The sequence below is a fragment of the Nocardioides zeae genome, assembly GCF_030818655.1.
GTDB lineage: Bacteria > Actinomycetota > Actinomycetes > Propionibacteriales > Nocardioidaceae > Nocardioides > Nocardioides zeae_A.
In genome coordinates this window covers 2,741,089-2,798,759 of record NZ_JAUTAN010000001.1, presented here as the reverse complement: position 1 = coordinate 2,798,759, position 57,671 = coordinate 2,741,089, and the positions used below count along the sequence as shown (strand labels likewise).

55 protein-coding genes and 1 pseudogene (2 of these 56 only partly in view) are annotated in these 57,671 nt (G+C 73.8%); 44 read left to right on the top strand and 12 right to left on the bottom strand.

Features of this window, described 5'->3' with window-relative positions:
- Positions 1–515, top strand: the end of a protein-coding gene (locus tag QE405_RS13295; protein WP_307201475.1) for an acyl-CoA dehydrogenase family protein. The gene continues 1,567 nt to the left of window position 1, outside the view; the window shows 515 of its 2,082 coding nt (coding positions 1,568–2,082); its start codon lies off the left edge, out of view; the stop codon is at positions 513–515.
- Positions 512–1,210: a class I SAM-dependent methyltransferase gene (locus QE405_RS13290; protein WP_307201472.1), complete on the top strand. Its 699-nt coding sequence runs from the start codon at positions 512–514 to the stop codon at positions 1,208–1,210. Before QE405_RS13295 ends, QE405_RS13290 begins: the two co-directional genes overlap by 4 nt.
- A gap of 371 nt (positions 1,211–1,581) precedes the next feature.
- Here the strand turns inward: QE405_RS13290 and QE405_RS13285 are convergent, their stop codons facing one another.
- On the bottom strand, positions 1,582–2,079 hold the full coding sequence (locus QE405_RS13285) for an inorganic diphosphatase (RefSeq protein WP_307201470.1): 498 nt from the start codon (positions 2,077–2,079) through the stop codon (positions 1,582–1,584).
- Positions 2,080–2,212: 133 nt separating this feature from the next.
- On the opposite strand from QE405_RS13285, the gene dacB reads away from it, so the two are divergent.
- The 22 genes and pseudogenes from dacB to QE405_RS13175 all read left to right on the top strand — a co-directional run bounded on the left by dacB (position 2,213) and on the right by QE405_RS13175 (position 24,219).
- Complete coding sequence (gene dacB, locus QE405_RS13280) at positions 2,213–3,892, top strand: D-alanyl-D-alanine carboxypeptidase/D-alanyl-D-alanine endopeptidase (protein ID WP_307201468.1); 1,680 nt, start codon at positions 2,213–2,215, stop codon at positions 3,890–3,892.
- Positions 3,889–4,965, top strand: a complete 1,077-nt coding sequence (locus QE405_RS13275) for a zinc-dependent metalloprotease (RefSeq protein ID WP_307201466.1) — start codon at positions 3,889–3,891, stop codon at positions 4,963–4,965. Before dacB ends, QE405_RS13275 begins: the two co-directional genes overlap by 4 nt.
- Positions 4,962–5,954 (top strand): tRNA lysidine(34) synthetase TilS, encoded by a 993-nt coding sequence (gene tilS / locus QE405_RS13270; RefSeq protein WP_307201464.1) that lies wholly within the window; start codon positions 4,962–4,964, stop codon positions 5,952–5,954. Before QE405_RS13275 ends, tilS begins: the two co-directional genes overlap by 4 nt.
- Positions 5,955–6,009: 55 nt before the next feature.
- Positions 6,010–6,561: a hypoxanthine phosphoribosyltransferase gene (gene hpt / locus QE405_RS13265; protein WP_307201462.1), complete on the top strand. Its 552-nt coding sequence runs from the start codon at positions 6,010–6,012 to the stop codon at positions 6,559–6,561.
- A gap of 119 nt (positions 6,562–6,680) precedes the next feature.
- Positions 6,681–8,842 (top strand): annotated as a pseudogene (ftsH, locus tag QE405_RS13260) (ATP-dependent zinc metalloprotease FtsH); the annotation flags it as partial.
- Positions 8,778–9,377 (top strand): GTP cyclohydrolase I FolE, encoded by a 600-nt coding sequence (gene folE, locus QE405_RS13255; protein WP_307205853.1) that lies wholly within the window; start codon positions 8,778–8,780, stop codon positions 9,375–9,377. The pseudogene ftsH and the gene folE, both read left to right, overlap by 65 nt.
- Before the next feature lie 26 nt (positions 9,378–9,403).
- The gene (folP, locus tag QE405_RS13250) at positions 9,404–10,249 is read left to right on the top strand and encodes a dihydropteroate synthase (RefSeq protein WP_307205848.1); all 846 of its coding nucleotides are present in this window, start codon (positions 9,404–9,406) and stop codon (positions 10,247–10,249) included.
- Positions 10,246–10,614 carry a dihydroneopterin aldolase gene (gene folB, locus QE405_RS13245; RefSeq protein WP_307201460.1) on the top strand — a complete coding sequence of 123 codons (369 nt, stop codon included), beginning with the start codon at positions 10,246–10,248 and terminating at the stop codon, positions 10,612–10,614. Before folP ends, folB begins: the two co-directional genes overlap by 4 nt.
- Positions 10,611–11,183, top strand: coding sequence for a 2-amino-4-hydroxy-6-hydroxymethyldihydropteridine diphosphokinase (folK, locus tag QE405_RS13240; RefSeq protein WP_307201457.1), 573 nt, complete (start codon positions 10,611–10,613; stop codon positions 11,181–11,183). The genes folB and folK overlap by 4 nt, the downstream gene beginning before the upstream one ends.
- Positions 11,131–11,712: a DUF3180 domain-containing protein gene (locus tag QE405_RS13235; protein ID WP_307201455.1), complete on the top strand. Its 582-nt coding sequence runs from the start codon at positions 11,131–11,133 to the stop codon at positions 11,710–11,712. Before folK ends, QE405_RS13235 begins: the two co-directional genes overlap by 53 nt.
- A gap of 10 nt (positions 11,713–11,722) precedes the next feature.
- Positions 11,723–12,328: a hypothetical protein gene (locus tag QE405_RS13230; protein WP_307201454.1), complete on the top strand. Its 606-nt coding sequence runs from the start codon at positions 11,723–11,725 to the stop codon at positions 12,326–12,328.
- A gap of 423 nt (positions 12,329–12,751) precedes the next feature.
- Entirely contained in the window at positions 12,752–13,486 is a 735-nt protein-coding gene (locus QE405_RS13225; protein ID WP_307201452.1) for a GNAT family N-acetyltransferase, read from the top strand.
- Positions 13,487–13,509: 23 nt separating this feature from the next.
- A complete protein-coding gene (locus tag QE405_RS13220; RefSeq protein ID WP_307201450.1) occupies positions 13,510–14,277 on the top strand; it encodes a hypothetical protein in 768 nt (255 codons plus the stop codon).
- A gap of 903 nt (positions 14,278–15,180) precedes the next feature.
- On the top strand, positions 15,181–16,095 hold the full coding sequence (locus tag QE405_RS13215) for a Rossmann-like and DUF2520 domain-containing protein (protein ID WP_307201448.1): 915 nt from the start codon (positions 15,181–15,183) through the stop codon (positions 16,093–16,095).
- Positions 16,092–17,003, top strand: a complete 912-nt coding sequence (gene panC / locus QE405_RS13210) for a pantoate--beta-alanine ligase (RefSeq protein WP_307201445.1) — start codon at positions 16,092–16,094, stop codon at positions 17,001–17,003. Before QE405_RS13215 ends, panC begins: the two co-directional genes overlap by 4 nt.
- Entirely contained in the window at positions 17,003–17,422 is a 420-nt protein-coding gene (gene panD, locus QE405_RS13205; protein WP_307201442.1) for an aspartate 1-decarboxylase, read from the top strand. The genes panC and panD overlap by 1 nt, the downstream gene beginning before the upstream one ends.
- 22 nt (positions 17,423–17,444) lie before the next feature.
- The gene (locus QE405_RS13200) at positions 17,445–19,220 is read left to right on the top strand and encodes an L-aspartate oxidase (protein ID WP_307201440.1); all 1,776 of its coding nucleotides are present in this window, start codon (positions 17,445–17,447) and stop codon (positions 19,218–19,220) included.
- Entirely contained in the window at positions 19,217–19,786 is a 570-nt protein-coding gene (locus tag QE405_RS13195) for a nicotinate-nucleotide diphosphorylase (RefSeq protein WP_307201438.1), read from the top strand. The genes QE405_RS13200 and QE405_RS13195 overlap by 4 nt, the downstream gene beginning before the upstream one ends.
- On the top strand, positions 19,780–20,139 hold the full coding sequence (locus QE405_RS13190) for a nicotinate-nucleotide diphosphorylase (RefSeq protein WP_307205847.1): 360 nt from the start codon (positions 19,780–19,782) through the stop codon (positions 20,137–20,139). The genes QE405_RS13195 and QE405_RS13190 overlap by 7 nt, the downstream gene beginning before the upstream one ends.
- Before the next feature lie 3 nt (positions 20,140–20,142).
- A complete protein-coding gene (locus tag QE405_RS13185) occupies positions 20,143–20,967 on the top strand; it encodes a type III pantothenate kinase (RefSeq protein WP_307201437.1) in 825 nt (274 codons plus the stop codon).
- A gap of 151 nt (positions 20,968–21,118) precedes the next feature.
- The gene (locus QE405_RS13180; protein WP_307201435.1) at positions 21,119–21,463 is read left to right on the top strand and encodes a histone-like nucleoid-structuring protein Lsr2; all 345 of its coding nucleotides are present in this window, start codon (positions 21,119–21,121) and stop codon (positions 21,461–21,463) included.
- A 185-nt stretch (positions 21,464–21,648) separates the two neighbouring features.
- Entirely contained in the window at positions 21,649–24,219 is a 2,571-nt protein-coding gene (locus QE405_RS13175; RefSeq protein ID WP_307201433.1) for an ATP-dependent Clp protease ATP-binding subunit, read from the top strand.
- A 276-nt stretch (positions 24,220–24,495) separates the two neighbouring features.
- Here the strand turns inward: QE405_RS13175 and QE405_RS13170 are convergent, their stop codons facing one another.
- Positions 24,496–25,398, bottom strand: coding sequence for an A/G-specific adenine glycosylase (locus QE405_RS13170; protein ID WP_307201431.1), 903 nt, complete (start codon positions 25,396–25,398; stop codon positions 24,496–24,498).
- Positions 25,399–25,460: 62 nt separating this feature from the next.
- Here QE405_RS13170 and QE405_RS13165 point away from each other — a divergent pair, with 62 nt between their 5' ends.
- Positions 25,461–26,222 carry a hypothetical protein gene (locus tag QE405_RS13165; protein WP_307201430.1) on the top strand — a complete coding sequence of 254 codons (762 nt, stop codon included), beginning with the start codon at positions 25,461–25,463 and terminating at the stop codon, positions 26,220–26,222.
- A gap of 21 nt (positions 26,223–26,243) precedes the next feature.
- Here the strand turns inward: QE405_RS13165 and disA are convergent, their stop codons facing one another.
- Positions 26,244–27,302, bottom strand: coding sequence for a DNA integrity scanning diadenylate cyclase DisA (gene disA / locus QE405_RS13160; RefSeq protein ID WP_307205844.1), 1,059 nt, complete (start codon positions 27,300–27,302; stop codon positions 26,244–26,246).
- 223 nt (positions 27,303–27,525) lie between these two features.
- Here disA and QE405_RS13155 point away from each other — a divergent pair, with 223 nt between their 5' ends.
- On the top strand, positions 27,526–28,239 hold the full coding sequence (locus QE405_RS13155) for an FHA domain-containing protein (protein WP_307201428.1): 714 nt from the start codon (positions 27,526–27,528) through the stop codon (positions 28,237–28,239).
- Positions 28,240–28,301: 62 nt separating this feature from the next.
- On the opposite strand, the gene QE405_RS13150 is transcribed toward QE405_RS13155, so the two are convergent.
- The 3 genes from QE405_RS13150 to dapD all read right to left on the bottom strand — a co-directional run bounded on the left by QE405_RS13150 (position 28,302) and on the right by dapD (position 31,871).
- Positions 28,302–29,750, bottom strand: a complete 1,449-nt coding sequence (locus QE405_RS13150) for a PAS domain-containing sensor histidine kinase (RefSeq protein WP_307201426.1) — start codon at positions 29,748–29,750, stop codon at positions 28,302–28,304.
- A 122-nt stretch (positions 29,751–29,872) separates the two neighbouring features.
- Complete coding sequence (locus QE405_RS13145; RefSeq protein ID WP_307201424.1) at positions 29,873–30,847, bottom strand: hypothetical protein; 975 nt, start codon at positions 30,845–30,847, stop codon at positions 29,873–29,875.
- Positions 30,848–30,878: 31 nt separating this feature from the next.
- Entirely contained in the window at positions 30,879–31,871 is a 993-nt protein-coding gene (gene dapD, locus QE405_RS13140; protein ID WP_307205830.1) for a 2,3,4,5-tetrahydropyridine-2,6-dicarboxylate N-succinyltransferase, read from the bottom strand.
- Positions 31,872–32,352: 481 nt separating this feature from the next.
- Between dapD and QE405_RS13135 the strand changes: the two genes are divergently transcribed.
- A complete protein-coding gene (locus tag QE405_RS13135; RefSeq protein ID WP_307201422.1) occupies positions 32,353–32,592 on the top strand; it encodes a hypothetical protein in 240 nt (79 codons plus the stop codon).
- Positions 32,593–32,707: 115 nt separating this feature from the next.
- Here QE405_RS13135 and QE405_RS13130 read toward each other — a convergent pair whose 3' ends face one another.
- The gene (locus QE405_RS13130; protein ID WP_307201421.1) at positions 32,708–33,976 is read right to left on the bottom strand and encodes an MFS transporter; all 1,269 of its coding nucleotides are present in this window, start codon (positions 33,974–33,976) and stop codon (positions 32,708–32,710) included.
- A 48-nt stretch (positions 33,977–34,024) separates the two neighbouring features.
- Between QE405_RS13130 and QE405_RS13125 the strand changes: the two genes are divergently transcribed.
- Positions 34,025–35,059, top strand: a complete 1,035-nt coding sequence (locus tag QE405_RS13125) for a patatin-like phospholipase family protein (RefSeq protein WP_307201419.1) — start codon at positions 34,025–34,027, stop codon at positions 35,057–35,059.
- A 10-nt stretch (positions 35,060–35,069) separates the two neighbouring features.
- On the opposite strand, the gene QE405_RS13120 is transcribed toward QE405_RS13125, so the two are convergent.
- Both QE405_RS13120 and QE405_RS13115 read right to left on the bottom strand, forming a co-directional pair.
- A complete protein-coding gene (locus tag QE405_RS13120) occupies positions 35,070–35,615 on the bottom strand; it encodes a hypothetical protein (protein WP_307201417.1) in 546 nt (181 codons plus the stop codon).
- Positions 35,612–36,772, bottom strand: a complete 1,161-nt coding sequence (locus tag QE405_RS13115; RefSeq protein ID WP_307201415.1) for a serine/threonine-protein kinase — start codon at positions 36,770–36,772, stop codon at positions 35,612–35,614. The genes QE405_RS13120 and QE405_RS13115 overlap by 4 nt, the downstream gene beginning before the upstream one ends.
- A gap of 361 nt (positions 36,773–37,133) precedes the next feature.
- Here QE405_RS13115 and ileS point away from each other — a divergent pair, with 361 nt between their 5' ends.
- The 9 genes from ileS to QE405_RS13070 all read left to right on the top strand — a co-directional run bounded on the left by ileS (position 37,134) and on the right by QE405_RS13070 (position 47,144).
- Positions 37,134–40,484: an isoleucine--tRNA ligase gene (ileS, locus tag QE405_RS13110; protein ID WP_307201413.1), complete on the top strand. Its 3,351-nt coding sequence runs from the start codon at positions 37,134–37,136 to the stop codon at positions 40,482–40,484.
- A 126-nt stretch (positions 40,485–40,610) separates the two neighbouring features.
- Positions 40,611–41,438: a siderophore-interacting protein gene (locus tag QE405_RS13105; RefSeq protein ID WP_307201412.1), complete on the top strand. Its 828-nt coding sequence runs from the start codon at positions 40,611–40,613 to the stop codon at positions 41,436–41,438.
- A gap of 91 nt (positions 41,439–41,529) precedes the next feature.
- Positions 41,530–42,639, top strand: a complete 1,110-nt coding sequence (dapE, locus tag QE405_RS13100; RefSeq protein WP_307201410.1) for a succinyl-diaminopimelate desuccinylase — start codon at positions 41,530–41,532, stop codon at positions 42,637–42,639.
- 140 nt (positions 42,640–42,779) lie between these two features.
- On the top strand, positions 42,780–43,514 hold the full coding sequence (locus QE405_RS13095) for an LOG family protein (protein ID WP_307205823.1): 735 nt from the start codon (positions 42,780–42,782) through the stop codon (positions 43,512–43,514).
- A gap of 13 nt (positions 43,515–43,527) precedes the next feature.
- Positions 43,528–43,863 (top strand): DivIVA domain-containing protein, encoded by a 336-nt coding sequence (locus QE405_RS13090; protein ID WP_307201408.1) that lies wholly within the window; start codon positions 43,528–43,530, stop codon positions 43,861–43,863.
- 6 nt (positions 43,864–43,869) lie between these two features.
- Positions 43,870–44,295, top strand: coding sequence for a hypothetical protein (locus QE405_RS13085; protein ID WP_307201406.1), 426 nt, complete (start codon positions 43,870–43,872; stop codon positions 44,293–44,295).
- 62 nt (positions 44,296–44,357) lie between these two features.
- Positions 44,358–45,182, top strand: a complete 825-nt coding sequence (locus QE405_RS13080) for a DUF2817 domain-containing protein (protein ID WP_307201404.1) — start codon at positions 44,358–44,360, stop codon at positions 45,180–45,182.
- Positions 45,183–45,290: 108 nt separating this feature from the next.
- Positions 45,291–45,458 (top strand): DUF3117 domain-containing protein, encoded by a 168-nt coding sequence (locus QE405_RS13075; protein WP_163770861.1) that lies wholly within the window; start codon positions 45,291–45,293, stop codon positions 45,456–45,458.
- A gap of 3 nt (positions 45,459–45,461) precedes the next feature.
- Entirely contained in the window at positions 45,462–47,144 is a 1,683-nt protein-coding gene (locus QE405_RS13070) for a leucyl aminopeptidase family protein (RefSeq protein WP_307201401.1), read from the top strand.
- Between the two features lie 33 nt (positions 47,145–47,177).
- Here QE405_RS13070 and QE405_RS13065 read toward each other — a convergent pair whose 3' ends face one another.
- Positions 47,178–47,816: an O-methyltransferase gene (locus QE405_RS13065; RefSeq protein ID WP_307205817.1), complete on the bottom strand. Its 639-nt coding sequence runs from the start codon at positions 47,814–47,816 to the stop codon at positions 47,178–47,180.
- A gap of 336 nt (positions 47,817–48,152) precedes the next feature.
- On the opposite strand from QE405_RS13065, the gene sigE reads away from it, so the two are divergent.
- From sigE to pntB, 7 genes are all read left to right on the top strand, one after another.
- The gene (gene sigE, locus QE405_RS13060; protein ID WP_307201398.1) at positions 48,153–48,860 is read left to right on the top strand and encodes an RNA polymerase sigma factor SigE; all 708 of its coding nucleotides are present in this window, start codon (positions 48,153–48,155) and stop codon (positions 48,858–48,860) included.
- 4 nt (positions 48,861–48,864) lie between these two features.
- On the top strand, positions 48,865–49,368 hold the full coding sequence (locus QE405_RS13055) for a hypothetical protein (RefSeq protein ID WP_307201396.1): 504 nt from the start codon (positions 48,865–48,867) through the stop codon (positions 49,366–49,368).
- Positions 49,365–50,726, top strand: a complete 1,362-nt coding sequence (locus QE405_RS13050; protein ID WP_307201394.1) for a S1C family serine protease — start codon at positions 49,365–49,367, stop codon at positions 50,724–50,726. Before QE405_RS13055 ends, QE405_RS13050 begins: the two co-directional genes overlap by 4 nt.
- A 64-nt stretch (positions 50,727–50,790) precedes the next feature.
- A complete protein-coding gene (locus QE405_RS13045; protein ID WP_307201392.1) occupies positions 50,791–51,036 on the top strand; it encodes a helix-turn-helix transcriptional regulator in 246 nt (81 codons plus the stop codon).
- Between the two features lie 65 nt (positions 51,037–51,101).
- On the top strand, positions 51,102–52,547 hold the full coding sequence (locus QE405_RS13040) for a glycoside hydrolase family 30 protein (protein ID WP_307201390.1): 1,446 nt from the start codon (positions 51,102–51,104) through the stop codon (positions 52,545–52,547).
- Between the two features lie 220 nt (positions 52,548–52,767).
- Positions 52,768–54,330 (top strand): Re/Si-specific NAD(P)(+) transhydrogenase subunit alpha, encoded by a 1,563-nt coding sequence (locus QE405_RS13035; RefSeq protein WP_307201388.1) that lies wholly within the window; start codon positions 52,768–52,770, stop codon positions 54,328–54,330.
- A 6-nt stretch (positions 54,331–54,336) separates the two neighbouring features.
- Positions 54,337–55,728 carry a Re/Si-specific NAD(P)(+) transhydrogenase subunit beta gene (pntB, locus tag QE405_RS13030; protein ID WP_307201386.1) on the top strand — a complete coding sequence of 464 codons (1,392 nt, stop codon included), beginning with the start codon at positions 54,337–54,339 and terminating at the stop codon, positions 55,726–55,728.
- Positions 55,729–56,431: 703 nt separating this feature from the next.
- Here the strand turns inward: pntB and QE405_RS13025 are convergent.
- Together QE405_RS13025 and QE405_RS13020 are read right to left on the bottom strand one after the other, a co-directional pair.
- Positions 56,432–57,565, bottom strand: coding sequence for a ring-opening amidohydrolase (locus QE405_RS13025; RefSeq protein ID WP_307201384.1), 1,134 nt, complete (start codon positions 57,563–57,565; stop codon positions 56,432–56,434).
- A gap of 58 nt (positions 57,566–57,623) precedes the next feature.
- Positions 57,624–57,671: the final stretch of a carbamate kinase gene (locus tag QE405_RS13020; RefSeq protein ID WP_307201382.1), read on the bottom strand. Its footprint extends 951 nt past the window's final position; only the last 48 of its 999 coding nucleotides appear in the window; its start codon lies beyond the right edge, outside the window; it ends in the stop codon at positions 57,624–57,626.

Genomic DNA, 57,671 nt, shown 5'->3' with positions numbered 1-57,671 from the left:
ACCGCGAGGAGCAGGTCATCTCCTCGGCGGCCCGCCGCCTCAAGCGCGGCGTCGACAGCGGCATGAACCCGGGTGCGGTCTTCTCGCAGGTGCAGCCCCACGTCATCGCCGCGGCCCGCGCCCACATGGACCGCGTCGTGCAGGAGGCTTTCGTCGCCCGCGTCGCCGGGCTCGACGACGGTCCCGAGAAGCGGGCGCTCGGCCTGCTCGTCGACCTCAACGCGCTGCGCATGATCGAGGCCGACCGGGCGTGGTTCATGGAGTCCGGGCGGATGTCCGCGGCCCGCTCGAAGGCGGTCCGCCGCGAGGTCGACGCCCTGTGCCGGCGCATCCGCCCGATCGCCCGCCCGCTGGTCGACGCCTTCGGCGTGCCCGAGGAGGTGCTCGGGGCGCCGGACCTGCTCGGCCCCGTCGTGGTCGCCGGCGAGCCGGCCGCCGCCGGTGACGAGCCCGGCCACCACACGCAGGGCGAGACCGCGGAGCACGTCGCGGAGCAGGTCGCGGAGCCGGCGTGAGCCTGCGCGACGCGGTGAGCCGCCTGCGGGGGCTCGCCGGGGGCTGGGCGGACGACCCCGCGTGGGCGCACGTCTACAGCTACTCCGTCGACCACCCGCGCGTCGGCGTCCCCGGGTGGCGCCTGGCCGTCGGGTCCGACCTCCGGCTGCTGCTCGCGGCGGCCGACGAGACCGGCACCCTGCCCGCCGGCTCGCGCGTGCTCGACGTGCCGTGCGGCTCGGGCGTCGCGCTGCGGGGCGTGCGGCCCGGCCAGGGGATCGAGTACGTCGCGGCCGACCTGGCGCCGGCCATGCTCGCGCGCACGCAGCGCACCGCCGAGCGGCTCGGCGTCGCCGACCAGGTGAGGCTGCTCGAGGCGGACGTGACGGCGCTGCCGTTGCCCGACGACCACGTCGACCGGGTGCTCAGCCTGACGGGGCTGCACTGCTTCCCCGACCCGCACGCGGCGTTCGTCGAGATGACGCGGGTGCTCCGCCCCGGTGGCACCCTCCTCGGCTCGGCGGTGCTCACCGACACCGGACGCCGCTGGGAGGGCGTACGCCGCGTGGGCCGCGCCAGCGGGCTCATCGGGCCGATGTGCTCGTCGGGCGACCTGCGCCGGTGGGCCGAGGACGCGGGGCTCGAGGGGTTCTCGGTGCGGCCGTCCGGAGCGCTGGCGTACTTCCGCGGCGTGCTGGCGGGCGCCGCTGCCTGACGGCCCTGGCTCGCGCGAGGCTGGGTCGGGGGACGCCTCCACCACCGGTTGTAACGCGGTGTCCGAGTGTCCATGGAAGTGTTGTGCAGCGCGCTCGGACGCACCTACACCGCGTTACATCGAGCGATGTCGTACGCCGCCGGCCCGGTCACCATCGCGGCCGACGGTCGATTCGTGGAGCCCGGAGCGGCCGGCTGGATCAACTGGTGCGGTGTTGGTGCTACCTGTGCGGTGGTCGACCGCTTCCATGGACGCTCGGACACCGCGTTACACCCCCCGAGGGGCCGGCCGGAACAGCACGAGGGCGGGACCCCCGCGTGGGGGTCCCGCCCTCGGCGTACCGGAGCCGGCGCTGCTCGGCCGGCGGCGGCTCAGTACTTGCTGCCGTTGTCCTTGAACCGCTGGAACGACGCCGCCACCTCGGCCTGCGCGGCCTCGGCGCCGACCCAGTCAGCGCCCTCGACGGACTTGTTGGGCTCGAGCGCCTTGTAGACCTCGAAGAAGTGCTTGATCTCGAGGAGGTCGAAGTTCGACACGTCGCCGAGGTCCTTGTAGTGGCTGTAGCGCGGGTCGTCCGCGGGCACGCACAGGACCTTGTCGTCGCCGCCGGCCTCGTCGGTCATGCGGAACATGCCGATCGCGCGGGCCTTGATGAGGCAGCCGGGGAAGGTCGGCTGGAGGAGGATGACCATCGCGTCGAGCGGGTCGCCGTCCTGGCCGAGGGTGTCCTCGATGTAGCCGTAGTCGGTCGGGTACTGCGTCGCGGTGAACAGCGTGCGGTCGAGACGGAGGCGGCCACTGTGGTGGTCCACCTCGTACTTGTTCCGCTCGCCCTTGGGGATCTCCACGAGTACGTCGAACTCGAGCACGCTGCTGCCTTCCGCATCGCGACCGCGCCGGCGCGGTCGATCGTGTTGGTGCCGTGACCGGAGGCCACGGTGAGGTCCGTCGGTGCCCTCGCGCAGAATGACGCCGAACCGATCGAAACTGAGGTGATCCTAGGTGGCGAAGGGCACGCGGCGCAGGCGGGGCGTCAAGGTCCCCCTCCTCGTCGTGCTCGTGCTGGTCCTCCTGGGAGGCGCCGGCGCCGGGGCGTGGAGGCTCGGACTGGCCGACCGGTGGCTGGGCGACCCCGACGACCGGACGGGTGACCCGGCGGCGGTGGCCGCGCCCGAGGGCCTCGACCTGCCCCCGGTCGAGGAGCCCGACCCGCTCCTGGCGGAGGTCGACGCCACCGCCGGCGCCCTCGATCCCGAAGCCCTCCGGGCCGCCCTGTCCCCGCAGCTCGCCGACGACGACCTGGGTCCGCGGGTGGGGGTGGCGGTGGCGCCGCTGAGCGGCGCCGACCCCTGGACGGCGGGCGTGCCGCAGGTCGTCCCGGCCTCGACCACCAAGGTCCTCACCTCGGTCGCGGCCCTCAAGACCCTCGGCCCCGACCACACCTTCACCACCGAGGTCGTCGACGCCGGCCCCGCCGCGCCGACCGACGGCGCCGCCGACGGCGCCACCGACGGCGCCACCGACGGCGCCACCGACGGCGCCACCGACGGCGCCACCGACGCGGTGCACCGCATCGTGCTCGTCGGCGGCGGCGACCCGCTCCTCACCCGCGAGCCGGTGCCGACGGAGCGGCCCTCGCGCTACGGGTTCGGACCGTCGCTGCGCGCGCTCGCCACCGCCACGGCCGCGGCGCTCACGGAGGCGGGGCAGACGCAGGTGCAGCTGTCCTACGACGCGAGCCTGTTCACCGGTCCCGGCATCAACCCCGTCTGGCCCGCGTCCTACGTCCCCGACGACGTCGTCGCGCCGATCGTGGCGCTGACGTCCGACCGGGGGTACGACGACGAGGGCGACCCGCTCGCCGACCCCGCAGCCGCGACGGCCGCCTGGTTCGCGGGTGCGCTGGCGGGGGCGGGCATCACGGTCGTCGGCGAGCCGTCGACCGGCCTGGCGGGCAACAGCCCGCGCCTGGCCGCCGTGGAGAGCGCGCCGCTCGGCGAGATCGTCGAGCACCTGCTCGCCGTGAGCGACAACGAGACCACCGAGGTGCTCGCCCACCACGTCGGGCTCGAGGTCGAGGGGTCCGGGTCGTTCGAGGGCGGTGCGGCGGGGGTACGCCGCGTGCTCGCCGACCTCGGCGTGGACCTGGGGCCCGACGTCCTCACCGACGGCAGCGGCCTGTCGCGGGAGAACCTGCTCGCGCCGAGCACGCTCATCGCGGTGCTGGCCGTCGCGTCCTCGCCCGACCACCCCGAGCTGCGCCACGTGCTCAGCGGCCTGCCGGTCGCGGGCTTCTCCGGCTCGCTCACCAACCGGTTCACGACGGCCGACCCGGCCGGGCTCGGCTCCGTCCGCGCCAAGACGGGCACCCTGACGGGCGTCCAGGGCCTCGCGGGGGTCGTCCAGGACGCCACGGGCGAGCCCCTCCTGTTCGTCGTCGTCGCCGACGGGGTGGACCCGGCAGCCGCGCTCGACGCCCGCGAGGCGATCGACCGCACGGCCGCCGCGCTGGCGGCCTGCGTGTGCACGACGACGGCGTCCACCGGGACGCCCACCGAGCCGCCGACCGACGACCCGACCGACGACCCGACCGACGACCCGACCGACGACCCGACCGGCACACCGGGGGCCGGCGACGGCGCCGCGACCGCCACCGGCCGCGACGTACTGTCACCGGCATGACCTCCTCCCCGGGCGCGGCCATCGACTGGGACCTCGCCGCCCGTCTCGGCTCGCGGCTCGCACCCCCGGCCCCCGACGTCCCCGCGGCCCAGGTCGCGGAGACCGTGACGGCGCTGCGGTCCGACGCGGCGCGCTCCACGGAGCTGGTGGCCGACTTCACGGGGCTCGTCGCGCCGCCCCACGCGGCGCCGGTGCTGGTGGTGGACCGACCCCGCTGGATCGAGGCCAACACCCAGAGCTTCGCCGTCATGATGGAGCCGTTCCTGGCGCGGCTGGCCGAGCGGAGCGCGGAGGGCGCCCTCCAGCCGCCCGCCGTGGTGCGCCGAGCCACGACCGCCGTGGGCTCCCGGGTGACGGGCGCGGAGCTGGGGGTGCTGCTGGGCTTCCTCTCCGGCAAGGTCCTCGGGCAGTTCGATCCCTTCGCGCCCGCCGACGTCGCGCCCGACGGTCGCCTGCTGCTCGTCGCGCCCAACGTCTGGCAGGTGGCCGAGGACATCGGCGCCCGCCACGCCGACTTCCGCCTCTGGGTCTGCCTGCACGAGGAGACCCACCGGGTGCAGTTCACCGCGGTGCCCTGGCTGCGCGAGCACCTGCGCGCCCAGGTGGACGCGCTCGCGGGCACCCTCGACCCGACGTCGGTGCTCGAGGACGGGCTGTCCCGTGTCGTCGACGCCGTCCGCAACGGCGCCCGCGGGTCGCTCGTCGACCTGCTGGGCTCGCCGGAGCAGCGCGCGATCATCGACCGGGTCACCGGCGTCATGTCGCTGCTGGAGGGCCACGCGGACGTCGTCATGGACGGCGTCGGCCCGTCCGTGATCCCCTCGGTGCGGCGCATCCGCAAGGCCTTCGAGCAGCGGCGCGACGGGCTCGGGTTCCTCGACCGGCTCGTGCGGCGGATGATCGGCCTCGACGCGAAGATGGCGCAGTACCGCGACGGCGCCGCCTTCGTCCGCCACGTCGTCGACCGCGTCGGCATGGAGGACTTCAACGCCGTCTGGGCGACGCCCGACCACCTGCCGTCCAAGGCCGAGATCGCCGACCCCGCCGCCTGGGTCGCGCGCGTGCGCGGGTGACGCTCCCGCCGGCGGTGGCGGCGGTGCGCTCCGCCGTACGCCGCGTGCTCGAGGCCGAGCGGCCGCCGACGGTGGTCGTCGCGTGCAGCGGGGGCGCCGACTCCCTGGCGCTGCTGGCGGCCACCGTGTTCGTCGCCCGCACCGCGCGCGACGCGACCGGCACCCACGTCGTCGGCACCGTCGTCGACCACGGCCTGCAGGAGGGCTCGGCCGAGCACACCGCGCGCGTCGTGGAGCAGATGGCGGCGCTGGGTGCCGACGAGACGTTCTCGGCGACGGTCAGCGTCGGGTCCGCCGGGCTCGGGGTGGAGGCGGCGGCGCGGGAGGCGCGGTACGCCGTGCTCGGCCAGGTCGCCGCGACCGTCGAGGCTCCGGTGGTCCTGCTCGGGCACACGCTGGACGACCAGGCGGAGACGGTGCTGCTGGGTCTGGCCCGCGGCTCGGGCGGGCGCTCCATCGCGGGGATGCGCCGCGGCTTCGACGTGTTCCGGCGCCCGCTGCTCGACGTGACCCGCGCCGAGGCGGAGGCGGCCTGCGTCGCCGAGGGCATCGCCTGGTGGACCGACCCCCACAACAGCGACCCGCGCTTCCTGCGGGCCCGGGTGCGCACCGAGGTGCTGCCGGTGCTCGCCGAGGTGCTGAACCCGCGGGTGCGCCACAACCTCGCGCGCACCGCGGACCTCCTCCAGGACGACCTGGTGGCGCTCGAGGAGGTCGCCGACGCGGCGTACGACGACGTCGTGAGCGGACGCGACCTCGCCACGGAGGTCGACCTCACGGGCCTGGCGACCCTCCCGCGGGCCATCGCCGGCCGGGTGCTGCGGCGCGCGGCGCTGGCGGCGGGGGCGCGGGACGCGGAGCTGTTCGCCGTGCACGTCGACGCGCTCGCCCGGCTCGCCGACGCCCCCGGGGGAGCGGCGGTGCAGCTCCCGGGCCACGTCACGGCGGAGCGCCGGGGGAGCGTCGTGCGGTTCCGTCCGACGGCCTGAGGCGGGCGCGGGCCGCCGCGCGGCGCACCGGCGACCTGTGGCAGGCTGACCTCTCGTGGACGCCTCCTCCGTCGAGAACGACCTGGTCAACATCCTCTTCACCGAGGAGGAGATCCTCGCGAAGCTCGAGGAGATGGCCCGCCGCATCGAGGCCGACTACGAGGGCAAGGAGCTCCTCGTCGTCGGCGTGCTCCGCGGCGCGATCATGGTGATGGCCGACCTCTCCCGCGCCCTCGAGCGCCACGTGGAGACCGACTGGATGGCCGTGTCGTCCTACGGGTCGGGCACCAAGTCGAGCGGTGTCGTGCGGATCCTCAAGGACCTCGACACCGACATCTCCGGCAAGCACGTGCTCGTCGTCGACGAGATCATCGACACGGGCCTCACGCTGAGCTGGCTGATCTCCAACCTGTCGAGCCGCGCCCCGGCGAGCGTCGAGATCGCGACCCTGCTCCGCAAGCCGGAGGCGCTGGCGATGCCCGTGACGCCGAAGTACGTCGGGTGGGACATCCCCAACGAGTTCGTCGTGGGCTACGGGCTCGACTACCAGGAGCGGTACCGCAACCTCCGCTGCATCGGGACCCTCGCGCCCCACGTCTACTCCTGATCCCACGCTCAGCCGGTCCTTGGGAACTGCTGCCAGAATCGGGCGGCAGGGCGGACAGACCGCGCGGGCGCGGTAGTTTCGTCCCCTGAGTCCTGGGCCGGTCGCGACGGCCGCCCGTCATCACGTCGTGGAAGAAGCCTGTGAAGCGTTTGTTCAAGGGGCCTTGGCTCTGGATCGTCCTCGCCGTGGTGGCGGTGCTGCTCTCGCTGCAGTTCCTGGTGTCCGGTGACGGTGCCGACGAGATCGACACCTCCCGCCTGGAGAAGTACATCGCGGACGGCCAGGTCAAGGACATCACGTTCATCGACGGCGACCAACGCATCGAGGCCACCCTCGACGACGACGTGAAGCGCGAGGGCGGCAGGGACGTCGTCGCCTACTACGTGCAGGGCCAGCAGGACACGATCCTCGCCGCCGTGGACCAGCAGGTGCAGGACGGCACGATCGAGAAGTCGAACTCGGAGAACCCGCAGCCCGGCCTGCTGAGCTCCCTGCTCGTCAGCCTCCTGCCGTTCATCATCATCCTCGCCCTCTTCATCTTCCTGATGAACCAGGTGCAGGGCGGCGGCGGCCGCGGCGTCATGCAGTTCGGCAAGTCCAAGGCGAAGCTCATCACCAAGGACATGCCCAAGACGACGTTCGCCGACGTCGCCGGGTGCGACGAGGCGATCGAGGAGCTCGGCGAGATCAAGGAGTTCCTCGCCGAGCCCGCGAAGTTCCAGGCCGTCGGCGCGAAGATCCCCAAGGGCGTCCTGCTCTACGGCCCGCCCGGCACCGGCAAGACGCTGCTCGCCCGCGCGGTGGCCGGCGAGGCCGGCGTGCCGTTCTACTCGATCTCCGGCTCCGACTTCGTCGAGATGTTCGTCGGCGTCGGCGCGAGCCGCGTCCGCGACCTGTTCGAGCAGGCCAAGGAGAACGCCCCGGCCATCGTCTTCATCGACGAGATCGACGCCGTGGGCCGGCACCGTGGCGCCGGCATGGGCGGCGGCCACGACGAGCGCGAGCAGACCCTCAACCAGCTGCTCGTCGAGATGGACGGCTTCGACGTGCGCGGCGGCGTCATCCTCATCGCCGCGACGAACCGGCCCGACGTGCTCGACCCGGCGCTGCTGCGCCCGGGCCGCTTCGACCGCCAGATCCAGGTGGACGCCCCCGACCTGACCGGCCGTCACAAGATCCTGCAGGTCCACTCGCGCGGCAAGCCGCTGGCCGAGGGCATCGACCTCATGTCGGTGGCCCGCCGCACGCCCGGCTTCAGCGGTGCCGACCTCGCCAACGTCCTCAACGAGGCCGCGCTCCTCACGGCGCGCTCCAACGACAAGCTCATCACCAACCACGCGCTCGACGAGGCCATCGACCGCGTGATCGCCGGCCCCCAGCGCCGTACCCGCCTGATGAACGAGCACGAGAAGCTGGTGACGGCCTACCACGAGGGCGGCCACGCGCTCGTGGCGGCGGCGCTCCCCGGCACCGACCCGGTGCACAAGGTGACGATCCTGCCGCGCGGTCGCGCGCTGGGTTACACGATGGTGCTGCCCGACGAGGACAAGTACTCCCAGACCCGCTCCGAGATGCTCGACAAGCTGGCCTACATGCTGGGCGGCCGGGCGGCGGAGGAGCTGATCTTCCACGACCCGACGACGGGTGCCGGCAACGACATCGAGAAGGCCACGAGCCTGGCCCGCGCGATGGTGACGCAGTACGGCATGACGGAGCGCCTCGGCGCCATCAAGCTCGGAGACTCCGGCGGCGAGCCGTTCCTGGGCCGCGACATGGGCCACCAGCGCAACTACTCGGAGGATGTCGCCGCGATCGTCGACGAGGAGACGAAGAAGTTCCTCGCCGCGGCCCACCAGGAGGCGTTCGACATCCTCGAGGAGAACCGCGACGTCCTCGACGCGCTGGTGCTCGCCCTGCTCGAGCGGGAGACCCTCGACAAGGCCGAGATCGCCGCCGTGTTCGAGCCGCTGCGCCGCCGCCCCGTGCGCCCGGCGTGGACCGGTTCCCCGACGCGCAACCCCTCCGCGATCCCGCCGGTCGAGATCCCCGCCGCGGTGCGCCAGCGCGCGGCCGAGGGTGCGGTGCCGCTCGACAAGGGCGAGGGGGGCGCCATCATCACGCCCCCGGGTCCGGGCGGCGACGTGCACGGCGGTGCCCCGGGTGCGCCCGGCACCCCGCCCCGGGCCGCCCGCCCCGGGTGCGCCGTGATCAGCCCGGTGTCCCACCCCGACCCGGCCGAGCGTCCCGACTACGACCACGACCGCGCCGAGGCCGCCATCCGCGAGCTGTTGTTCGCTATCGGCGAGGACCCCGACCGCGAGGGCCTGCAGCAGACGCCGGCCCGCGTGGCGCGGGCCTACGCGGAGCTCACCGCCGGGCTGCGTCAGCAGCCGGAGGACGTGCTGACCACGACGTTCGACATCGGGCACGACGAGATGGTCCTCGTGCGCGACATCGAGCTCTGGAGCATGTGCGAGCACCACCTCGTCCCCTTCACGGGCGTGGCGCACGTGGGCTACATCCCGTCGGCGAGCGGCAAGATCACGGGTCTCTCGAAGCTGGCCCGCCTGGTCGACGTCTACGCGAAGCGCCCGCAGGTGCAGGAGCGGCTCACGACGCAGGTGGCCGACGCCCTCATGCGGATCCTCGAGCCGCGCGGCTGCATCGTCGTCATCGAGGCCGAGCACCTCTGCATGACGATGCGCGGGGTGCGCAAGGCGGGCGCGCGCACGCTGACCTCGGCGGTCCGGGGCCAGATGCACGACCCGACCACGCGGTCGGAGGCCATGGCGCTGATCCACAGCCCGCGCCGCTGAGGAGCCGGTCCGTGCGTCCGCTCCTCATGGGCGTCGTCAACGTCACGCCCGACTCCTTCTCCGACGGTGGCCGCTGGGCCGATCCCGAGCGCGCGGTCGCGCACGGTCTCGCGCTGGTGGCCGACGGCGCCGACCTCCTCGACATCGGGGGCGAGTCGACCCGCCCGGGCGCGACCCGACCGCTGCTGGCCGAGGAGCTCGACCGCGTCGTCCCCGTCATCCGCGAGCTCGCCGTCGCCGGCGTCACCGTCTCGGTGGACACCATGCGCGCGGAGGTCGCCGAGGCGGCCCTCGCCGCCGGCGCCACCGTCGTCAACGACGTCTCGGGCGGCCTGGCCGACCCCCGCGTGCTCGCCGTGACCGCGGAGGCGGGTGCGACGTACGTGGCCATGCACTGGCGCGCGCACGCCGACCGCATGACCGACTTCGCGGACTACCCGCGGGGCGTGGTGACGGAGGTGGCCGAGGAGCTGGCGGTACGCCGCGACGCCGCCCTCGCCGCCGGCATCGCGCCCGAGCGGCTGGTGCTCGACCCCGGCCTGGGCTTCGCGAAGGGCGCGCACCACAACTGGGAGCTGCTCGCGGGGCTCGGGCGGCTCGACGGGCTGGGCCACCGCCTGCTCGTCGGCGCGAGCCGGAAGACCTTCCTCGGCCGGCTGCTGGCGGGACCCGAGGGGCCGCGTCCGGTGGACGGACGCGAGCACGCGACCGCCGCGCTGACCCTCATGCTGGCGGAGGCCGGGGTGTGGTGCGTGCGCGTGCACGACGTGCGCGCGAGCCGCGACGTGCTCGCGGTGCGCGAGGCGTGGCGCGGGGCAGCGGACGGGGCAGCGGGTCCCGACGCGAGCACGACGGGGGAGGAGCAGGCGTGACCGACGAGCTGGCCGTGCGGGGCATCGAGTGCTGGGCGCACCACGGCGTCTTCCCCGACGAGCGGCGCGAGGGCCAGCGGTTCGTGGTGGACCTCGTGCTGGGGCTCGACACGGCTCCCGCGGCGGCGTCCGACGACTTGCACGACACGGTCGACTACGGAAGTCTCACCATGGCGGTGAAGGCCGCCGTGGAGTCCGATCCCGTCGATCTGGTCGAGACGGTGGTCCAGCGCATCGCTGACGTGGTGCTGTTGGAACGTCGTGTTGAATGGGTCCGGGTGACCCTCCACAAGCCTGACGCACCCATCCCCACGACGTTCACCGACGTGGCGCTGACGATCGAACGGAAACGAGGCCCAAGGTGACCGAGACTCCGAACCCTCACATCATCGACGCGGACACCCTGACCGGGGAGATGCGACCCATCCGCCGCACGGTGGTCTCGTTGGGGTCCAACCTCGGCGACCGGTTCGCGAACCTGCAGGGTGCGGTGGACGCGCTGGCGGACACCCCCGAGGTGTGGATCACCAACGTCTCCGCGGTCTACGAGTCCGAGCCGCTGGGTGCGCCCGCGGGCTCCGACACCTTCTTGAACGCGGTCGTCCTCTTCGACACGACCCTCTCCGCCGCGCGTCTCATCGACCGCATGCAGGCCATCGAGGACGCCTTCGGCCGCGAGCGCGACGGCGTCGTCAACGCGCCCCGCACGCTCGACGTCGACCTCATCGTCGTCGGCGACCGGCGCAGCAACGAGCCGTGGCTGCAGCTGCCCCACCCGCGTGCTGCGGAGCGGGCGTTCGTCCTGCAGCCGTGGTACGACCTCGAGCCCGACGCCGAGATCCCCGACCACGGTCGCGTCGCCGACCTGCTCGGCGCGACCGGTGACCAGGGGCTCCAGCGGCGTGACGACCTCGTCCTCGCCAACCCCGCCTGACGGAGGCGACGCCCCCGGGGGCACCGGAGGCCCCGGGGGCACCGGGGGCACCGGGGGCACCGGGGAGCCCGACGGCTCGCGGCTCGGACCCGTCTCGCCGGCGGCGCTGACGGCCTTCCTCGTCGTCGGTCTCGTCGGCGGATGGTTGCTCCGTCGGCTGGGTCGATCGCTGGGCGTGGAGGTCCCGCCGGTGAGCTGGACGCAGGTGCTGCTCCTCGTGCTGGTGGCCGCGATCCTGGCGGGCACCGCCTGGTTCACGCGTCGCACCGTGGAGCGCGCCCGCGCCGACCTGCTCGCCCACCAGGCCGTCAACCGGCTGGTGCTGGCGCGCGCGTGCGCGCTGGTGGGGGCCCTGCTGGTGGGCGGCTACGTGGGGCACGCGGTCAGCTGGCTCGGCTCCCCGTCGTACGTCGCGGGGGAGCGCCTCACCCGCAGCCTCGTGGCCGCGGTGGCCGCCGGGGCCGTGCTGGCCGCGTCGTTGCTGCTCGAACGGGCGTGTCGCGTCCCCGCGGAGCCGCCTGCTCCCTAGGGTGGCGACCATGGCTTCCCCCAACGCTCGTCGCCGGCAGCGCAGCACGCGCCTCGTCGTGGCCGTCGCCCTCATCGTTGCCGCTGGCGTGCTGCTGGCCGCCGTCGTGCCCACGGGCTCCTTCCTCGCCGTCGCCGTCGCGGGTGCCGTCGCCGTGCTCCTGGGCGCGGCCGCGCTGCGCATCGCCCACTCCGAGCTGATGGCGTCGCGCCGCGACGCCGCGGCGGACCGGGCGTCGCAGGCGAAGGAGTACGCCGACCTCGCGGCCCGGCGCTCCACGGAGAACGCCGAGTTCATCGCCTCCGTCGAGGGCCGCATCGCCGACCGCGACGACGCCATCTCGGCGCGCGAGAAGGCGATCAGCGACCTCGAGCAGGCGGTCGAGCTCGCGCAGGCGAAGGTCGTCGAGCTGACCCGTCGGGCCGACGCCGAGGCGAAGCGTGCGGACGCCGCCGTGGCGGAGCGCGACGAGCTGCGGCGCAAGCTGCAGGCCGCCGAGGACCGTGCCGCCGAGGCCATCGTGCGCCTCGCGGAGCTCGAGCAGGAGCTCGACGTCGTGCGCGCCGACCTCCTGGCGTGGGAGGGCTCCCACGTCGACCTGCGCAAGCACGCCTGAGACCCTCCTGAGGGCGGCCGCCGGGCACGCGGTGCCCGTGCGGCACAATCGCACGGGTGATCCCGGACGACAGTCGATTCGAGTCGGACCCCGACGAGCTCCTGCCCGGTGACCCACCCCTGCCCGACGGCTGGCTGGTCGACACGGTCGACCCCGCCGTGGACGCCGACGTCGACCGGCTCGTCGAGCTCCTCCGTGGCCACGAGACCGCGGGCCGCGGCTGGGCCGGCGCCGACCGCGACGGCGTGCTCGTCGAGATCTCCGACCTGGGCACGCGCACCCGCGAGAACGTGGTGGTCCGCGACGCCGACGGCGTGATCCAGGCGTGGGGGAGCGTCCACGACCGCGCGGCGGGCCGCATGCTCTACGTCCACGTCGTCGCCCGCGACATCGACCACCGGGTCGCCGGGGCCCTGCTCCCGCGTGCTCTTCGCGTGGGCCGAGGGCCAGGCCCGCGAGGTGGGAGCCGCTCGCGGGCTCGCGGTCCAGCAGATCGACACCGGCGCGTTCGCCGACGACCCGCGCCAGCACGCCTGGCTGGCCGGGGCGGGCTTCGACCGGGTGCGGTCGTGGTGGCAGATGAGCCGCCCCGTGACGCCGGCGGAGGCCGGGCTGGTGCCCGACCCCGAGCGCTGGGAGAAGAACGGCGTGCTGTTCCGGGCCGTCGGCAGCGCCGACGACGGGATGCCCGACGAGGCCGACCTCCGCGCCGTGCACGAGGTGCTCGAAGGTGCCTTCACCGACCACTTCAACTCGCGCGAGGAGACCTTCGCGGAGTTCGTCCACCGGCTGCGCCAGGACCCGGGGCACCGGTGGGACCACTGGTGGCTGGCCGAGATCGTCGACGCGGGTGCTCCGGTGGCGGCCGGTGCGCTGGTCGCGACCGAGAGCATCTCCGACGACGGGCCGAACGGGTCCTACGTGGACTACCTCGGCGTGCTCTCCAACGCCCGCGGCCGGGGCGTGGCGAAGGGCCTCCTCCACACGGTCATCGCCGACGCCGCGGCGCGGGACCGCGACCGGGTCGGGCTGGAGGTCGACGCCGACTCGCCCACGGGTGCCGACGGGCTCTACACGTCGATGGGGTGGACCACGGCGTACATGACGCAGTCCTGGCACAAGGACGTCCCGGTGGCGACGCCGGGCGCGGACGCCTGACGGCCGTGCTGCCCCGATCCGCCATGACCCTCACCAGCCTCGGCATGCCGGCCCTGCCACCGCCCAGCGAGCCGACGTGGAAGCAGGCCTGGGACGCGGCGCTCTACGGCTCGGCGCAGGGTTACCTGCGTTCCCACCCGCCGACGCTGCTGCAGGCCCGCGAGGACGTGCTCGACCTCCTCGTCACCGAGGACCCCGCCGAGCTCGTCCTCCTGGGCTCGGTCGGCGCGCTGACGCCCGCGATCGCGCGGGCGCTGCCCCGGGCGGAGATCCGCTTCGACCTGCAGGCCGGCTACGCCGGCACCGTGCTCGCGGGCGACTGGCTCGCCCACGTGCCGACCCACGTGGTGCAGGTCGACGGCGACGGCTACCCGCGCATGGTCCACGTCGACCCGATCACCGGCCGGGAACGGCTCGGTGCCCGGCTCGCCGAGACCGGGGTGCCCCAGCAGGTGGGTCGCTGGCTCCAGGAGTGGTGGCCGGTCGCCGACCGCGGCACCGGGGCGAGGGCCGAGGTCGGTACGGCGCGGGACGCGGCCTGGCGCGACGTCGTGCGCAACCTGGGTCCGGGTGGCCGGGCGATCGCGCTCGAGCCCGGCCACGTCCGGTCGACGCGGCCCGACCGCGGCAGCCTGCGGTCGCTGGGCCCGGTGGGCACCGAGGCGGCCGTGATCGTGCCCGACGGCTCGCGGGACATCGTGGCCGACGTGGCCCTCGACGCCGTCGCCGACGCCACCGGATCCCTGCTCGTCGACGACGACGGCCCCACCCGCGTGGTGCACGTGGCCTGAGCGCGTCGAGTTGGGTTGAACGGCGCGGCGTGGGCGTCGAGATGGGTCGAACGGCGCGGCGTAGGCGTCGAGATGCGCGACGAGAGTGCGCGCGGCGGCCGAACCGGGGAAGGAAAACGCGGACTGGACAGGAAAACGCGGACCGGACCCGGCTGGGAACAGGAAAACGCGGACTCCCCGGCGCACCTGGTCCGCGTTCTCCTCGCCCGGGCCAGCACTCCGACCGGCACGTGCTGGACCCTCCGCCGTTTGCCCTGGCCCGTGCTGGTCGACCGGGTGGCCCCGGACGGGTCTCGCACCGGTCTCGGAAATGTGCAGCTGGGGCGAGCCGGAGGCGATCAGCGCTGCACCAACGTCCCATTTCGCAAGGCTGATCGGGGCCCCGCCCGAGCCACCGGACGATCCAACGCACCCGGTGGGCTGGATCCTCTGCGGACCCGGCCCGCCCGACCCCTGGAAAGGCCCGGTTGCTCATCGGGCAATGGAGTTCACCCAGCCTCGGCCAGGATCAGGAAAACGCGGACCGAACGGGCGGCAGCCCCCGCCGGAATGTCGCGGCCACCGGTCCGCGTTTTCTTCCGCCCCGTCCGGCGCTCGTCCGCGTTTTCTTCCCCCAGGGGGCCGATGCGGCCCGACCGTTCGACCCACCTCGACGCAGCCGCCGCGCCGTACGACCCATCTCGACGCGGCTGCCGCGCCGTACGACCCATCTCGACGCCAGGTGAGACAGGTCACGCCGGCATCCAATTCTCACGCCTGGAATCACGGGCGTAACGTTCCCGTTGCACCACCGTGACCGCCCCCGCGGTCACGGGAGTTCGAGACAACGTCCGGTACCCACACCGGCCCCGCGAGGGGTGGTCGGCGGGACGGGAACGAAAGGTTCGGACCATGTCGTCTGGCATGCCCTGCCCACGCCGCGTGGGCGTCATCGGCGCCGGCCGTGTCGGCGCCGTCATCGCGGCCGCCCTCGCGCACGCCGGCCACGAGGTCGTCGCCGCCTCCGGCGAGTCCGACGCCTCCCGCGACCGCGCCGCGGACCTCCTCCCCGGAGTCCCCCTCCTCAAGCCCTCGGCCGTCGCACGCGCCGCGGACCTCCTGCTGCTCACCGTGCCCGACGACATGCTCGGGAACGTCGTGGAGGTGCTCGCCGCGAGCGGTGCGATCCGTCCCGGCCAGGTCGTCCTCCACACCTCGGGCCGCCACGGCCTGGCGGCACTCGAGCCGGCCCGCCTCGCCGGCGCCCCAGTTGTCGCGCTCCACCCGGCGATGACCTTCACCGGCACCGCGACGGACCTGCCCCGCGTCGCGGCGTGCGCGTACGGCGCGACCGCGGCCCCCGCCGACCGTCCCGTCGTCGAGCAGCTCGTGGCCGACCTCGGGGGTCGCGTCGTCTGGGTGCCGGAGGAGCGGCGCGCGCTCTACCACGCCGCGCTCGCCCACGGCGCCAACCACCTCGTCACGCTGGTCGCGGAGGCGCGCGAGATCCTCGCCGCGAGCGCGGACGGCGTCACCGACCCCGCCGACGTGCTCCGTCCCCTGCTCGAGGCCGCCCTCGACAACGCGCTCCGCTCCGGGGACGCGGCCCTGACCGGCCCGGTCGTCCGCGGCGACGTCGGCACGGTGGCGACCCACCTCGACGAGATCGGTCGGGAGGCCCCGCAGGCCCTGGCCTCCTACCGCACGCTGGCGCGCGCGACCGTCGGGCGCGCCGCCACCGACGGGCGCCTGCTCCCGATCCGCGCCGCGCGCCTCCTGCAGGAGATCGACGGCGCCACCCACGACGCCGCCCAGCCCGGTCCGGAGAGCATCCGTTGAGCACCCTCACCAGCCCGGCGCTCGCGCCGACGCGGTCGGCCCTGCGCGCCGAGATCGCCGCCGTGCGCGCCCAGCGGGGCGGGGCAGGGCGGGTCGCGCTCGTCCCCACCATGGGCGCGCTGCACGTCGGCCACGCGTCCCTCATGCGCGAGGCCCGCGACCATGTCGGTGCCGACGGCGTCGTCGTCGCCTCCGTGTTCGTCAACCCGCTCCAGTTCGGGCAGGGCGAGGACCTCGACCGCTACCCGCGCACCCTCGACGCCGACCTCGCCGTCTGCGGTGCCGAGGGCGTCGACGTCGTGTTCGCCCCGGCGGTCGACGAGGTCTACCCCGGCGGTGACCCCCAGGTGACCGTGGAGCCCGGTCCCCTCGCGACCCTCCTCGAGGGCGCCAGCCGCCCCGGCCACTTCCGCGGCGTGCTGACGGTCGTCGCCAAGCTGTTCGGCCTCGTGCAGCCCGACGTCGCGGTCTTCGGCCAGAAGGACTTCCAGCAGCTCACCCTGGTGCGCCGCATGGTGGCCGACCTGTGCCTGCCGGTCGAGGTCGTCGGCGCCGAGACCGTCCGCGAGCCCGACGGTCTCGCGCTCAGCTCCCGCAACCGCTACCTCGACCCCGAGCAGCGCCGCACGGCCGTCGTGCTGTCCCGCGCCCTCGCCGCGGCGCGCGAGCACGCGACGTACGGCGCGGAGGCCGCCCGCGAGGCCGGCGTCGCCGCGATCGCGGGGACGCCCGGCGTGGAGCTGGACTACCTCGTCGTCACGGAGGCGGACCTCGCTGCCGTGGACGGCACCCGGGAGGACGTCCGTGAGGGGCGCGTCCTCGTGGCGGCCCGCCTGGGCGCGACCCGGCTCCTCGACAACCTGCCGATCACGATCCACCCGACGCCCCCGAGCGAGGAGAGCCGCTGATGCTCCGCACCATGATGAAGAGCAAGATCCACCGCGCCACCGTGACGCAGGCCGACCTGCACTACGTGGGCTCCGTGACGGTGGACGAGGACCTCCTCGACGCCGCCGACCTGCTGCCCGGCGAGCTCGTGCACATCGTCGACATCACCAACGGCGCGCGCCTGGAGACCTACACGATCGCGGGCGAGCGGGGCTCGGGCGTCATCGGCATCAACGGTGCCGCCGCCCGTCTCGTGCAGCCGGGCGACCTGGTCATCCTCATCGCCTACGCCCAGCTGACGACGGCGGAGGCGAAGGAGCTCAAGCCCCACGTCGTGTTCGTCGACGCCGACAACAAGGTGCTCGCCACGGGCTTCGACCCGGCCGAGGCGATCGCCGGGTCGGGTCTCGTCCGCGGCGACACCCTCGCCGCCCGCTGAGCCCGCACCGCACACTGTCCCGGTGACCGCGTCCCGCCCGCCCGGCCCCGCCGCCCCGCCGCCCCACCTGCCCCGCCGCCTCAGCGCGGCCGCACCGGGGTGGACGGCGCGCGCCGACGTGGTGGTCGTGGGCTCCGGCATCGCGGGCCTGACCGCGGCGCTCCGCGCCCACGCCGCCGGCGTCGGCTCGGTGCTCGTCGTGACGAAGGACGTGCTGAGCGCGGGCTCGACGCAGTGGGCGCAGGGCGGGATCGCGGCGGCCCTCGGCCCGGGTGACACCCCGCACGAGCACGAGGTCGACACGCTCGTGGCCGGTGCGGGCGCGTGCGACCCGGAGGCGGTGCGCGCGCTCGTCACGGAGGGACCGGCGGCGGTGCGCGAGCTCATCGCCCTGGGCGCGGTCTTCGACCAGGGCACCGACGGCGAGCTCTCCCTGACCCGCGAGGGCGGCCACCACCGGGACCGCATCGCCCACGCGGGCGGCGACGCGACCGGGGCCGAGATCCAGCGCGCGCTCGTCGCGGCGATCGAGGCGGCGCCGGAGATCGAGGTCGTCCACCACGCGCACGCGGTCGACCTGCTGCTGGGCGAGCCCGACGCGGAGGGCCGCCGTCCGGTCGCGGGCCTGACGCTGCACGTGATGGGCGAGGGCCAGCGCGACGGTGTCGGGGCGGTGCACGCGCGTGCCGTGGTGCTCGCCTCCGGCGGGCTCGGGCAGGTCTTCAGCCAGACGACGAACCCGGCGGTGTCGACGGGCGACGGCCTCGCGCTGGCGCTGCGGGCCGGCGCGGTCGTGCGGGACCTCGAGTTCGTGCAGTTCCATCCGACGGTCATGTACCTCGGCCCCGACTCCCGCGGCCAGCAGCCCCTCATCTCGGAGGCGGTGCGCGGCGAGGGTGCGTTCCTCGTGGACGACGCGGGGGAGCGCTTCATGCTCGGCGAGCACGAGCTCGCCGACCTCGCGCCGCGCGACGTGGTCGCGAAGGCGATCACGCGCCGGATGCACGCCACGGGCCGGCCCCACGTGTGGCTCGACGCGCGCCACCTCGGCCGGGCGTTCTGGGAGCGCCGCTTCCCGACCATCCTCGCCACGTGCGAGCGGCACGGTGTCGATCCCGCCGTGGACCTCGTGCCGGTGGCGCCCGCCTGCCACTACGCCTCGGGCGGCATCGCCACCGACCTGTGGGGACGCAGCAGCGTGCCGGGGCTCTACGCCACGGGCGAGGTCGCCTGCTCCGGGGTGCACGGCGCCAACCGCCTGGCGTCCAACTCGCTGCTGGAGGGGCTCGTCTTCTCGCGCCGCATCGCCGAGGTGCTGCCGGGCGACCTCGAGGGGCTCCCGGCGGTCGCACCGGCCGGAGCCCGCGACGTACCCGCCGGCCTCGCCGACCCCGACCACCGCAAGGACCTGCAGGAGACGATGACCGCCCAGGTCGGCGTGCTGCGCACGGCCGACGGGCTCGCGGCCGCGACGGCCCACCTCGCCGACCTCGCCGCGGGTGGTCGCGACGACGTGCCCGCCGAGCTGGCCGCGTGGGAGACCACCAACCTCGTGACCGTCGCCGCGGCGCTGACGGCGGCGGCGACGCTGCGGCAGGAGACCCGCGGGTCGCACTGGCGCGACGACCACCCGACCCGCGACGACGAGCGCTGGTCGGGCCACGTGGACGTCACGCTCGACGACGACGGTGCCGTCGCCGTGCTCTTCCGCCCGACCCCGCCGAGCGACGCTCCCGCGTCCCTGGCGCCCGACGTCCCCGCGACCAGCCCCTCCCAGCCGACCCCGGAGATCGTGTGACCACGCAGCTGACCACCACGCCGTACGACGCGCTCCCGGCCCCGCTGCTCGCGGAGGTGGAGGCGGCGGGTCTCGACCCGCGGGCCACGTACGCCGCGGTCGTCGCCGCCCTCGTCGAGGACGTGCCCGACGGCGACGTGACGAGCCTGGCCACGATCCCCGTCGACGCGCGCGGCACCGCCGACTTCGGCGCACGGGAGCCGGGCACCGTCGCGGGCCTGGTGCTGGCCGAGCTCGCGTTCCGGGCCGTGCTCGGCGACGACGTCGCGGTGACCGGTCGCGTGCCGGACGGCACCACCGTCACGGCCGGCGACGCCGTCATGAGCGTCGCGGGCCCGACGCGGGGGCTGCTGACGGCGGAGCGGGTGGCGCTCAACTACGCGTGCCACCTCTCGGGCGTCGCCACGGCGACGGCCGCGTGGGTGGCGGCGCTGGAGGGCACGAGCGCCCGGGTGCTCGACACCCGCAAGACGCTGCCGGGCCTGCGGGCCCTGCAGAAGTACGCGGTGCGCTGCGGCGGCGCGGCGTCAACCACCGGTTCAGCCTGTCCGACGTGGCGATGGTGAAGGACAACCACGTCGTCGCGGCGGGCGGCGTGGTGCGGGCGTTCGAGGCGGTGCGCGCGACGTACCCCGACCTCCACGTCGTCGTCGAGGTGACCGACCTCGAGCAGCTGCGCGAGCTGCTCGTGGCCGGCTGCACGTGGGTGCTCCTCGACAACATGGACGCGGCGACGATGACCGCGGCGGTGGCCCTCAACGCGGAGCTGACGCAGGGGCGGGCGACGCTGGAGGCGTCGGGCGGCCTGACGATCGAGCGGGCGCGCGAGGTGGCCGCGACGGGGGTCGACTACATCTCGGTGGGCGCGCTGACGCACTCGGTCAAGGTCTTCGACCTCGGTCTCGACCTCCGGGGCTGAGCGGTGGCCACGTCGCAGCCGTCGGCCCCGCGGAGCCGCCTGCTCTGCGTCGACATCGGCAACACCCGCACGGTCCTCGGCCTCTTCGACGGGGCGACGCCGGTGACGGACTGGCGCGTCGCGACCGACGAGCGCCGCACCGCCGACGAGTGGGCGGCGCTGCTCGTCTCCCTCGTGGGGACCCGTGGCGTCGGCGGCCTCGCGGTGCTGGAGGGTGTCGCGATCGCCTCGACGGTGCCGGGGGTGCTGCAGGAGTGGCGCGAGATGCTCGAGCGGCACCTGCCCGACATCCCGCACGTGGTGGTCGGACCGGGCATCCGCACCGGCATCCCGGTGCTCGTCGACAACCCGCGCGAGGTCGGCGCCGACCGCATCGTCAACGCGCTCGCGGCGGCCACGCACCACGCGGAGCCCGGTCGCCCGGTCATCGTGGTCGACCTCGGCACCGCCACGACGGTGGACGTCGTGAACGACAAGGGCCAGTACGTCGGCGGGCTCATCGCCCCCGGGATCGAGGTGTCGGCCGAGGCGCTCGACCGACGCACCGCGCAGCTGCGCCGCGTCGAGCTGGTGCGGCCCCGGTCGGTGATCGCCCGGAACACGGTCGAGGCGATCCAGGCCGGGCTCTACTTCGGCGTGCTCGCCCAGGTCGAGGGCCTCGTGGCGCGGGTGGCGGCCGAGATCGGCCGCACGGTGGAGGAGACCACGGTGGTGGCGACCGGATATCTCGCTCCGGTGATCAGTGCAGAATGCGCGGGAATCGACCGGCACGACCCCTGGCTCACCCTCCGCGGTCTCGAGCTGGTATTCCGCCGGAACGCGGGCTGATATTCGCGGGTCGCTTTTATCGCGATCACCGGACGTGATTCGAGTCGGCGGGGTGCCGTGCATTTCCCGGACACGGTCTGCAATAGTCTGCGCAGAGATATCCCTCCCGATATTCGGCGATCGCAGCGACCTGCGGAAAGTGAAGGCGTCAATGGCACAGAAGGTCCACATCGTCCTCGTCGACGACATCGACGGTTCCGAGGCCTCCGAGACGGTCACCTTCGGTCTCGACGGTGTCACCTACGAGATCGACCTCAACGACGAGCACGCCGCTGCGCTGCGGGACGCGGTCGCGCCGTACGTCGGCCACGCGCGCCGCGCCGGCGGCCAGCGTCGCCAGCGCTCGTCCTCGTCGTCGCGTTCCGGGGCGGCCGCCGCGACGGACGGGCCGAGCACCAAGGAGATCCGCGAGTGGGCGCGCGAGAACGGCTGGGACGTGCCCGACCGCGGTCGCGTCTCCTCCGAGATCCGCGAGGCGTACGACGCGGCGCACTGAGCGCACGCACCTGACGGTGACCACGGGGGTCTGTTCGCTCTGAGCAGACCCCCGTGGAGTCGTCGGGGGGAACACGTAGGCTGGGCGAAGAGTTGATCTGCGGTGTACGGCGAACTACGAGAGCGGTTGGCCGGCCCACCTTGCGGCGTCCACGGCGCCGCGAAATGAGAAGGATCGAGGCGCACATGTTCGAGCGGTTCACTGACCGAGCCCGTCGGGTGGTCGTGCTGGCCCAGGAAGAGGCCCGCATGCTCTCCCACAACTACATCGGCACCGAGCACATCCTGCTCGGCCTGATCCACGAGGGTGAGGGCGTCGCGGCGAAGGCCCTGGAGAGCCTCGACATCTCCCTGGAGGCGGTCCGCGCCCAGGTCGAGGAGATCATCGGCCAGGGCCAGCAGGCGCCCAGCGGGCACATCCCGTTCACCCCCCGAGCCAAGAAGGTGCTCGAGCTGTCGCTGCGCGAGGCGCTGCAGCTCGGTCACTCCTACATCGGCACGGAGCACATCCTGCTCGGCCTGATCCGCGAGGGCGAGGGTGTCGCCGCGCAGGTCCTGCAGAAGCTCGGCGCCGACCTCAACCGCGTGCGGCAGCAGGTCATCCAGCTGCTGAGCGGGTTCCAGGGCAAGGAGAGCTCCGGCGCGGCCGCCGCCACCGGCGGCAGCGGCAACGAGGCCCCCTCCTCCTCCCTCGTGCTCGACCAGTTCGGGCGCAACCTCACCCAGGCGGCCCGCGAGGGCAAGCTCGACCCGGTGATCGGTCGTGGCACCGAGATCGAGCGGGTCATGCAGATCCTCTCGCGGCGCACGAAGAACAACCCGGTCCTCATCGGCGAGCCCGGCGTCGGCAAGACGACGGTCGTCGAGGGCCTGGCGCAGGACATCGTCAAGGGCAACGTGCCGGAGACGCTCAAGGACAAGCACATCTACACGCTCGACCTGGGCGCGCTCGTCGCTGGCTCGCGCTACCGCGGTGACTTCGAGGAGCGCCTGAAGAAGGTGCTCAAGGAGATCCGCACCCGCGGCGACATCGTGCTGTTCATCGACGAGATCCACACGCTCGTCGGCGCCGGTGCGGCCGAGGGCGCGATCGACGCCGCCAGCATCCTCAAGCCGATGCTGGCCCGCGGCGAGCTGCAGACCATCGGTGCGACGACGCTGGACGAGTACCGGAAGTACCTGGAGAAGGACGCCGCGCTCGAGCGCCGGTTCCAGCCGATCCAGGTGGCCGAGCCCTCGATCGCCCACACGATCGAGATGCTCAAGGGCCTGCGCGACCGCTACGAGGCGCACCACCGCGTCACCATCACCGACGAGGCCCTGGTCTCGGCGGCGACGCTGGCGGACCGCTACATCTCCGACCGGTTCCTGCCCGACAAGGCCATCGACCTCATCGACGAGGCCGGCTCGCGCCTGCGCATCAAGCGCATGACGGCGCCCGCCGACCTGAAGGAGTACGACGAGAAGATCGCCGACGTCCGGGTCCGCAAGGAGGCCGCGATCGACGGCCAGGACTTCGAGGCCGCCGCTGCGCTCCGCGACGAGGAGAAGCAGCTCATCCTGAAGAAGGCCGACCGCGAGAAGCAGTGGCGCGCCGGCGACATGGACGAGGTCGCGGAGGTCGACGAGGAGCTGATCGCCGAGGTGCTGGCGGTCGCGACGGGCATCCCGATCGTCAAGCTCAGCGAGGAGGAGTCCAGCCGTCTGCTCAAGATGGAGGACGAGCTCCACAAGCGCGTCATCGGCCAGGAGGAGGCCGTCAAGGCCCTCTCGCGGGCGATCCGTCGCACGCGTGCCGGTCTGAAGGACCCGAAGCGTCCCGGTGGTTCGTTCATCTTCGCCGGTCCGTCCGGTGTCGGTAAGACGTGGCTGTCGAAGACGCTGGCGGAGTTCCTCTTCGGCGACGAGGACGCGCTCATCCAGCTCGACATGAGCGAGTTCGGCGAGAAGCACACCGTGTCGCGGCTCTTCGGTTCCCCGCCCGGATACGTGGGTTACGAGGAGGGCGGCCAGCTCACCGAGAAGGTGCGCCGGAAGCCGTTCTCCGTCGTGCTCTTCGACGAGGTCGAGAAGGCGCACCCGGATATCTTCAACTCGCTCCTGCAGATCCTCGAGGAGGGTCGACTCACCGATTCCCAGGGTCGGGTCGTCGACTTCAAGAACACGGTCATCATCATGACGACCAACCTCGGTACGCGGGACATCGCGAAGGGCGTCAACCTCGGTTTCGCGCAGACCGGTGACGCGGCGGGTTCCTACGACCGGATGAAGTCGAAGGTGTCGGAGGAGCTGAAGCAGCACTTCCGTCCGGAGTTCCTCAACCGTGTCGACGAGATCATCGTGTTCCCGCCCCTGAACCAGGAGCAGATCATCGCGATGGTCGACAACATGATCGCCAACGTCGACAAGCGCCTGAAGGACCGGGACATGTCGATCGAGCTCACGCAGACCGCGAAGGACCTGCTCGCCAAGCGGGGCTTCGATCCGGTGCTCGGCGCGCGTCCGCTGCGGCGCACGATCCAGCGCGAGGTCGAGGACGTGCTGGCCGAGAAGATGCTGTTCGGCGAGGTCGGCCCCGGCCAGATCGTGCTGATCGACGTCGAGGGCGAGGGTCCGACGGCGACCTTCACCTTCCAGGGCCAGAAGGTCGGCACCCTGCCCGACGTGCCTCCGTTCGAGACGGCGGACATGGGCAAGGTGGACCCGACGGCGGAGACCGAGGGTCCGGTGGACATCGAGAAGCGCCCCGAGGAGTGACCCGCTCCTGAACGACCGGACGGCCCGCACGCGACGCGCGTGCGGGCCGTTCGTCGTTGGTGGCCGAGCCCCTCGCCGTACGTCATGCGAATCGCCGGTCGGCGCCACCGCTCCGCATGACGTCGCGGAGGGGAGGGGGGTGACATCTCTCGCCGGGCCGTAGTCCCTGACGTTGTGCATGCGACACGCCGTCGTACCGGTGCGGCACGGTGCAAGACGTCAGGGACTACGACCGACGGACGAGACCGCGCATGACGTCCCGGGAGGGGGACGGGTTCAGGGGAGGGCGTACGACGCGGGGCCGACCCGCGCCAGCAGGCCGTCCTCGACGAGGCTCGCGAGGCACCGGTCCCGCTGCTCCGAGATGGCCCACGCCGCCTCCAATGTCGACAAGGCGACCGGGCCGTCGGCGTCGCGCACCACGCCCAGGAGGCGTCCGCGGCACTGCCGGTCGGTGCCGGCATAGGTCTGGGCGACGCGGGCGGGGCCGTCGTAGGCCGGGCGGCCCGCGGCCACCCACGCGCAGCGGTCGAGCACCGGGCACCGGTCGCAGGCGGGCGACGCCACCGAGCAGACGAGAGCGCCGAGCTCCATGAGACCCACGTTCCAGGTGGCGGCGTCGGCGGGTGCGTCGGGCAGCAGCGAGGCGGCCAGCGCGCGCTCGGCCGTGGTGACGGAGCGCGGCGGCAGCTCCTGGCCGGCGGCGACGCGGGCGATCACGCGCCGTACGTTCGTGTCGAGCACGACGTGCCGCTGCCCGTAGGCGAACGACGCGATGGCCGCGGCCGTGTAGTCGCCGATCCCGGGGAGGGCGAGGAGGTCGGCGTAGGCACGGGGCACCTCGCCGCCGTGCTGCGCCACGATCGCCGTCGCCGCGGCGTGGAGCCGCAGCGCCCGCCGGGGGTAGCCCAGCCGCCCCCAGGCGCGTACGGCCTCTCCGGTGCTTGCCGCGGCCAGCGCCGCCGGGGTCGGCCAGGTCGCGAGCCACGCGGCGTGCACGGGCAGCACCCGGGCGACGGGGGTCTGCTGCAGCATGAACTCCGAGACCATGACCGACCAGGGGCTGGCGTCGACGCCGCGCCAGGGCAGGTCGCGGGCGTGCTCGTCGTACCAGCCGAGGACCGCGTCGTGCAGCCCGGGCACGTCGTCGACGGCGGGGATCTCCGGTGTGGCGCGCACGTCGGTGGAGACTACGGTGCGCCTGCGACGGGGCACCCGGCGCGGTGGCTAGCGTGGGACGCGTGTCTGCCGTGTCCCGCCCCCGAGGGCCCCTGTCGCCCCGTGTCTACTGGCGGCGCCGGATCGTGCTGGCGGCGGTCGCCGCGCTCCTCGTGGTGCTCGTCGGTCGTCTCCTGGGGGCCGGCTCGGACGGCGACGGGGACGAGGCCCGTCCGGCGGCGAGCGACGCGAGCACCACCACGGACCAGCCGTCCTCGGCCGCGTCGGCGCCCCCGCCCACCACGACCACCGAGGCGCCCCCGCCGGCCACCCCCGAGGGGCGCTGCGCGGCGGACGACGTCGCCGTGCGGGCCAAGGTCGAGCGGGCGGTCGCGGGGCAGCCCGTCGCGGTCACGCTCCTCTTCTCGAGCAAGGAGACGCCGGCCTGCTACTGGACGGCCTCGCCGACGACCACGGTCGTCAAGATCACCAGCGGGAGCGACGACATCTGGTCGACCCAGCACTGCCCCGACGCCCTGCCCGAGCAGGAGCTGGTGCTCCGGACCGACGCGGAGGCGGCGGCCGAGCTGGAGTGGCCGGCCTGGCGCTCGGGGCCGGGCTGCGAGCTGGAGCAGTGGTCGCTGCCCGGCGCCTACCACGTCGAGTCGGCGGCGCTCGCCGGCGAGCCGACGGACGTGCAGTTCGAGCTGGAGACGCCGCAGCCCGAGGTCATCGAGCGCACCATCACGCCGACGGCGGACCCGACCGCCCCGAGCGGCTCGGCCTCCGCCTCCGGTACGACGGGGACGGCGCGGCCCGCCGCCACGACGGCCCCGACGGACTGACGCGGGGCCGACGGGGGTCGCTCAGACGTACCGCTCGAGGATGCTCGACTCGGCCAGGCGGGAGAGGCCCTCGCGCACGTTGCGGGCGCGGAGCTCCCCGACGCCCTCCACGGCCTGCAGGTCGTCGATGCCGGCCGACAGCAGCTTCTGCAGGGTGCCGAAGTGCTCGATGAGACGGTCGACGACGGCGCCGGGCAGGCGCGGCACCTTGGCGAGCAGACGGTAGCCCCGGGGCGCGACGGCACCGTCGAGGTGCTCGCTCGTGCCGAGGCCGAGCGCCTTGGCGACGGAGGCCGGGTCGACCAGCTCGGTCGCCGACAGGGTCTCGAGCCGCTCGAGCAGCTTCTCCGGGGTGGGGGAGCGACGGCCCGACGGCAGGTAGTCGCGCACCACGAGCTCGCGCTCGGCGTCGACGCCGGAGACCAGCTCCTCGAGCTGCAGCGACAGCAGGCGGCCGTCGGTGCCGAGCTCGAGCACGTAGTCCTCGATCTCGCGGGCGATCCGCGTGACCATCTCCATGCGCTGCGCGACGACGGCGACGTCGCGGACCGTCACGAGGTCCTCGATCTCCAGCGCGGACAGCGTGGTCGCGACCTCGTCGAGCCGCAGCTTGTAGCGCTCCAGCGTCGCGATGGCCTGGTTGGCGCGGGACAGGATCTGGCCGGAGTCCTCGAGCACGTGGCGGCTCTCGCCGACGTACGCCGCGATGATCTGCATCGACTGCGACACCGAGATGACCGGGAACCCGGTCTGGCGGGCGACCCGGTCGGCGGTACGGTGCCGGGTGCCCGTCTCGAACGAGGGGATGGTGTGGTCGGGCATGAGGTGCACGGCGGCGCGGTGGATCTTCGTCAGGCCGCTGTCGACGATGATGCCGCCGTCCATCTTGGCCAGCTCGCGCAGGCCCGTGGCGGTGAACGGCACGTCGAGCTCGAAGCCGCCGGTGGAGATGGACTCCACGAGGGCGTCCCGGCCGAGCACGATGAGGGCGCCGGTGCGCCCGCGGAGGATGCGTTCGAGACCGTCGCGCAGCGCGGTGCCCGGCGCGGTGAGCGCCAGCACCTCCCGCATGCGCAGCATGTCGTCGCCGCGTTCGATCCCTGCCACGTCGCTCCCGTCCTCGGTCACCAGCGCGCCAGAGTCTAGGAGATGGGACCTCGCCACCACCCCTCCTTTGGTAGCGCGCCGTCCGACCAGCGACCACTTCGGCGCCTGAGAATTCGCCGAACCAGGTGACTTCCGGCCGCGGACGTGGCTGACTGGGACCCTGAGGACGGAGCAGAGGGGGCGCAGCATGTGGGTCGTGGTGATCGCAACGGTCGTGGGAGCGACCGTCGGTGCCTGCTCGGGACTGGTGGTGCTCGTGGCCCTGCTGCGCCGGCAGGAGGCCCGGGAGCACGGCGCGGCCGACGAGCCGACGACGCCGATGGCGGTGCGGCCCCTCGCGACCACCAGCTCCGCGGAGGCGGAGCCCGGTCCGCAGCGCACCCGGCCGCTGCCGACGTCGGTGCGTCCCCTGCCGATGCGCCCGGTGGCCGCCCCGGTCGCGACGCCCGCTCCGGCCCCGTCGGCCCTGGTCGCCGCCCGCCCGGCGCCCCGTCCCGGGCCGCCGCCGGTCCCGGGGCCCCGACGTGATCCCCGCGCGGCGCCGGTCGCGCCGACGACCACGGCCGCGCGCTCGGTGCTCTCCGGGGACGAGATCGCCCTGGTGTCGACCTCGGGACTGCTGTTCCGCGTGCCCTCCGGAGCGGTCCTCGGGCGCTCGCGGGGGTGCCGGGTGCGGCTCTCCGACGCGCGGGTCTCGCGCCAGCACGCGGTGCTCTACAAGGCGCGCGGCGGCTGGTGGATCGGCGACCTGGGCAGCACCAACGGCACGTGCGTGGACGGCGTGCTCGTCCAGGGCGCCACGCCCGTCACGGAGGGGTCCACGGTGCTGGTCGGCGGCAACGGCGGCGTGGTCCTCATGGCCCTGCGCGCCGTCGAGGCGAGCCACGTCGGCTCGCCGACCGCCGCCTGAGGGCTCCACCCGACCCTCAGCCCGAGCCTCAGCCCGAGCCCCGCACGACCCCCGTCCGGCGCTCAGGCCGCGGCGTACGGCAGCCGCACCCGCACCGTGGTGCCGGCGCCCGGCGTGCTCCGCATCTCGACGGTGCCGCCGTGCCCCTGGGTGATGCTCCGCACCAGGGACAGGCCGATGCCGACGCCGGGGGTGCAGGCGTCCACCGCTGCGCGCGTGCGGTAGAGCCGCTCGAAGACCATCGGCAGCTCGTCGGGCTCGATGCCGGTGCCGGTGTCCTCGACGGTGACGGTGGTGCGTCCGTCGAGGTCGCGGCAGGTGACGCGGACGCTGCCGCCCTCGGGGGTGAACTTGAGGGCGTTGGACACGAGGTTGTCGACGACCTGGCGGAGGCGGTGTGCCCGCCCGCTCACGGCCCGGGCACCGGGGTCGGCCGTGACGTGGAGGTCGACGCCGCGGTCCTCCGCCAGCGCGCGTGCGTGCGCGACCGCCGCGAGGACGACCTCGGACATGTCGACGAGGCCCGCGGACGGCCCCTCGGCCCCCGCGGAGGCGACGGTGAGCAGGTCGTTGACGAGGCGGAGCTCGCGGTAGGCGTTCTGGTGGACGATCTCGAGCATGCTGCGCGCGGACGGCGGCAGCGGGTCCGCGCTGTCGAGCACGAGCTCCAGGTAGCCGATGATCGAGGTCAGGGGCGTGCGCATCTCGTGCGACACCGTGGCCACGAGGTCCTCGCGGACCTGGTCGACCTGCGTCTGCACGCGGTTGCGCTCGGTGAGGTCGCGGATCGAGGCCGACAGCAGCACCTCGTCCTCCGTGACGAGCGGGGCCAGGGAGATGGCCACCGGGATCTCGGAGCCGTCACGGTGCCGGGCGTAGAGCTCCTGGCCGGAGCCCATCGGCCGGAAGCGGGGGTTGGCCGCGAAGCGCTGCCGCATCCGGCGGTGGGTCTCGTGGTAGCGGGTCGGCACCAGCACCTCGATGGGCTCGCCGACGAGCTCGTCGGCGGTCCAGCCGAACACGGCCTGTGCCTGCTCGCTCGCCAGCACGATCGTGCCGGCCGCGTCCGTGATGACCAGCGGGTCGGGGGCCGCGTCCACGAGCTGCCGGAAGCGCTCCTCCGAGCGCTTGCGCTCCGTGATGTCGCGGACCGTCGCGCACGTCCACGTGCTCGACCCCTCGACGATGGTGGCGAGCGAGATCTCGGCGGGGAACTCGGTGCCGTCCTTGCGGTAGCCGCGCAGCTCGAGCAGGTTCATCCGCAGACCGGCGTACCCCCGGCGCAGGCGCGGGTGCCGCGCGCGGTAGCGGGGCGGCATGAGGATCTCGATGGCACGACCGACGAGCTCGTCCTCGCTCCAGCCGAACACCTCGGCCGCGCGCGGGTTGGTGAGCACGATGCGGCCCTCGGGGTCGGCCACGACGACGGCGTCGGGCATCGCCTCGACGATCCCGGCGTGCAGGCTCGGTGCGACGAGGCCGTCCGCCCCGATCCGCGCCATCGCCACCATGTGTGTGCTCCTGCTGTGGTGGGGGCATCCGAGTCCGCCCCGCGTGCGACCAGTCTGCGCAGGTCAGGGCCTCTGGACCCAGCACTTGAGCCAGTCTTGCGGAGGTCTGGTCGAGAGACCGGTCAGAAGACGTCGACGTGCACGTGGTCGCGGTGCTCCAGGATCGCCGCCGTGGCCTCGTCGACCCCGCCGGTGTCGATGTCGTAGTCGCGCCAGCCCTCGTCGGAGCGGCGGGCCGTCCAGATCTTCCCGTCGTAGATCACCGTCGCGACGTCGAGCCGCTCGGCGTGCGCCACCAGGTACTGCGCCATCGACCAGCCGAGGCGCTGGGACTCCTCCGTCACGGGACGGGTGAAGACGTCGACGGCGCGGCCGTCGTAGTGCGCCGACCCGTCGGAGTGCCCGGAGTCGACACCGCCGGGCGCGAATCCGCCGACGGACAGGTCGCCGTACGCCGCCTCCAGCTCCGCGAGCACCGTCGCGGCCCGCGGCGTCAGCCCCGCCTCGTCCAGCTCGTCGGACGCCTCGGTGCGCACGTCGGCGTCCCACGTGCAGGTGAAGGCGGCCTCCGACCAGCCGGTGAGGGCCGAGGCCAGCACGCGGGCGTCGGCCTCGTGGTCGGCGTACGCCGCGGGGAACGCCGAGCGCTGCACGGCCTGCGCGGCCTCGGTGACCGGGAGCTCGGCGTACCCCGACACCTCGACGAGCCCGTCGTAGAACCGCCCGATCGCGTAGTACGGATCGAGGATCTGCTCGCGCGTGCCCCAGCCCTGGGAGGGGCGCTGCTGGAAGAGCCCGACGGAGTCCCGGTCGCCGTAGGCGATGTTCTCGATCCGGGACTCCTGGTACGCCGTGGCGAGGGCGATCGTCGCGGCGCGCGCGGGCAGCCCGCGGCGCACGGCGACCGCCACGATGAGCGACGCGTTCTCGGCCTGCTCCCGGTTGAGCTCGACCCGGGCGCCGTCCACCTCGGCCACGCAGCCCTCGGGGGGCGGCAGGAAGCCCTCGACGCTGCGGTAGACCCAGTGGCCGGCCAGCACCACGACGCCGCCGACGAGCACGACGACCACCAGGCCGACGAGCAGGCGCGACCTCACCGCTCGGCCCCCCTCGAGCGCACGGCAGCGATCAGTCGTTGGCGTGGAGCGCGGCGTTGAGCGCGACGCCCTCGCTCTTCCACGGCACGGCCTCGAGGGCGCCCGACACGGAGTTGCGCCGGAACAGCACGTTGGAGGCGCCCGACAGCTCGGCCGCCTTCACGCTGCGGGGCTCGGCCCCCGGCTCGACGACGAGCACCTTGGCGCCCGCCGTCACGTAGGTGCCCGCCTCGACGACGCAGTCGTCGCCGAGGGAGATGCCGATGCCGGCGTTGGCGCCCAGGAGGCAGCGGCGGCCGATGGAGATGACCTGCTTGCCGCCGCCCGAGAGGGTGCCCATGATCGAGGCGCCGCCGCCGACGTCGGAGCCGTCGCCGACGACGACGCCCGCCGAGATGCGGCCCTCGACCATCGAGGCGCCGAGCGTGCCGGCGTTGAAGTTGACGAAGCCCTCGTGCATGACGGTCGTGCCGGGCGCGAGGTGGGCGCCGAGGCGCACGCGGTCGGCATCGGCGATGCGGACGCCGGTGGGCAGCACGTAGTCCGTCATCCGCGGGAACTTGTCCACGCCGTAGACGCTGACGTACTGGCCCGCGGCCCGCAGCCGCGCCCGGGTGAGCTCGAAGCCCTCGACCGCGCAGGGGCCGGCCGAGGTCCACACCACGTTGGCCAGCAGCCCGAACTGGCCGTCGAGGGAGATGCTGTGGGGCGTCACGAGGCGGCTCGACAGCAGGTGCAGACGCAGCCAGACGTCCTCCGTCGAGGTGGGCGCGGCCTGCAGGTCGGCGATCTCGACCCGGCGGACCTCGCGCGTCACGCCGCGCAGCTCGTCGACGCCGGCCAGGGCGTCGAGCTCCACGCCCGCCAGCTCGTCGGCGGCGTCGGCGTGGGGGGCCGGCCCCAGCGACGGGGCGGGAAACCAGACGTCGAGCACGGTGCCGTCGGCGGCGACCGTGGCGAGGCCGACGCCCCAGGCGGAGGTCGGGGCGGCGGTCGGGGCCGGGCGTGCGGCGTCGTCGGGCAGGGCGGCGGCGTCGGTGGTGGTCACGTCGCACCATGCTACGGACCGCCGCCGACAGCTCCGAGGTGAGTCCGGCTACCGTCTGGGTCCATGGAACCCGATTCGCGAGCCCGGCGAGAGGCACTGCGACTGGTACGCCGCGGCGCCGCCGCCTCCGTCCTCGGCGGCCTCGCCTGGGCGGGGTGGGAGGTCGCCCGCCGCGCCGTCCCCGCCGAGGCCGTCCGCGACCGCCTGGGCGACCTGGCCGCGCGAGCACGGGGCGGAGCCTTCAGCACCGAGCTCCACCTGGACATGGGCGAGCCGACGTGGGAGACCCGCGACCTCGACGACGACGTGCGGGCCCTGACCGACGCGATCCTGTCGCAGACGGAGGGACTACGGCGCGCTCGCCCTCCGCGCCCAGCTCGCGCGCTCCGTCACCGCGGACGCCCCGCACGACCCGCGGCAGCCCATCGACTTCGCGACCTTCGAGATCCCGGAGGACGTGCCCCTCGCCGTACCGGCGGATGCGGAGTTCCCCGTGCGGGCCCGGTTCGTGGGGCCGGACGGGGAGGCGTACGTCGTGGCGCTCCGGGTCGACGAGGGCCGTCTGGCCTACGTGCGCCTCGCCGGGATCGACGGCGGCGCGGTCGACGGCGTGGCGCCGGTGCGGTCGTGGCCGTCGCCCGACCAGGTGACGTTCTGGATCGACACCATCAAGGGCCCCGAGCCGGTCCTGCGCTGAGGCGTCGTTGCCGCAACTTTCCCCGGTCGACCGGGGAACACGCCGCTTTGACCATCAATATTGATGGTCAAAGTGACACTTTCCCCGGTCGACCGGGGAAAGTGACGCCGAGCCGTCACGCCGCCCGGACGACCCGGTACCTGACGAACGCGGGGACGGCGAGGGCGGCGACCACGACGCCGACGACGGTCAGCACGCCTCCGCCGGCCGCGGCGACCGAGGCCCCGACGACGGCGGCGGCGCCGCCGTGGGCGACGTCGGCGAGGCGGGGCCCGCCGGCGACGACGACGATGAACACGCCCTGGAGCCGGCCCCGCACCTGGTCGGACGCCGCCGCGAGCAGCATCGTCTGCCGGAAGGCGGCCGAGGCCATGTCGGCGGCGCCGCCGACGGCGAGCATGAGCACGGCCACCGCCAGCCAGAAGCCGGCGGAGCCGTCGGCCGCCCCGGCCGCGAGGCCGAACCCCGTGATGGCGAGCCCCCACACCACGATGCTCAGCACGACGGCGAGGCCCTGCCGCTCGATGCGCGTCACCCAGCCCGACAGGACGCCGCCGATGACGGCACCCGCGGGGATGGCGGCGAAGAGCAGCGCGAAGGCGAGCCCGCCCTCGTCCGGCCCGCCGAAGGAGACGTGCGCGATCTCGGGGAACAGGGCGCGCGGCATCCCGAACAGCATCGCGATGACGTCGACGACGAAGCTCATGAGGAGCACCGGCTGCCCCGCCAGGTAGGTGAGGCCCTCGATGACGGACCTCAGTCCCGGCGTACCGGTCACGCCCTCCACCGGCAGCGACGGCAGGCTGATCACGGCCGCGAGCGTCGCGAGGAGGCAGACCGTGTCGGCGAGGTAGAGCCAGGCGAAGCCCGTGAACGGGATGAGCACGCCGGCGACCAGCGGCCCGGCGATCGCGCCGGCCTGCATCACGGTCATGTTGAGAGAGGCCGCCGCCGGGAGCAGGGAGGAGTCGACCAGCTTCGGGAGGATCGCCGTCCGGGTCGGCTGGTTGATCGCGAAGAACGCCTGCTGCACCGAGAACAGCCCGAGCAGCACCCACACGTCGTTCCAGCCCGCCGCGGCCTGCACCCAGAAGAGCGCGCTCGTCGCGATGAGGCCGGACGTGGTGACGAGCAGCAGGAGCCGCCGGTCCATGTGGTCGGCGAGCGCGCCGCCCCACAGCCCGAAGACGATGAGCGGGACCAGCCCGAAGACGCCGGTGAGGCCGACGTACGCCGACGACCCCGTCATCGCGTAGATCTGCGCCGGCACGGCCACGACCGTCAGCTGCGCACCGACCACCGTGACGATGTTGGCGATCCAGAGGCGCCGGAACGCCGGGACCGCGAGGGGACGGGTGTCGGCGAGGAGGCCGCGGATCTGCACGGCGCAGCACGCTACGCCCGTCGTGGGCGCCCACCTATTCTCCCTGCTGTGACCTCCACGACGACCCCCGCTCCCGCGCGGCGCACCCGGGTCGCCCTCGCCCTCGGCAGCGGGGGCGCCCGGGGCTACGCACACCTCGGGGCCCTCCGGGAGCTGCGGGCCCGCGGGCACGAGGTGGTGACCATCGCCGGTACGTCGATGGGCGCGGTCGTCGGCGCCCTCGCCGCCGCCGGCCGGGACGACGACTTCGCCACCTGGGCGACGGGCCTGCGGCAGCGCGACGTGCTCCGGCTCATGGACTTCAAGCTCTCCGCGCCGGGCGCGGTGGCGGCGGACCGGCTGCTCAACGAGATCGGCGAGCTCTTCGGCGACGCCGACATCGAGGACCTGCCGGTCCCGTTCACCGCGGTCGCCACCGACCTGGGCTCGCAGCGGGAGGTCTGGTTCCAGCGCGGCCCCCTCCTCCCGGCGGTGCGGGCCTCGATCGCGATCCCGGGCTTCTTCACCCCGGTCATGATCAACGGCCGGCTGCTGGTCGACGGCGGCCTGCTCAACCCGGTGCCGATCGATCCCACCACCGCCGTCCCGGCGGACCTCACGGTGGCCGTCTCCCTCCTCGGTCGACGGGAGCGGCCGGGACGCCAGGCGCCGTCGCAGGAGTCCGCCGCACCCCAGCGGCGCGAGGAGTGGCGGGACCGGCTGCGCCGCACCATCGCGAGCATCACGGGTCGTGACGAGCACGCCGTCGACGCGGGCCAGAACGACGGGCACCCGGGCGAGCCCGTGGAGCCGGTGGAGCCGGTGGAGCCGGCGGCGCTCGAGGCGGTCGCCGCGGCCGAGCCCCCGGTCGGCGGGATCGACCCGCTGCCGAAGGACCTGCGGCTGACCGACGTCACCGCCCAGGCCTTCGAGGCGATGCAGGGGCTCGTGCACCGCTACCGCCAGGCGGCGTTCCCCGCCGACGTGACGGTCGACGTCCCGGTCGACGCCTGCCGCACCCTCGACTTCCACCGCGCGGCCGAGATGATCGAGCTCGGCCAGCGCCTGACCGCCGAGGCGCTCGACCGGGCGGGGATCAGCTGAGGCCGCCGGCCTAGGGGTCCCGCGGCCCCCGCGGGCCGTCGTCCTCCCGGTCCTCGCGGTCCTCCCGCTCGTCCTTGTCGTCCTTGTCGTCGCGCCCACCGGGACCGCGGCCGGGGCCGTCCTCCTCGTCGTCCCCGTCCTCCTCGTCCGAGGTCGGCGACGAGGTGGGCGGCGCGGGACGCGTGGTGGACGGAGTCGTCGGCTCGGTCGTCGGCTCGGTCGTCGGCTCCGTGGTCGGCTCCGTGGTCGGCTCCGTGGTCGGCTCGTCGCCCGCCCCGGCGACCACCGCCGCGCGCAGCGCCTCGGCGGCGGCCAGCACCTGCTCGGCCTCGGCGTCGCCGATGTCCCCCGCGTCCCGGGCCGCCTCGGTGCGCTCGACCAGCTCGTCGATGCGCTGCAGCACCAGCTCGTCGTCGGAGCCGGTGACGCTCGCGTCGATCGCCTCCAGCGCGTCGACCAGCTCGGTGCGGCTGTCGTCGGCGCCGCCGCAGGCCGTCAGGACCACGAGGGCCGCGCCGGCGAGCACGCGGCCGAGCCACGACGTACGGGGTCTCATCGGGTCGCCTCCTCGACCGCGTCGTGCAGGGCCGTCAACGGGTCCTGGAGGTCGGCGGGCGCGTCGGCCGGCACCGCCGGCACGTCGGGCGCCGAGCCCCCGCCGTCCCCGTCGCCCGTGCCGAGCGCGAGCGCCGTGCCGCCGACGAGCCCGAGCACCACGACGACGCCGACGGCGGCGAGGAGGGGGGCGCGGCGGCGCCGTACGTCGCGGTCCCGGGTCGGGAGGACCGCGGTGCTCGACGGGGCCGGGCCCCCGGGGTGCGGTGGCAGCGGGGGAGCGAGCGGGGCCACCGACGGCACGTCCGCCACCGGGAGCACCGCCGTCGCGCTCGCCTCGGTCGATCCGTCGGCCAGGGCGCGCAGCCGCGCCCCGGCGGTCGCCGCGTCCGGACGCTCGGCCGGCTCCCGCGCCGTGAGGTCCCGCAGGAGCGCGGGCCAGCCGGCGGGCAGGTTCGGCGGCAGCGTCGGTCCGCCGGTGAGGCGCGCCATCGCCACCTCGATCTGCGTGCCGGTGAAGGGCGGTTCGCCGGTGAGTGCCTCGAGGAGCAGGAGCCCCAGCGAGTACAGGTCCGTCGCCGTCGTCACCGTCTCCCCGGCGACCTGCTCGGGGGCGAGGTAGACGGGCGAGCCGATCACGGTCCCCGTGCGGGTGTGCCGGGTGGTCGCCTCCGCAAGGCGGGCGATGCCGAAGTCGGCGAGCCGCACGTGCCCGCTGTCCTCCACGAGCACGTTGCCCGGCTTGACGTCGCGGTGGACGATCCCGGCCGCGTGGGCGTGGGCGAGGGCCTCCGCGACCTCGGCTCCCAGCCGGGCCACGCGGTCCGGGGGGAGCGGACCCTCCCGCAGCACCGCCGCGAGGTCGGAACCGGGCACGAGCTCCATGACGATGTGGGGCCGGCCGTCGACGGTGCCGGCGTCGAGCACCGTCACGAGGCGCGGGTGGTGCAGGCGGGCCAGGAGACGGGCCTCGGCGACGAACCGCTCGTGCGCCCGCTCGTCGTCCTCGACGTCGCTCAGCACCTTGACGGCGACGGGACGCTCCAGCAGCAGGTCGCGCCCCTCGAGCACCACGGCCATGCCGCCGCGCCCCAGGACGCGGACGAGCTCGTAGCGACCGTCGATCACGTCGCCGGGTGCGGGGAGCCTGGGAGCCACGGGCCCCACTCTAGGAGGGCACCGGTACGCCGCGGTGCCGTCAGACCGCGACAGCCGCCACCACCGTGTCGATCGCGCGCTGAGGAACGGATTCGCGGGGGGCGAGCGGGCGGCGTACCATCCCGCGCAGAGGCGCTGGAGCCGTCATCAGCGGCGAGCCTCCGGAAGAACGGGGAGCGCGCTCCCTCAGTAGAACCGGACGGGTGGGCCCGTCACAGCCCACGAACGAAGCGGTCGCCGCCTCCCGGCAACGGGGGTGGCGGCAAGCGAGGTGGTACCGCGGCGCCCCGGCGTCGTCCTCGTGGCACGAGCAGCAGCCACGCACGACGACCGACCGAACCGACCACCAGGAGCTCCCGCGATGGCCTACCCCCAGGTCTCCACCAGCGGCGCCGACCGCGTCCCGACGTCCCCCCGCTTCCCGGAGATCGAGAAGCAGGTGCTGGCCTACTGGGAGTCCGACGACACGTTCGCGGCGAGCGTCGGGCAGCGCAGCGCGGGCGACCACGGCGAGAACGAGTACGTGTTCTACGACGGCCCGCCGTTCGCCAACGGCCTCCCGCACTACGGCCACCTGCTGACGGGGTACGTGAAGGACATCGTGCCGCGCTACCAGACGATGCGCGGCAAGCGCGTCGAGCGCCGCTTCGGCTGGGACACCCACGGCCTCCCCGCGGAGCTGGAGGCGATGCGCCTCAACGGGATCAAGACGACCGACGAGATCCTCGAGCTGGGCATCGAGAAGTTCAACGCCGCCTGCCGGGCGTCGGTGCTCAAGTACACGGGCGAGTGGCAGGACTACGTCACGCGCCAGGCCCGCTGGGTCGACTTCGAGAACGACTACCGCACGCTCAATCCCGAGTACATGGAGTCGGTCATCTGGGCGTTCAAGACGCTCCACGACAAGGGCCTCGTCTACGAGGGCTTCCGCGTGCTGCCCTACTGCTGGAACGACGAGACCCCGCTGTCCAACCACGAGCTGCGGATGGACGACGACGTCTACCAGATGCGGCAGGACCCGGCCGTCACCGTCGGCGTGCGCCTGCACGGCCACGGCCCCGACGGCGGCGACGACCCGCTGGCCGGTGCGCTCGCGCTCGTCTGGACGACGACCCCGTGGACGCTGCCGTCCAACCTGGCGGTCATGGTGGGCGAGGACATCGACTACGTGGTGGTCGAGTCCTCCTTCACCGGTACGCCGGAGCGTTACGTCCTCGCGGAGGCACGGCTCGCGTCGTACGCGCGGGAGCTGGAGGACGACGCCAGCGAGAGCATCGAGGACCAGGTGGTCGCGCGCTACACGGGCGCCGAGCTGGTCGGGCGCGTCTACACGCCGCCGTTCTCCTACTACGCGGGCCACGCGAACGCGTTCCGCGTCGTCGCCGCCGAGTTCGTCACGACCACCGACGGCACGGGCCTCGTCCACACCGCCGGCGCCTTCGGTGAGGACGACAAGGTCGTCACCGACCGCGAGGGCATCGAGGCCGTCATGCCCGTCGGCAAGGACGGCCGGTTCACCGCGCCGGTGACCGAGTACGCCGGCGTGCAGGTCTTCGACGCCAACCAGCCGATCATCGAGCACCTCAAGAACGCGACGTACGCCCTCGACCACGTCGCCGGCCGCGACGCCACCGACACGGGCTCGGTCTCGTTCGGCACGGTGCTGCTGCGCCGCGAGACCTACGACCACTCCTACCCGCACTGCTGGCGCTGCCGGCAGCCGCTCATCTACAAGGGCGTCTCGTCGTGGTTCGTCGAGGTCACGAAGTTCAAGGACCGGATGCTCGAGCTCAACCAGCAGATCCGCTGGGTGCCCGACCACATCCAGGACGGCCAGTTCGGCAAGTGGCTGGAGAACGCCCGTGACTGGTCGATCACGCGCAACCGGTTCTGGGGCTCCCCGGTGCCGGTGTGGAAGAGCGACGACGAGGCCTACCCGCGGATCGACGTCTACGGCTCGTTCGAGGAGATCGAGCGCGACTTCGGCCGGCTGCCGCGCAACGCGGAGGGCGAGCCCGACCTGCACCGGCCGTTCGTCGACGACCTCGTGCGGCCGAACCCGGACGACCCGCGCCCCGACGGCGAGAAGAGCACGATGCGGCGCGTCACCGACGTGCTCGACGTGTGGTTCGACTCCGGCTCGATGAGCTTCGCGCAGGTGCACTACCCGTTCGAGAACAAGGAGTGGTTCGACGGCACGGCGTCGCTGCAGGGCCACTTCCCGGCGGACTTCATCGTCGAGTACATCGGCCAGACCCGCGGCTGGTTCTACACGCTGCACATCCTGGCCACCGCGCTGTTCGACAAGCCGGCGTTCTCCACCTGCATCAGCCACGGCATCGTGCTGGGCAGCGACGGCAACAAGATGAGCAAGTCGCTGCGCAACTACCCCGACGTGTCCGAGGTCTTCGACCGCGACGGCGCCGACGCGATGCGCTGGTTCCTCATGGCGAGCCCGATCCTGCGCGGCGGCAACCTGGTGGTCACCGAGCAGGGCATCCGCGACTGCGTGCGCCAGGTGATGATCCCGCTCTGGAACAGCTGGTACTTCTTCAGCCTCTACGCGAACGCCGAGTCCTACGAGGCGCAGCGGAGCACGGCCTCGACCGACCCGCTGGACCGCTACGTGCTGGCCAAGCTGCGCCAGTACGTCGACACGATGACCACCCAGCTCGACGCGCTGGCCATCGCCGACGCGTGCGAGACGACGCGCGGGTTCCTCGACGTGCTGACGAACTGGTACATCCGCCGCTCGCGCGAGCGCTTCTGGTCGACGGGCGACGACGTCGACCGGGCCGCGTTCGACACGCTCTTCACGGTGCTCGAGACGGTCTGCCGGGTGACGGCGCCGCTGCTGCCGCTCACCACGGAGGAGGTGTGGCGCGGGCTGACCGGCGGTCGCTCGGTGCACCTCACCGACTGGCCCACGCTCGACGAGCTCCCGGCGGACGACGCGCTCGTCAGCGCGATGGACCTCGTGCGCGAGGTCTGCTCGGCCGGCTCGGCGCTCCGCAAGGGCGCCAGGCTGCGCAACCGGCTCCCGCTCGCCGGGCTGACGGTCGTGGTCGACGACCCGGCGGCGCTCGCCGACGTGCTCCCCGGCTTCGGCGACCTCGTGGCCGACGAGCTCAACCTCAAGGGCGTGCGGCTCGTCGCCGCCGATGCCGAGGAGGCCGCGGCGTACGGCGTCTCCGAGCGTCTCGTCGTCAACGCCCGGGCCGCGGGTCCCCGCCTCGGCAAGGACGTGCAGCGCGCCATCAAGGGCTCGAAGTCGGGCGACTGGTCGGTGGCCGAGGACGGCACCGTCACGGCGGGCGGCCTGGCGCTGGTCGACGGCGAGTTCACGCTCGAGACGGTCGCGTCCGGCGGCGAGGGCGAGGCCATCGGCGTGCTGCCGGGCGGCGGCTTCGTCGTGCTCGACACGACGGTGACGCCGGAGCTGGCCGCGGAGGGCGTGGCGCGCGACGTCGTGCGCGCCGTGCAGCAGGCCCGCAAGGACGCCGGGCTCGACGTCTCCGACCGCATCGTGCTGGTGCTCGGCGGCGACGAGGACGTGCTCGCCGCGCTCCGCACCCACGAGGCGCTGGTGGCGGGGGAGACGCTCGCGTCGTCGTACACCGTCGGGACGGGCGTGCTCCCCGCCGGCGCCCACGTCGCCGACGTGACGGTCGGCGAGGGGCAGTCGGTCAGCGTGGCGCTCGCCAAAGCCTGACGCTCTCCCACCCACCCACCCACCCACCCGCGTCGTGGTGTGAGGCCTGCGGAATCCGTGGGTCTCGCACCACGACCGCGGGGCGGGCGAGTTAGGCTTGCCTAAGTCGAACCTCGAGGAGCCTGCATGCCCACCCGCCTGACCGTGACCGGTCGCGCCGCCCTGACCGACCACCTGGTGCGCGTCACGTTCGAGGGCGACCTCGCCGCCTTCGCGGACAGCACGGACACCGACCGCTACGTGAAGCTGATCTTCGCGCCGGAGGGCACGGAGCTGACGGAGACCACCGACCTGCGCCGGCTGCAGGCGACCCTGCCGCCGGAGCAGGTGCCGGTGGTGCGCACCTACACGGTGCGGCAGCTCGACGTCGCCCGCGGCACGCTCGCGATCGACTTCGTCGTGCACGGCGACGAGGGCGTCGCCGGCCCGTGGGCGGCCTCGGTCGAGCCGGGCGCGGTGCTCTTCGTCAACGGGCCGGGCGGCGCCTACGCCCCCGACCCGGAGGCGGACGCCCACCTGCTCGTCGGCGACGAGTCCGCGCTGCCCGCGATCGCGGCCGCCGTCGAGGCGCTGCCGGCGGACGCACGCGGGCACGTGCTCGTCGAGGTGGCGGGTCCGGGCGACGAGCTGCCGCTCGCCGTTCCGGCCGGGGTCGAGCTGCGCTGGCTGCACCGGGGGGCGTCGTCCTTCGCGACGGACCTGGTGGGCGAGTGGTCGCCGATCGTCGAGGCCGTGCGCGCGCTCGCCGCCGACGGCTGGCCCGCCGGCCGCGTCCAGGTGTTCGTGCACGGCGAGGGCGACGCGGTCATGCACCAGGTCCGTCCCCTGCTCAAGGCCCAGGGGGTGGCGCGCGGCGACCTGTCGGTCTCGGCGTACTGGCGCCGCGGCCGCACCGAGGAGGGCTTCCGCGTCTGGAAGCAGGACCTCGCGAAGGCGGAGGCGGCGGGCGCCTGAGTCGCGCCGAGCTGTCACGTACGCCGCGGCGAACGCTGCGTACGTGACAACTCGGCGCCGACCGCCCCCGACCGCCTGCTTGGATGGAGCCATGTCGCACCCGAGGCTGGACCTGGACGCGGACGTCGTCACGCTGACCGCGCAGCTCGTCGACATCGCGTCGGTGAGCCTCGACGAGAAGGCGATCGCCGACGCGGTCGAGGCGGCCCTGAGCCCGCTGCCGCACCTCACCGTCACCCGGCGGGGCCACACCGTCGTCGCCCGCACCGACCTCGGCCGCGCCGAGCGCGTGGTCATCGCCGGGCACCTCGACACCGTCCCGCTCAACGACAACCTGCCCCACCGCCGCGAGCAGACGCCGGACGGCGAGCTGCTCCACGGCCTCGGCACGTGCGACATGAAGGGTGGCGACGCCGTCATCCTCAAGCTCGCCGGCGAGCTCGCCGAGCCCAACCGCGACGTCACCTTCATCCTCTACGAGGCCGAGGAGATCGAGGCCGAGCACAACGGCTTGCGCAAGCTCAGCCTGTCCGACCCCGACCTGCTCGCCGCCGACTTCGCGATCCTCATGGAGCCCTCGAACGCGGCGGTCGAGGCCGGCTGCCAGGGCACGCTGCGCCTCGAGGTCCGCACCCACGGCGAGCGCGCCCACTCCGCCCGCAGCTGGCGCGGCGTCAACGCGATCCACGCCGCCGGCGACGTGCTGGCCCGGCTCGCGGCGTACGAGGCCCGGCGCCCGGTCATCGACGGCCTCGAGTACCACGAGGGCCTCAACGCCGTCTTCATCTCCGGCGGCGTCGCCGGCAACGTGGTGCCCGACGCGTGCGTCGTCACCGTCAACCACCGCTTCGCCCCCGACCGCACCGAGGCGGAGGCCGAGGCCTTCGTGCGGGAGTTCTTCGCGGGGTACGACGTCGAGCTCGTCGACTCCGCCCCCGGTGCCCTGCCCGGTCTCGGCGTCCCGGCGGCGGCCGCGTTCGTCGAGGCCGTCGGCGGCCGGGTCGCGCCGAAGTTCGGCTGGACCGACGTCGCCCGCTTCAGCGCCCTCGGCATCCCGGCGGTCAACTTCGGGCCGGGCGACCCCATGTACGCCCACAAGCAGGACGAGTTCGTCCCCGCCGCCGACATCGTGCGCTGCGAGCAGCAGCTGCGGTCGTGGCTGGGCGCGCCCGCCACCCGGTACGACGAGGAGCGGCCATGAGCGAGCAGCGCGAGACCGGCCTGGGGGAGGGCACCGACCCGGCTGCGGCGGAGACCGCGCGGGCACCCATGCCCACGGGCCCGGAGCGGGTGCCGCAGGCGTCGGTGCCGTTGCGCGAGCGCATCAAGCGCCGCGGGCCCATGCTCCTGCGCCGCGGCCAGGTCGACCTCACGACCACCGACCAGCGGCTGCTCGACTCCGCCGGCGAGGCCGACTGGGTGCACACCGACCCCTGGCGCGTCATGCGGATCCAGGCCGAGTTCGTCGAGGGCTTCGGGGCGCTGGCCGAGCTCGGCCCCGCGATCGGTGTCTTCGGCTCGGCGCGCACCGCGGTCGACCACCCGCAGTACGCCCAGGCCGAGGAGGTCGGCCGGCTCCTCGCCCAGGCTGGCTTCGCCGTCATCACCGGCGGCGGTCCCGGTGCGATGGAGGCGGCCAACAAGGGCGCGTCCGAGGCCGGCGGCGTCAGCGTGGGGCTCGGCATCGAGCTGCCCTTCGAGACGGGCCTCAACGCGTGGGTCGACAAGGGCATCAACTTCCGCTACTTCTTCGCCCGCAAGACGATGTTCGTGAAGTACTCGAGCGGTTTCGTCGTGCTCCCCGGCGGTGTCGGCACGCTCGACGAGCTGTTCGAGGCGCTCACCCTGGTGCAGACCCAGAAGGTCACCCGCTTCCCGGTGGTGCTGCTCGGCACGGCGTACTGGCAGGGGCTCATCGACTGGATGCGCGACGTGCTGCTCGCCGACGGGAAGATCCGCGAGTCCGACCTCGACCACCTCCACCTGACCGACGACCCGGCGGACGCGGTGCGCCACGTCCTCGACCGGCTCGAGGCGGACGGGATCGCCCGCCCGTCCGGCTCCTACCCCGAGTGACGGGGGACGGCTGATGGTCTGGATCTTCGCGGTGCTCGCGGTCGCAGCGATGGCGGGCGTGGCGGCCGTGGCCGCCGGCCACGGCACCCCGATGGCGCCCGAGCACGGTGACCGCCCGGACACGGGCGTGCCCCCGACGGGCCGGCTCACCGCCGACGACCTGCGTGCCGCCCGCTTCCCCGTGGTGCTGCGGGGCTACCGCCAGGCCGACGTCGACGCGCTCCTCGAGCGGCTCGCCGCGCAGCAGGAGGGCCTCGACCTCTACCGCCCGCCCGCCCCCACCGCCACCGACGCCCCGGCCGACGCCGACGTCCCGGATGGCGGTGCGCCCGACCGTGAGGCACACTGACCCGCCGTGATCCCCGTCCCGAGCTCGCTCGCCGTCTACGCGCTCACCGCGTTCTGCGCCGTGGTCGTCGTGGTCACCCGCTGGATCCTCGGGAGCGGCCGCTCCACGGGCCACGGCGTCTCGCCGCTGGTGCTCGGCGCGCACACGGGCGCCGGCCTGCTGGCGACCGTCGTGTGGACGGTCTTCATCCTCGTCCCTGCGGACGGCAAGGCGTGGCACTCGGCCCTGGGTGCCGTGGGGCTGGGCGCCTGGTGGGTCACCGGCTGGTTCGGGGTGCTCCTGCTCGGCCGCTGGCTCCCGAGCCGCGGGCGGCACTCCGACGCCCGTGACCGGCGCTGGTTCCTCGGTCTCCTGCTGGCCGTCGTCGGCCACGTCGGCGTGCTCGTCTCCGGCGTGGTCTTCACGCTGGGCTACCTCTTCGGCGCCGTCTGACCCTGCCGTCTGACCCTGCCCAAACCGGCCCCGGCGGGCTGTGTCCTGTGCCACCATGCGGTATGAAGCCGCCGCGCTGCTCTCGGGTCCCGTTCCTCTCCCTCCTCGTCGGCCTCCTCGCCGTCGCGCTGCTCGTCGGGTCCCCGGTGGCCCAGGCCGAGCCCCGCGTGGTCGCGCTGCCACCGGCGCTCGACGCCGCGGCCGCCCCGGCGGCGAAGCCCTACACGCAGTCCGCCAAGTGGGTCTACGGCCGCACCGCCCAGGGCCGCGACCTCGTCGCCTACCGGGTGGGCAACTACGACGCGACGTTCACCGCGGTGGTCGTCGTCGGCATGCACGGCAACGAGCAGGGCGTGAACGGCATCGCGACCGGGCTGCGCGAGCTCGCGGCCGCCGGCCGCTTCACGGCGGTCGACCTCTGGATCGTGCCGGCCTACAACCCGGACGGGCTGGTGGCCAAGCGCCGCCAGAACTCGCGCGGCGTCGACCTCAACCGCAACTTCCCCCACAACTGGCGGCGCCTGAGCGGCAACTACCACTCGGGCAACCAGGCCGCCTCCGAGGTCGAGACCCACAGCTTCATGAAGGTGCTGGACCGCGCGCAGCCCGACCTCCTGCTCAGCTTCCACCAGCCGCTCAACGGCGTGGACATCGACACCAAGTACCCCAGCTGGTCCCGCTACGTCGCCGAGGGCCTCAACCTGCCGCTGAAGAACTTCAACTGCGGCGGCGTCTGCTCCGGCACGATGACGGGCTGGTACAACGCCCGGTACCCCGGCATCGCGATGACCGTGGAGTACGGCGCGCGGCCCGACGCGACCTACATGCGCACCTACGCCCCGCGTCGCGTGGCGGCCCTCTTCCAGCGTGCGGGCGGCGCGTCCTGAGGTCTCGCGTCGGCGACGGGGGACGATAGGGGATAATGGCGGGCAGCACGTCGCGGGGAATGCGCTGGCATCCCCCCGCTCGAACTTGACGAGAGAAGAGGTGCACGGATGGCGGCGATGAAGCCGAGGACCGGCGACGGTCCGCTCGAGGTCACCAAGGAAGGTCGCGGCATCGTGATGCGCGTTCCCCTCGAGGGCGGTGGCCGCCTCGTCGTGGAGCTCAACGCCGAGGAGGCCGGCAACCTCGGTGACGCCCTCAAGGCCGTCGTCTCCTGACACGTGTCGCCTGACGCCCCGACCGCCGCCGTCCACGCCGTGCTCGGCCTCCCGCTGAGCGGGCTGCCTCCGCAGCCCGCCCCGCCGGAGGTCGAGCGACGCGGCTCCCTCGCCGATGTCGGGGACGACCCCGACCGCGGTGCGGTGCTCGCCGTCGCGGTGCTCCCTCCGCCCACCAGCGAGGACGCTGGCGGGGCGGGGGAGGGTGCCGACGACGGGCCGGGCGACGGGCCGGGCGACGGGTCGGACGCGGGGCCCGACCTCGTGGTCGGTCCCGGCGGAGCCGAGGTCGCCGAGCGGTGGGACGTCGACCTGCACGCCGAGCTGGCGGCCCACCGGGCGACCGGCCGGGCGGGCGAGGTCACGCGCGTCCCGCTGCTCGGGCCCGGGGACGACGAGGTGCGGCTCCTGCTCCTCGTCGGCGTCGGTGCCGGCCGGGTCGAGGACCTGCGCCGCGCCGGGGCGGCGACCGCCCGTGCCTGCGCGGGCCGTGCGGCCGTGACGAGTGCCGTCGCGGCCGTCGCCGAGACCGACGACGCGCTCGCGGCGTACGTCGTGGGGGCCACCCTGGGTGCCTTCTCCTTCCGCTGGTCCGAGCGTGACGACGAGCGGAGCCCGCTCGGCGTGCTCGTGCTCGCGGGACTGCCCGACGACGACGCGGTCGCCGCCGTCGTCGAGCGCGCCGTCGCGGTCGCCCGTGCCGGCTGGACGTCGCGGCTCCTCGCGACCGTCCCCTCCAACGTGAAGTCCCCGCGCTGGCTCGCGGACCAGGCCGAGGCACTGGGCGCGCAGCACGGCCTCGAGGTCGAGGTGACCGAGGTCGACGAGCTGCGGCGGCGGGGTTTCGGCGGCATCGTCGCCGTCGGACGCGCCTCGGCGACCCCGCCGGTGCTGATCCGCCTCGACTACACGCCGCCGGGGCTCTCCCGCGCGGCCCTGCGGCGCACGCCGCGGGTGGTGCTGGTCGGCAAGGGCATCACCTTCGACACCGGCGGTCTGTCGATCAAGCCCGCCGAGGGCATGCGCACCATGAAGCGCGACATGACCGGCGGCGCCGTCGTCATCGCGACGCTTGCCGCCCTGGCGGCCGTCGGCTGCCCGGTGCGGGTGACCGGCCTCGTCGCGACCGCGGAGAACGCGGTCGGTGGCGACGCGCTGCGCCCCGGGGACGTGCTGCGCCACTACGGCGGGCGCACGACCGAGGTCACCAACACCGACGCCGAGGGCCGGCTCGTGCTGGCCGACGCGCTGGCCTACGCGGTGGACCGGCTCGACCCCGCCGTGCTCGTCGACGTCGCGACCCTGACGGGCGCGGGCAAGGTGGCGCTCGGGCTCCGCACCGGCGGTCTCTTCGCCACCTCCGACCCGCTCGCCGAGGCACTGCTCGCCTCCGGCGGTCGCGCGGGGGAGCCGCTGTGGCGCCTCCCGCTGGCCGACGTCTACGAGGAGAAGCTCGCCTCGACGATCGCGGACGCCGACAACGCCCCCGGCGGTCCGGGCGCCATCACGGCGGCGCTCTTCCTGCGCCACTTCGTGGGCGACGTCCCCTGGGCGCACCTCGACATCGCGTCGGTCGGCGACGCGGCGAAGGACGCCGACGAGTGGACCTCCGGTCCGACCGGCTTCGGCCCGCGCCTGCTGCTCGACTGGCTCGCGGGCCGGGACGGCCGGGTCAACGGGTTCTGACGCCCGCCCGCCGACCGGGGGTGGTCGGCGGGGTCAGCCGATCTTCTTCGCGGCGAGCAGCCCGTCACCGACGGGCAGGAGCACGGGCACGAGCTCCTCGGACGCCGCCACCGCGCGGCCCAGGTCGCGGATGGCGATGGTGGTCTCGTCGCGCTTGGCCGGGTCGGCGACCCGGTCGTGCCACAGCGCGTTGTCGAACACGACGACCCCGCCCGGGCGCAGCAGGCGCAGCGCCGCCGTCAGGTACGCCGCGTACTCGAGCTTGTCGCCGTCGCAGAGCACGAGGTCGTAGTGCCCGTCGGTGAGCCGCGGCAGCACGTCGAGGGCGGCGCCGGGGATCGCGCGCACCCGCTGCGAGGGGATGCCCGCCTCGGCGAAGGTCTCCTTGGCGAGCCGCTGGTGCTCCGCCTCGACGTCGACGCTCGTCAGCACGCCGTCGGCGCGCATGCCGCGCAGCAGCCAGAGGCCCGAGACGCCGGTGCCCGTCCCGATCTCGACGACCGCGCGCGCGTCGAGCACGGCGGCCAGGAAGCGCAGCGCGGCACCCGCACCGGGGCTGACGGGGACGACGCCGACCTCCTCCGCCCGGGCACGCGCGCCGAGCAGCACCTCGTCCTCGGCGACGAGCTCCTCGGAGTAGGTCCAGCTCGCGGCGGTGATGGGGGTGGTGATGACGGCCTCCTGGGTGCGCTGCGGGCGGGGAACGCCCTGACCTCGAACTCTATGCTCTCCGGGCCCCGCTCCGCGCGGCCCCGCACCGCGACGTACCGGGTCGGCGGCGATCGGGGAACCGATCCGGCGCCGCGGGAACTATCGGGCGGAATCACAGGTTGTTCTCAGTACGCGTCACTAGATTGCTGCGCATCGCGCACCTGCCTGCGAGCTGCGGGTGTGGGATGGGCGTCGGCGGGGTAGAGCCCCGCCGGTCGCAGCTGCGGGGCCGCCGGTCCCGGGTACGACGAGTGGTGCGACGAGAGACGGAGTGGTTCGGTGAGCGAGGGTGGCCCTGTGAGTGGCCGAGGCGAGAGTCCCGCGGGCAGCGGGGGAGCGGCGAGCACGTCCTGGGAGGACGTGGTCACGCGCCACTCCGACCGGGTGTTCCGGCTCGCCTACCGCCTGACCGGCAACCGACCCGACGCCGAGGACCTGACGCAGGAGGTCTTCGTCCGGGTGTTCCGCAGCCTCGACGGCTTCACCGAGACCGAGACCGGCTCCTTCGAGGGCTGGCTGCACCGCATCACCACGAACCTGTTCCTCGACCAGGCCCGCCGCAAGCAGCGCCTACGCTTCGACGCGCTCTCCACGGAGCGCGCGGAGGCCATGGCGGCCAGCGCTCCCGGCCCGGCCGCCGCCGTCGGCGACCGCACGTTCGACGACGACGTCGAGGGCGCGCTCGCGCAGCTCTCGCCGGAGTTCCGCGTGGCCGTCGTGCTGTGCGACGTCGAGGGCATGACCTACGACGAGATCGCCGACATCCTCGGCGTCAAGATCGGCACGGTGCGCTCCCGCATCCACCGCGGCCGCGCCCAGCTCCGGCAGGCGCTGGCCCACCGTGCGCCGGCGGCCGGCCGCACGCGGTACGCCGGTCCGCGCACCGGCCCCATCCCCGCGGTCCGCACGGCCGCCCAGGGCGCGGCCGAGGCCGCGCGCCGCGTCACGACCGGCACCGCCGAGGGCCTGGTGGGCCGTCGCATGGCCCCCGCTGGTCCGAGGTGAGCCGATGACGATCCTGGGTCACCTCGGCGGCACCAAGATCAGCGACCTGCTCGACGACCGGCTGGCCGAGCGGGACGCCGAGCTCGCGTGGGCGCACGTCGACGACTGCGAGGTCTGCCAGCAGCACCTCGAGACCGAGGCGTGGGTCAAGAACGCGCTCTCCGCGCTCCCCGAGCCGCGGTGCGGCCTCTCCGACTCGTTCCGGGGACGGCTGTGCGACGACGAGCTGATCGCGTCCTACGCGCAGGCCGGCTCCTGGGTGCTCCCCACCACGGCGGCCGACCAGCGCCGTCACCGCTGGACCCTCGCGGCCGTCGGCGGTGGCGCCGTCGGTGCCGCGATGCTCGGCGTCGTCGCCCTCGGCGCCACGTCCCCGGCCCCGGCGCCGACCAACCGGCCCACCGTCTCGAGCATCACCGCCATCTCCGACGTGTTCGGTTCCACCGCCACGCCGTCCCGCTCCGCCTCCCGGCCCGCCGAGGCCGAGGGTGACGGAGCCCGCCGGTGACGGGACGCGACGCCGAGGGGCAGCCGCGCGAGCACCACGACGAGCACCAGCCGGAGCCGACGCGCCCCCTCGCGTCGTACCCGGCCCCGGGGGCCGACGCGAGCCCGCGCCACGACACGGCCCCCCGCGACGACGACACGCAGGACTTCCCCACCCTCGGCCGTGACCCGAGCGGTGGGCCGAAGCACGCGGCCGACACCGGCTCCGGACTGCTCCCGGCGGCGCCGGCGGGTACGTCGCGGGCCCGGCGCACCGGCGTGCCGGGCTGGCTCGTCCCCACCGTCGTCCTCCTGGCGCTGGTCGTCGGAGCGGGCGGCGGCGCGCTCGGCGGGATGGCCTACCAGGCGTCCCGCGAGGACGACGCCGGCTCCGGCGGGGGCTCGCAGGTCAGCGGCGCCGAGGGGCTCGACGTCGAGACCGCCCCGCCCCTCGACGAGGACAACACGTCGGTGGCGGCGGTCGCCTCGCAGCTGCTCCCCAGCACGCTGCAGGTGTTCGCCCTGTCCGAGGGCGGCGACGACGCCACGGGCTCGGGCTTCGTCTTCGACGGCGAGGGCCACATCATCACCAACAACCACGTCATCGAGGGCGCGGTGGACGGCGGCACCGTCGAGGTGCAGGCCACCGACGGCCGCAAGTTCGAGGTGGAGGTGGTCGGGCGCAGCCCGGTCTACGACATCGCCGTGCTCCGCGCCGACGAGGCGCGGGAGATGGCGCCGGTGTCCTTCGGCTCCGCCGACGACCTCGTCGTCGGTGAGGGCGTCGTCGCGATCGGCTCGCCGCTGGGCCTCGCCGCGACCGTGACCGCCGGCATCGTCAGCGCGAAGAACCGTCCCGTGACCACGGGCAACGCCGACGACGGCGCGTCCTACATCAACGCCGTCCAGACCGACGCGGCCATCAACCCCGGCAACTCGGGCGGGCCCCTGGTCGACCTCGCCGGCCAGGTCGTGGGCGTGAACTCGGCGATCGCGACCACCGGCGGCATCAGCGGCTCCGGCGGCAGCATCGGCGTCGGCTTCGCGATCCCCTCCGAGCAGGTGCTCCGCACGGCCGGCCAGATCATCGCGGACGGGGAGGCGACGTACCCCGTCATCGGCGCCCAGGTGCAGGTCGGCGGCGAGGGGGCCGGCGAGGGTGCGCTCGTGGACGAGGTCAACGAGGGCAGCCCGGCGGAGGACGCCGGGCTGGTCGAGGGCGACCTCGTGACCGCCGTGAACGGCCAGGTCGTCACCGGTGGTGCGGAGCTCATCGTCGCGCTGCGCAGCTACGCGCCCGGCGACGAGGTCGAGCTCACCGTGCTGCGCGACGGCGACGAGCGCACCGTCGAGATCGTGCTCGGCGAGCAGACCGGCTGACCCTCCTCCACAGGTCGGCGGTGGGTGGGGGCGTCGACGCCCCGTCGGTGGCAGAGTAGGACCCATGGCCTCGCCCCGCTTCCTCACGCTCGCCGACGTCGCCGAGGTGCTCAACACCTCGAGCGCGCAGGTCTACGCGCTGGTCCGACGCGGCGACCTGCCGGCGATCAAGATCGGCGGCCGGGGCCAGTGGCGGGTGGAGGACGAGCAGCTGGAGGCCTACATCCAGCGGATGTACGCGGAGACGCGCCAGTTCGTCGACGCCCACCCCTACGTGGAGGAGACCACGGACGCGGACGCACGCGCGTGAGGCCGGCGGGGGTGCGTAGGCCGGATCGCTTCAGGTCCGGCCGCGCCCTGCCGATCACCTCCCACGTGCCCCTCCCGCTCTCGGCCTCCTCCCGCCGGTCCTCCCTCCCGTCCGTCCCGTCCGTCCCGCGTGGCTCCGTCCGTCGGATCGCCGCCGTCGCCGGCCTGCTCGTCACGAGCCTGCTCGCTGTCGGCGTCGACCCCTCGGGGGCGGCTCCCGCCGTCGCCGGAGCCGGCGTCGCGGCCGCCACGGTCACGCCGTCGTTCGTCGTCACGTCGCCGACGGCGAGCACGCGCCGCCTGACTTCCGTGGGGACGACGACGAAGTCGGCCACCGTCACCTTCACCGTCGACACCACGCGTCCGCAGCAGACCTGGTGGGGCACGGGCGCGGCCCTGACGGACGCGTCCGTCAGCCTGCTGGCCGGCAACGCCGACGCGCAGCGCCTGCTCTTCGACCCGACCCGCGCCGACGGCGCCCGCCTCGATGCCCTGCGCCTGCCCCTCAGCTCGACCGACTTCTCGCCCACGTCGTGGACCTGGTCGTGGGACGGCACCGCCGCGAGCCCCGCCCCGGAGGCCCTGCGGGCGATCTCCACGATCACCCAGGGCATCCTCCCGCTCCGTCCCGACCTGCGCGTCGTGGCCGCCGGCTGGAGCGCGCCCGCCGCGATGAAGACGAGCGGCTCCCTGCGGGGCGGCGGCCTGCGCAGCGACAGCACGGCGGCGTACGGCGCGTTCCTCGTCTCCCAGGCCCAGGAGCTGCAGCGGCGCGGGGTGCCGCTGCGGGCCCTGACCCTGGGCAACGAGCCCGCGCACTCGTCGGACTACGCGACGATGACGATGGAGGTCGGGCAGATGGCCGCGCTGGGCCAGCAGGTCCGGCCGCAGCTGCCGAGCGACGTCGCCCTGTGGGCCGGTGACCACAACTGGGAGCACCGCTGGGCCTACGACCAGATCGTCGCCGCGGCCCCGGGATCGTTCGACGGCTCGGCGTACCACTGCTACGGCGGCACGCCGTCGCAGATGAACGGCCCCACGCCGTTCCGGATCATCACCGAGTGCACGGGCACCACCGACACCTGGGCCAGCAGCTTCGCCTGGCAGCTGCGCAACCTGGTGGCCGTCCCCGTGGCCAACGGCTCCTCGGGCCTGCTGATGTGGAACCTCGCCCTCGACGCGGCGAACGGCCCGATCGACACGGCGTCGCGCTACGGCTGCCGCAGCTGCCGCGGGCTCCTCACGATCGACGGCACGCGCGTCAGCGCCGGGCCGGAGTTCTACCTGCTCGCCCACCTGACCCGCGCGGCACAGCCCGGGGCCCGGGTCCTGCCCGTCTCGTCGTCGGCGTCCGGCACCGCCGTGGCGGCCTTCCGCAACCCCGACGGCACGACGGGCGTCGTCGGCGTCAACCACACGACGAGCACCCAGGTGGTGGCCGTGAAGGTCGGGTCGACCACGCGCCGCTACTCCGTCGGGGCGGGCGAGCTCTTCACCTACCGCACGCCGTAGGAACGGGCCTCGCGACCGAGCGCTCGCTCTGTGATGTCCGTCTCATGGCGGCCGTTCGAACGCTCCAATCACGGCGTATCCGTGTCCACCGTCCAGAAAATCGTGGACGGGGGCCTTGCGGTGCACGCCACGGGCCCTAGCCTTCCCCGAGGTCGCGCCGTCGCGCGTCCGGAGCGAGGTACAGGCACGTCTCGTCACCGCTGGACGGAGAAGGACACGCATGAGTCAGTCACGCTTGGGGATCGTCGCCGAGTCGGCGCCCGGGGAGGCACGGGTCGCGGGCACGCCCGCGACCGTGAAGCAGCTGGTCGGTCTCGGCTACGAGGTCGTCGTCGAGTCGGGGGCCGGTGAGGCCGCCTCCTTCACCGACGAGGCGTACGCCGCGGCCGGCGCCCAGGTCGTCAGCGGCGACGCGGCCTGGGGCAGCGCCGTCGTGCTGAAGATCAACGCGCCCACCGACACGGAGCTCGCGCGGCTGGCGGACGGCGCGACGCTCATCTCCCTGCTGAGCCCGGCCCTGCGGCCCGAGCTGGTCGAGAAGCTCGGGCGCGGCGCGCTCGGCAAGGACATCACCGCGCTCGCCATGGACGCGGTCCCGCGCATCTCGCGCGCCCAGTCGATGGACGTGCTGTCGTCGATGGCCAACATCGCGGGCTACCGCGCCGTCATCGAGGCCGCCCACGAGTTCGGACGCTTCTTCACCGGCCAGGTCACGGCGGCGGGCAAGGTGCCGCCGGCGAAGGTGCTCGTCGCGGGCGCCGGCGTCGCCGGCCTCGCGGCCATCGGGGCCGCCTCCTCGCTCGGCGCCATCGTGCGCGCGACCGACCCGCGGCCCGAGGTCGCCGACCAGGTCAAGTCGATCGGTGGCGAGTACCTCGAGGTCGTCGTGCCCGAGGAGGCCAAGGAGGTCTCCTCCGACGGCTACGCCAAGGCCACGAGCGACGCCTACAACGCGCGCGCCGCGGAGATCTACTCCGAGCAGGCGGCGGACGTCGACATCGTCATCACCACGGCGCTCATCCCGGGACGCGCGGCACCGCGGCTGCTGACCGCGGCCGACGTGGCGTCGATGAAGCCCGGGTCCGTGATCGTCGACATGGCCGCGGCCCAGGGCGGCAACGTCGAGGGCTCGGTGGCCGGCGAGCGGGTCGTCACCGACAACGGCGTGGTCATCCTCGGCTACACCGACCTCGCGGGCCGCCTGCCCACGCAGGCCTCGCAGCTGTTCGGCACCAACCTCGTCAACCTGCTCAAGCTGCTGACCCCGGAGAAGGACGGCACCCTGGTGCTCGACTTCGACGACGTCGTGCAGCGGGGCGTGGCGGTCGTGCGTGCCGGCGAGACGACGTGGCCCCCGCCGCCCGTCCAGGTGTCGGCCGCGCCGGCCGCGGCCGCCCCGGCGGCTCCCGCCGCCCCGGTCGTGGAGAAGGCGCCGCCGTCCCCGGCCCGGAAGTACGGCCTCATCGGCCTGGGCATCGCGCTGCTGTTCCTCGTGAACGCGACCGCACCCCAGCCGATCCCGCAGCACTTCACCGTGCTCGTGCTCTCGATCGTCATCGGCTACTACGTGATCGGCAAGGTCGCGCACGCGCTCCACACGCCGCTCATGTCGGTGACGAACGCGATCTCCGGGATCATCGTCGTCGGTGCCCTCGTGCAGATCACGTCCCACGACACGGTCGTCCAGGTGCTCTCGGCCGTCGCGATCCTGCTGGCCAGCATCAACATCTTCGGCGGATTCGCCGTGACCCGTCGCATGCTTGCGATGTTCTCGAAGGACTGAGGGAACGTGACCGACAACCTGCTGGACATCTCCGTCGCGGCGTACATCGTCGCGGCCCTGCTCTTCATCCTCAGCCTGGCCGGGCTCAGCAAGCACGAGACGGCGCGGGCGGGCGTGGGCTACGGCATCGCCGGCATGACGATCGCCCTCGTCGCCACCATCGCCCTCGCCGTCGACGGTGCCGAGACGCTCGGGGTGGTGCTCCTCGTCGGGGCCGTCCTCGTCGGCGCTGCGATCGGCCTCTGGCGGGCCCGCATCGTCGAGATGACGGGCATGCCCGAGCTCATCGCGCTGCTGCACTCGTTCGTCGGCCTCGCCGCCGTGCTCGTGGGCTGGAACGGCCACCTGGAGCACCCGCCGTACGTCGGTGCCCTCGAGGACATCCACCGCGCCGAGGTCTTCATCGGCGTGTTCATCGGTGCGGTCACCTTCACGGGCTCGATCGTGGCGTACCTGAAGCTCAGCGCGAAGATCAAGTCCGCCCCGCTCGTGCTGCCGGGCAAGAACGCGATCAACCTCGGGGCGCTCGCGGCGTTCGTGGGGCTCACGGTCTGGTACGTCCTGGACAACCAGCTGTGGCTGCTCGTCGTGGTCACGGTCGTCGCGCTCGCGCTGGGCTGGCACCTCGTCGCCTCCATCGGCGGCGGCGACATGCCGGTGGTCGTCTCGATGCTCAACAGCTACTCGGGCTGGGCGGCGGCCGCGGCGGGCTTCCTGCTCTCCAACGACCTGCTCATCGTGACCGGTGCGCTCGTGGGCTCCTCGGGTGCCTACCTGAGCTACATCATGTGCAAGGCGATGAACCGCTCGTTCATCTCCGTCATCGCGGGCGGCTTCGGCATCGAGGCGGCGTCGTCGGGCGACACCGACTACGGCGAGCACCGCGAGATCGACGCGGCGGGCGTGGCCGAGCTGCTCAAGACCGCGACGAGCGTCATCATCACGCCGGGCTACGGCATGGCGGTCGCGCAGGCGCAGTACCCGGTCGCCGACCTCACCAAGAAGCTCCGCGAGCGCGGCGTCGAGGTGCGCTTCGGCATCCACCCCGTGGCGGGCCGCCTGCCCGGGCACATGAACGTGCTGCTGGCCGAGGCCAAGGTGCCCTACGACATCGTGCTGGAGATGGACGAGATCAACGACGACTTCCCGTCGACGTCGGTCGTGCTCGTCATCGGCGCCAACGACACCGTCAACCCGGCCGCCAGCGAGGACCCGACGAGCCCCATCGCCGGCATGCCCGTGCTGACGGTCTGGGAGGCGGAGGACGTCATCGTGTTCAAGCGCTCGATGGCGGTGGGCTACGCGGGCGTGCAGAACCCGCTGTTCTTCCGCGACAACACGCAGATGCTCTTCGGTGACGCGAAGGACCGCGTGGAGGACATCCTCAGGGCGCTCTGAGCCGTTCCCAGGCCTTCGAGTCGTGGCCCCAGCGCACCGGAAAACGGTGCGCTGGGGCCACGACTGCGTCCGGGGTGGGTCGGGACCAGCACCCGGGGGCACCAGACGTGCCATGTCCGAGCTGACGGGGCCACCCGACGTACGGCGCGCGTGCGGGCGGACCGGACCCGCGGCGACGACGTCGGTCGGGCCGCGCCGGGGCTCGCAACTGTGCGGTTGGTGCGGGCCGCATCGAAGCGGGCGTGGCCCAGCCGCACATTTCTGGCCATCGGGCTCCCGGTCCGGGCGTGAGCGGCGACCGTTCCCGCGCCGTACCCCGGGACGTCATGCGGAGTGGTGCGCGGGGCCTCCGGTTCGCATGACGTCCGGGGTGGTCGAGGGCCACTGCCCCGTCCCCCGCCCCACCTCCGGTGCCCCCCTGGAAGCACGAAGAACGACTCCGGAGGACGGGAATTGTCGGGCGAGCTCGCACGTTGGTCAGGGTGCGTCGGTCCGAGATCATGCCCCCGGGCCTCACCATTTGCCGCTACGAGCGGCCGTTCGCCGAGAGGCGGCTGACGGGCCGGCGAGCAAGATCACGCGGCCACCCGCCGGGTAAGCCCCAGGCGGGTGGCCGCGTGCTGCATGCAGGCACCTCCCCCGGAACGCGCAACCACCCGCCCGGTGACCCGGACGGGTGGTCGCGTGAGTGATGCGGGGCGGATCAGGGGGCGGGGTACCCGGTGGGGTCCTCGCCCAGGTCCACGATCGCGGCCACGGGGCCGCCGCCGTCGGGGCCCTGGTGCGCCGCCGACACGGAGACGAACACGGCCGGGTCGCCGGTGACCGAGGCGGTCACGCCGCCGACGGCGCTCTTGATCTGGCGGTGCCAGTGCACGTCGGAGTCGTCGAGCATCGCGTTGCGGCGTCCCCGGACCTCGCCGTCCTGCGACACCTCGCACTTGAGGAACACGTTGACGAGGCGGCCGCCCAGGTCGGACGTGTGCGGACGCTCCGGCAGGTCGAGACCGGCGTCCTTGATGGCGGCCCAGATGCCGTCGGTGTCGAGGGCGTCGTTCATGACGGAGTGGCCGATGCGGTAGCGACCACCGACGCCGCGGGCGTTGCCCACGACGACGATCTGCGCCTGGTCGAGCTCGACGCCCGACGAGCAGGACGCGACGGACGAGAAGAGGTCGCGGTTGTGCATGACGTCGGCGTCGGTCGGCTGCTCGATCTCGCCGAGCGCGACGGCGATGCCGAGCGCGGTGCAGCCGTTGGACAGGTCCATCGACTCGTGGGTGTGCTCGGTCCAGACCGTCTTGCCGCGGCTCTTCGCATCGCGGATGGTGTGGATGGTGAGCAGCGGCGTCTTGGTCTGCACGTAATGCACGTCGGCCGGGTCGGTGATGCCGGCGCGCTCCATGGCGACGCGGACGCCCGCGGCGACCTTGTCGACCATCGCGACGCGACCGATGTCCTCGGGCAGCAGCTCCTCGCTCATGGCGAAGCCGACGGTGAGGCGCAGGTCGTCGGTCTTCTCGACCGAGCCCTCGGGGACGGTCGCGAAGATCGTGGCGTGGGGCGAGATGACGCCGTCCGTGCCGCCGGACCAGACGATCGGGACCTGCTTGACCTCGGACTCGGGGCGCGAGCCCTTCTCCAGCAGCACCTCGCGGAAGGCACGGTCGGCGATGATGCGGGTGTAGTCGTTCACGCCGCCGTTGCCCTCGGTCTTGCCGATGACGGCGATGACGCGGTCGGCCTCGATGGTGCCGGCGTCGATCAGCTCGGCGAGTCCGGATGCGTCCGAGACGTTCTTGATGGGGACCTTGCGGACCTCGATGGCGTCGGGCACGACGGTTACCTCTCTCTTCGGTGGCCCCGGCCGCGTCGCGGCCGGGGGTCGGTGCGGGTCAGACGGTGGCGGGAGCCGGCTCCGGCACGATGACGGTGCCGACGAG

What these genes read in the sequence shown, in the direction of transcription:
- dapE (WP_307201410.1), top strand. Translation starts at nt 41,530, where the DNA reads ATGTCGCACCCGAGGCTGGACCTGGACGCGGACGTCGTCACGCTGACC.
- QE405_RS13150 (WP_307201426.1), bottom strand. Translation starts at nt 29,750, where the DNA reads ATGGTGGCGATGGCGCGGATCGGGGCGGACGGCCTCGTCGCACCGAGC.
- QE405_RS13090 (WP_307201408.1), top strand. Translation starts at nt 43,528, where the DNA reads ATGGTCTGGATCTTCGCGGTGCTCGCGGTCGCAGCGATGGCGGGCGTG.
- panD (WP_307201442.1), top strand. Translation starts at nt 17,003, where the DNA reads ATGCTCCGCACCATGATGAAGAGCAAGATCCACCGCGCCACCGTGACG.
- QE405_RS13190 (WP_307205847.1), top strand. Translation starts at nt 19,780, where the DNA reads ATGGTGAAGGACAACCACGTCGTCGCGGCGGGCGGCGTGGTGCGGGCG.
- QE405_RS13045 (WP_307201392.1), top strand. Translation starts at nt 50,791, where the DNA reads ATGGCCTCGCCCCGCTTCCTCACGCTCGCCGACGTCGCCGAGGTGCTC.
- QE405_RS13180 (WP_307201435.1), top strand. Translation starts at nt 21,119, where the DNA reads ATGGCACAGAAGGTCCACATCGTCCTCGTCGACGACATCGACGGTTCC.
- QE405_RS13075 (WP_163770861.1), top strand. Translation starts at nt 45,291, where the DNA reads ATGGCGGCGATGAAGCCGAGGACCGGCGACGGTCCGCTCGAGGTCACC.
- QE405_RS13215 (WP_307201448.1), top strand. Translation starts at nt 15,181, where the DNA reads ATGCCCTGCCCACGCCGCGTGGGCGTCATCGGCGCCGGCCGTGTCGGC.
- folP (WP_307205848.1), top strand. Translation starts at nt 9,404, where the DNA reads ATGGGCGTCGTCAACGTCACGCCCGACTCCTTCTCCGACGGTGGCCGC.
- QE405_RS13035 (WP_307201388.1), top strand. Translation starts at nt 52,768, where the DNA reads ATGAGTCAGTCACGCTTGGGGATCGTCGCCGAGTCGGCGCCCGGGGAG.
- QE405_RS13120 (WP_307201417.1), bottom strand. Translation starts at nt 35,615, where the DNA reads ATGAGACCCCGTACGTCGTGGCTCGGCCGCGTGCTCGCCGGCGCGGCC.
- QE405_RS13055 (WP_307201396.1), top strand. Translation starts at nt 48,865, where the DNA reads ATGACGATCCTGGGTCACCTCGGCGGCACCAAGATCAGCGACCTGCTC.
- QE405_RS13220 (WP_307201450.1), top strand. Translation starts at nt 13,510, where the DNA reads ATGACCCTCACCAGCCTCGGCATGCCGGCCCTGCCACCGCCCAGCGAG.
- QE405_RS13175 (WP_307201433.1), top strand. Translation starts at nt 21,649, where the DNA reads ATGTTCGAGCGGTTCACTGACCGAGCCCGTCGGGTGGTCGTGCTGGCC.
- QE405_RS13080 (WP_307201404.1), top strand. Translation starts at nt 44,358, where the DNA reads ATGAAGCCGCCGCGCTGCTCTCGGGTCCCGTTCCTCTCCCTCCTCGTC.
- QE405_RS13275 (WP_307201466.1), top strand. Translation starts at nt 3,889, where the DNA reads ATGACCTCCTCCCCGGGCGCGGCCATCGACTGGGACCTCGCCGCCCGT.
- QE405_RS13230 (WP_307201454.1), top strand. Translation starts at nt 11,723, where the DNA reads ATGGCTTCCCCCAACGCTCGTCGCCGGCAGCGCAGCACGCGCCTCGTC.
- QE405_RS13095 (WP_307205823.1), top strand. Translation starts at nt 42,780, where the DNA reads ATGCTCCTGCGCCGCGGCCAGGTCGACCTCACGACCACCGACCAGCGG.
- disA (WP_307205844.1), bottom strand. Translation starts at nt 27,302, where the DNA reads ATGCTGCGCATGCGGGAGGTGCTGGCGCTCACCGCGCCGGGCACCGCG.
- QE405_RS13105 (WP_307201412.1), top strand. Translation starts at nt 40,611, where the DNA reads ATGCCCACCCGCCTGACCGTGACCGGTCGCGCCGCCCTGACCGACCAC.
- ileS (WP_307201413.1), top strand. Translation starts at nt 37,134, where the DNA reads ATGGCCTACCCCCAGGTCTCCACCAGCGGCGCCGACCGCGTCCCGACG.